General features: G+C 69.2%; 52 protein-coding genes (2 of these 52 running past the window's edge). 29 read left to right on the top strand and 23 right to left on the bottom strand.

Going from position 1 to position 56,762, the window contains the following annotated elements:
* Positions 1–1,184, top strand: partial view of an NAD(P)/FAD-dependent oxidoreductase gene (locus IH68_RS0111435; RefSeq protein ID WP_030932508.1) — the 3' portion only. It extends 166 nt beyond the left edge of the window; only the last 1,184 of its 1,350 coding nucleotides appear in the window; the start codon falls outside the window, past its left edge; its stop codon occupies positions 1,182–1,184.
* Between the two features lie 88 nt (positions 1,185–1,272).
* Here the strand turns inward: IH68_RS0111435 and IH68_RS0111430 are convergent, their stop codons facing one another.
* Complete coding sequence (locus IH68_RS0111430) at positions 1,273–2,709, bottom strand: hypothetical protein (RefSeq protein ID WP_030932506.1); 1,437 nt, start codon at positions 2,707–2,709, stop codon at positions 1,273–1,275.
* A gap of 253 nt (positions 2,710–2,962) precedes the next feature.
* Between IH68_RS0111430 and lipB the strand changes: the two genes are divergently transcribed.
* The 4 genes from lipB (at position 2,963) to IH68_RS0111410 (ending at position 6,114) form a co-directional block, all read left to right on the top strand.
* Positions 2,963–3,781, top strand: a complete 819-nt coding sequence (gene lipB, locus IH68_RS0111425) for a lipoyl(octanoyl) transferase LipB (protein WP_030932504.1) — start codon at positions 2,963–2,965, stop codon at positions 3,779–3,781.
* A gap of 128 nt (positions 3,782–3,909) precedes the next feature.
* On the top strand, positions 3,910–4,875 hold the full coding sequence (gene lipA, locus IH68_RS0111420; protein WP_030932502.1) for a lipoyl synthase: 966 nt from the start codon (positions 3,910–3,912) through the stop codon (positions 4,873–4,875).
* Positions 4,876–5,154: 279 nt separating this feature from the next.
* Positions 5,155–5,355 carry a hypothetical protein gene (locus IH68_RS0111415; RefSeq protein ID WP_030932499.1) on the top strand — a complete coding sequence of 67 codons (201 nt, stop codon included), beginning with the start codon at positions 5,155–5,157 and terminating at the stop codon, positions 5,353–5,355.
* 60 nt (positions 5,356–5,415) lie between these two features.
* Positions 5,416–6,114, top strand: a complete 699-nt coding sequence (locus tag IH68_RS0111410; RefSeq protein ID WP_030932497.1) for a DUF4191 domain-containing protein — start codon at positions 5,416–5,418, stop codon at positions 6,112–6,114.
* Positions 6,115–6,251: 137 nt separating this feature from the next.
* Here the strand turns inward: IH68_RS0111410 and IH68_RS0111405 are convergent, their stop codons facing one another.
* Positions 6,252–6,719: an RDD family protein gene (locus IH68_RS0111405; RefSeq protein ID WP_030932495.1), complete on the bottom strand. Its 468-nt coding sequence runs from the start codon at positions 6,717–6,719 to the stop codon at positions 6,252–6,254.
* A gap of 197 nt (positions 6,720–6,916) precedes the next feature.
* Between IH68_RS0111405 and glnA the strand changes: the two genes are divergently transcribed.
* On the top strand, positions 6,917–8,326 hold the full coding sequence (glnA, locus tag IH68_RS0111400) for a type I glutamate--ammonia ligase (protein ID WP_030932492.1): 1,410 nt from the start codon (positions 6,917–6,919) through the stop codon (positions 8,324–8,326).
* A gap of 158 nt (positions 8,327–8,484) precedes the next feature.
* Here glnA and IH68_RS0111395 read toward each other — a convergent pair whose 3' ends face one another.
* A complete protein-coding gene (locus tag IH68_RS0111395; protein WP_030932489.1) occupies positions 8,485–8,685 on the bottom strand; it encodes a hypothetical protein in 201 nt (66 codons plus the stop codon).
* A complete protein-coding gene (locus IH68_RS0111390; protein ID WP_030932487.1) occupies positions 8,672–9,061 on the bottom strand; it encodes a hypothetical protein in 390 nt (129 codons plus the stop codon). The genes IH68_RS0111395 and IH68_RS0111390 overlap by 14 nt, the downstream gene beginning before the upstream one ends.
* Before the next feature lie 59 nt (positions 9,062–9,120).
* Between IH68_RS0111390 and IH68_RS52955 the strand changes: the two genes are divergently transcribed.
* The 5 genes from IH68_RS52955 (at position 9,121) to pspAB (ending at position 15,294) form a co-directional block, all read left to right on the top strand.
* Positions 9,121–9,459, top strand: a complete 339-nt coding sequence (locus tag IH68_RS52955) for a DUF6233 domain-containing protein (protein WP_324607673.1) — start codon at positions 9,121–9,123, stop codon at positions 9,457–9,459.
* 203 nt (positions 9,460–9,662) lie between these two features.
* On the top strand, positions 9,663–13,007 hold the full coding sequence (locus IH68_RS0111385; RefSeq protein WP_159403668.1) for an NACHT domain-containing protein: 3,345 nt from the start codon (positions 9,663–9,665) through the stop codon (positions 13,005–13,007).
* Positions 13,008–13,407: 400 nt separating this feature from the next.
* The gene (locus IH68_RS0111380; RefSeq protein ID WP_030932479.1) at positions 13,408–13,671 is read left to right on the top strand and encodes a hypothetical protein; all 264 of its coding nucleotides are present in this window, start codon (positions 13,408–13,410) and stop codon (positions 13,669–13,671) included.
* 119 nt (positions 13,672–13,790) lie between these two features.
* Positions 13,791–14,708 (top strand): zinc metalloprotease HtpX, encoded by a 918-nt coding sequence (htpX, locus tag IH68_RS0111375; RefSeq protein WP_030932476.1) that lies wholly within the window; start codon positions 13,791–13,793, stop codon positions 14,706–14,708.
* A 1-nt stretch (position 14,709) separates the two neighbouring features.
* Complete coding sequence (gene pspAB, locus IH68_RS0111370) at positions 14,710–15,294, top strand: PspA-associated protein PspAB (RefSeq protein ID WP_030932473.1); 585 nt, start codon at positions 14,710–14,712, stop codon at positions 15,292–15,294.
* A 28-nt stretch (positions 15,295–15,322) separates the two neighbouring features.
* Here the strand turns inward: pspAB and IH68_RS0111365 are convergent, their stop codons facing one another.
* The 4 genes from IH68_RS0111365 to IH68_RS0111350 all read right to left on the bottom strand — a co-directional run bounded on the left by IH68_RS0111365 (position 15,323) and on the right by IH68_RS0111350 (position 19,158).
* Positions 15,323–15,622 (bottom strand): hypothetical protein, encoded by a 300-nt coding sequence (locus tag IH68_RS0111365; RefSeq protein WP_030932471.1) that lies wholly within the window; start codon positions 15,620–15,622, stop codon positions 15,323–15,325.
* A gap of 222 nt (positions 15,623–15,844) precedes the next feature.
* Positions 15,845–16,579 (bottom strand): GAF and ANTAR domain-containing protein, encoded by a 735-nt coding sequence (locus IH68_RS0111360; RefSeq protein WP_030932468.1) that lies wholly within the window; start codon positions 16,577–16,579, stop codon positions 15,845–15,847.
* Positions 16,580–16,680: 101 nt separating this feature from the next.
* Positions 16,681–17,544 (bottom strand): ANTAR domain-containing protein, encoded by an 864-nt coding sequence (locus tag IH68_RS0111355; protein WP_030932465.1) that lies wholly within the window; start codon positions 17,542–17,544, stop codon positions 16,681–16,683.
* 273 nt (positions 17,545–17,817) lie between these two features.
* On the bottom strand, positions 17,818–19,158 hold the full coding sequence (locus tag IH68_RS0111350; protein ID WP_030932462.1) for a DUF2252 domain-containing protein: 1,341 nt from the start codon (positions 19,156–19,158) through the stop codon (positions 17,818–17,820).
* 364 nt (positions 19,159–19,522) lie between these two features.
* On the opposite strand from IH68_RS0111350, the gene IH68_RS0111345 reads away from it, so the two are divergent.
* Positions 19,523–20,728: a winged helix DNA-binding domain-containing protein gene (locus IH68_RS0111345; protein WP_030932459.1), complete on the top strand. Its 1,206-nt coding sequence runs from the start codon at positions 19,523–19,525 to the stop codon at positions 20,726–20,728.
* Between the two features lie 202 nt (positions 20,729–20,930).
* Here the strand turns inward: IH68_RS0111345 and IH68_RS0111340 are convergent, their stop codons facing one another.
* The gene (locus IH68_RS0111340) at positions 20,931–21,239 is read right to left on the bottom strand and encodes a hypothetical protein (RefSeq protein WP_030932456.1); all 309 of its coding nucleotides are present in this window, start codon (positions 21,237–21,239) and stop codon (positions 20,931–20,933) included.
* A gap of 149 nt (positions 21,240–21,388) precedes the next feature.
* Between IH68_RS0111340 and IH68_RS0111335 the strand changes: the two genes are divergently transcribed.
* Positions 21,389–21,748, top strand: a complete 360-nt coding sequence (locus IH68_RS0111335) for an arsenate reductase family protein (protein ID WP_030932453.1) — start codon at positions 21,389–21,391, stop codon at positions 21,746–21,748.
* Positions 21,749–21,879: 131 nt separating this feature from the next.
* Positions 21,880–22,596 carry a hypothetical protein gene (locus IH68_RS0111330; protein WP_030932450.1) on the top strand — a complete coding sequence of 239 codons (717 nt, stop codon included), beginning with the start codon at positions 21,880–21,882 and terminating at the stop codon, positions 22,594–22,596.
* Between the two features lie 3 nt (positions 22,597–22,599).
* Here IH68_RS0111330 and IH68_RS0111325 read toward each other — a convergent pair whose 3' ends face one another.
* Positions 22,600–23,469 (bottom strand): alpha/beta fold hydrolase, encoded by an 870-nt coding sequence (locus IH68_RS0111325; protein ID WP_420718981.1) that lies wholly within the window; start codon positions 23,467–23,469, stop codon positions 22,600–22,602.
* Positions 23,470–23,560: 91 nt separating this feature from the next.
* Here IH68_RS0111325 and IH68_RS0111320 point away from each other — a divergent pair, with 91 nt between their 5' ends.
* The 7 genes from IH68_RS0111320 (at position 23,561) to IH68_RS0111290 (ending at position 31,044) form a co-directional block, all read left to right on the top strand.
* Positions 23,561–23,989 carry a MarR family transcriptional regulator gene (locus IH68_RS0111320; RefSeq protein ID WP_051833374.1) on the top strand — a complete coding sequence of 143 codons (429 nt, stop codon included), beginning with the start codon at positions 23,561–23,563 and terminating at the stop codon, positions 23,987–23,989.
* Between the two features lie 276 nt (positions 23,990–24,265).
* Positions 24,266–25,297: a glutamine synthetase gene (glnII, locus tag IH68_RS0111315; protein ID WP_030932440.1), complete on the top strand. Its 1,032-nt coding sequence runs from the start codon at positions 24,266–24,268 to the stop codon at positions 25,295–25,297.
* Positions 25,298–25,621: 324 nt separating this feature from the next.
* Positions 25,622–26,161 (top strand): winged helix-turn-helix domain-containing protein, encoded by a 540-nt coding sequence (locus IH68_RS0111310; protein ID WP_030932438.1) that lies wholly within the window; start codon positions 25,622–25,624, stop codon positions 26,159–26,161.
* Positions 26,162–26,239: 78 nt separating this feature from the next.
* Positions 26,240–27,232: an SDR family oxidoreductase gene (locus IH68_RS0111305; protein WP_030932435.1), complete on the top strand. Its 993-nt coding sequence runs from the start codon at positions 26,240–26,242 to the stop codon at positions 27,230–27,232.
* A gap of 171 nt (positions 27,233–27,403) precedes the next feature.
* Positions 27,404–28,678 (top strand): sensor histidine kinase, encoded by a 1,275-nt coding sequence (locus IH68_RS0111300; protein WP_030932432.1) that lies wholly within the window; start codon positions 27,404–27,406, stop codon positions 28,676–28,678.
* The gene (locus IH68_RS0111295) at positions 28,663–29,316 is read left to right on the top strand and encodes a LuxR C-terminal-related transcriptional regulator (protein WP_030932429.1); all 654 of its coding nucleotides are present in this window, start codon (positions 28,663–28,665) and stop codon (positions 29,314–29,316) included. Before IH68_RS0111300 ends, IH68_RS0111295 begins: the two co-directional genes overlap by 16 nt.
* A 189-nt stretch (positions 29,317–29,505) precedes the next feature.
* Complete coding sequence (locus tag IH68_RS0111290) at positions 29,506–31,044, top strand: DUF1996 domain-containing protein (RefSeq protein WP_030932427.1); 1,539 nt, start codon at positions 29,506–29,508, stop codon at positions 31,042–31,044.
* 65 nt (positions 31,045–31,109) lie between these two features.
* Here IH68_RS0111290 and IH68_RS0111285 read toward each other — a convergent pair whose 3' ends face one another.
* The gene (locus tag IH68_RS0111285; protein WP_030932425.1) at positions 31,110–31,526 is read right to left on the bottom strand and encodes a hypothetical protein; all 417 of its coding nucleotides are present in this window, start codon (positions 31,524–31,526) and stop codon (positions 31,110–31,112) included.
* A gap of 100 nt (positions 31,527–31,626) precedes the next feature.
* On the opposite strand from IH68_RS0111285, the gene IH68_RS0111280 reads away from it, so the two are divergent.
* From IH68_RS0111280 to IH68_RS0111260, 5 genes are all read left to right on the top strand, one after another.
* On the top strand, positions 31,627–32,154 hold the full coding sequence (locus IH68_RS0111280) for a tetratricopeptide repeat protein (protein WP_199931869.1): 528 nt from the start codon (positions 31,627–31,629) through the stop codon (positions 32,152–32,154).
* Positions 32,155–32,203: 49 nt separating this feature from the next.
* Entirely contained in the window at positions 32,204–34,123 is a 1,920-nt protein-coding gene (locus IH68_RS0111275; RefSeq protein WP_030932418.1) for a hypothetical protein, read from the top strand.
* A 96-nt stretch (positions 34,124–34,219) separates the two neighbouring features.
* Entirely contained in the window at positions 34,220–35,113 is an 894-nt protein-coding gene (locus IH68_RS0111270; protein WP_030932416.1) for a metal-dependent hydrolase, read from the top strand.
* The gene (locus IH68_RS0111265; RefSeq protein ID WP_030932413.1) at positions 35,113–36,153 is read left to right on the top strand and encodes a PDR/VanB family oxidoreductase; all 1,041 of its coding nucleotides are present in this window, start codon (positions 35,113–35,115) and stop codon (positions 36,151–36,153) included. The genes IH68_RS0111270 and IH68_RS0111265 overlap by 1 nt, the downstream gene beginning before the upstream one ends.
* Positions 36,154–36,209: 56 nt before the next feature.
* Entirely contained in the window at positions 36,210–36,899 is a 690-nt protein-coding gene (locus IH68_RS0111260) for a TetR/AcrR family transcriptional regulator (protein ID WP_107057438.1), read from the top strand.
* A gap of 9 nt (positions 36,900–36,908) precedes the next feature.
* Here IH68_RS0111260 and IH68_RS0111255 read toward each other — a convergent pair whose 3' ends face one another.
* From IH68_RS0111255 to pulA, 3 genes are all read right to left on the bottom strand, one after another.
* Entirely contained in the window at positions 36,909–37,268 is a 360-nt protein-coding gene (locus tag IH68_RS0111255; RefSeq protein ID WP_030932406.1) for a 5-carboxymethyl-2-hydroxymuconate Delta-isomerase, read from the bottom strand.
* 35 nt (positions 37,269–37,303) lie between these two features.
* Complete coding sequence (locus tag IH68_RS0111250) at positions 37,304–38,935, bottom strand: fused response regulator/phosphatase (protein WP_030932403.1); 1,632 nt, start codon at positions 38,933–38,935, stop codon at positions 37,304–37,306.
* Positions 38,936–39,005: 70 nt separating this feature from the next.
* On the bottom strand, positions 39,006–44,417 hold the full coding sequence (pulA, locus tag IH68_RS0111245) for a pullulanase-type alpha-1,6-glucosidase (protein ID WP_030932400.1): 5,412 nt from the start codon (positions 44,415–44,417) through the stop codon (positions 39,006–39,008).
* Positions 44,418–44,616: 199 nt separating this feature from the next.
* Between pulA and IH68_RS56340 the strand changes: the two genes are divergently transcribed.
* Positions 44,617–44,766 (top strand): hypothetical protein, encoded by a 150-nt coding sequence (locus IH68_RS56340; protein ID WP_159403667.1) that lies wholly within the window; start codon positions 44,617–44,619, stop codon positions 44,764–44,766.
* Positions 44,767–44,785: 19 nt separating this feature from the next.
* On the opposite strand, the gene IH68_RS49740 is transcribed toward IH68_RS56340, so the two are convergent.
* The 9 genes from IH68_RS49740 to IH68_RS0111195 form a co-directional block, all read right to left on the bottom strand.
* Positions 44,786–45,673, bottom strand: coding sequence for an RNA-guided endonuclease InsQ/TnpB family protein (locus IH68_RS49740; protein ID WP_234341313.1), 888 nt, complete (start codon positions 45,671–45,673; stop codon positions 44,786–44,788).
* Between the two features lie 88 nt (positions 45,674–45,761).
* A complete protein-coding gene (locus tag IH68_RS57945; RefSeq protein WP_234341311.1) occupies positions 45,762–45,857 on the bottom strand; it encodes a helix-turn-helix domain-containing protein in 96 nt (31 codons plus the stop codon).
* Between the two features lie 371 nt (positions 45,858–46,228).
* Positions 46,229–47,629 (bottom strand): glycoside hydrolase family 30 protein, encoded by a 1,401-nt coding sequence (locus IH68_RS0111225; RefSeq protein ID WP_030932396.1) that lies wholly within the window; start codon positions 47,627–47,629, stop codon positions 46,229–46,231.
* Between the two features lie 127 nt (positions 47,630–47,756).
* The gene (locus tag IH68_RS0111220; RefSeq protein WP_030932392.1) at positions 47,757–49,130 is read right to left on the bottom strand and encodes an alpha-amylase; all 1,374 of its coding nucleotides are present in this window, start codon (positions 49,128–49,130) and stop codon (positions 47,757–47,759) included.
* A 125-nt stretch (positions 49,131–49,255) separates the two neighbouring features.
* A complete protein-coding gene (locus IH68_RS0111215) occupies positions 49,256–49,750 on the bottom strand; it encodes a GNAT family N-acetyltransferase (protein ID WP_063763513.1) in 495 nt (164 codons plus the stop codon).
* A 62-nt stretch (positions 49,751–49,812) separates the two neighbouring features.
* Positions 49,813–51,489 (bottom strand): glycoside hydrolase family 13 protein, encoded by a 1,677-nt coding sequence (locus IH68_RS0111210; protein WP_030932387.1) that lies wholly within the window; start codon positions 51,487–51,489, stop codon positions 49,813–49,815.
* A 171-nt stretch (positions 51,490–51,660) separates the two neighbouring features.
* Positions 51,661–52,578: a sugar ABC transporter permease gene (locus IH68_RS0111205; RefSeq protein ID WP_030932383.1), complete on the bottom strand. Its 918-nt coding sequence runs from the start codon at positions 52,576–52,578 to the stop codon at positions 51,661–51,663.
* A 13-nt stretch (positions 52,579–52,591) separates the two neighbouring features.
* Positions 52,592–53,596, bottom strand: a complete 1,005-nt coding sequence (locus tag IH68_RS0111200) for a carbohydrate ABC transporter permease (protein ID WP_030932381.1) — start codon at positions 53,594–53,596, stop codon at positions 52,592–52,594.
* 134 nt (positions 53,597–53,730) lie between these two features.
* Entirely contained in the window at positions 53,731–55,002 is a 1,272-nt protein-coding gene (locus tag IH68_RS0111195) for an extracellular solute-binding protein (RefSeq protein WP_030932377.1), read from the bottom strand.
* 392 nt (positions 55,003–55,394) lie between these two features.
* Between IH68_RS0111195 and IH68_RS0111190 the strand changes: the two genes are divergently transcribed.
* Positions 55,395–56,429, top strand: coding sequence for a LacI family DNA-binding transcriptional regulator (locus IH68_RS0111190; RefSeq protein ID WP_030932374.1), 1,035 nt, complete (start codon positions 55,395–55,397; stop codon positions 56,427–56,429).
* 131 nt (positions 56,430–56,560) lie between these two features.
* On the top strand, positions 56,561–56,762 hold the 5' portion of the coding sequence (locus tag IH68_RS0111185) for a phosphatase PAP2 family protein (RefSeq protein WP_051833408.1). 752 nt of this gene lie beyond the right edge of the window; the window shows 202 of its 954 coding nt (coding positions 1–202); its start codon is at positions 56,561–56,563; its stop codon lies beyond the right edge, outside the window.

The following is a 56,762-nucleotide window of genomic DNA, read 5'->3' as shown; positions in this document are numbered from 1 at the left end:
TCGACCGGATCGGCCAGCTGCTGTCCACGGCCTATCCCGAGCTGCGGCTGACCCCCGGGCTGGACGCGCTGGCGCTGCGCCCGTTCGCGCCCGGCGTCCTGCTGCACAGCGACGGACGCCACCATCGCGCGGCCGCCCCGGCGACCGCGGGGGGCGCAAGGGGCGCACTCCATGCAGTACGCGCCCTGGCGAGCGCCCCCACCAAGAGCGTCCCCCGGACCACCGCCCCGCTCGGCACCGCCGTGGACCAGGCCCGCCTCGGCAACGCCCTGTCCCGGCTCGCCACGGCCCCCATCGAACGCCTGCTGTCCCGCCCGGAGCTGCCCGCCGCCCAGGCCCTCACGGCCCGCGGTGTCCCCGCCCGCGCGATCGACAGCTTCCTGCGCCCGCTGCTGGCCGCCCTGCTCTGCGACCCGGAACTGACCACGTCCAGCCGGTGCGCCGACCTCGCCCTGCGCGCCTTCGCCTGCGGGCGCCTGTGCCTGCCGGAGGGCGGCGCCGAGATGCTCCCGGAGCTGCTCGCACGAGCGCTGCCGCCGGGCACGGTCCACACGGGCGTCCGCGTCACCTCGGTCTCGACCAGCGCGGTCACGACCGCCGAACACGGCGAGATCCGCTGCCGCGCCGTACTCCTCGCGACGGACGCACGCGCCGCAGCCGACCTGCTCCCCGGCCTGCGCGTACCGGACTTCCACCCCCTGACGGTCCTTCACCACGCCACGGACGAGCCCCCGACCACAGGTGCCTCCCTCCTCCTGGACGCCGATCGCAGCGGCCCGGTCGCCCACACGGCGGTCGTCAGTGCAGTGGACCCCAGCCGGGCCCCCGCGGGCCGCGCCCTCATCTCCTCCACTGTCCTCGGCCCACCCCCACCGGAACTGGACACCGCCGTACGCATGCACCTCTCCCGCCTCTACGGCACCTCAACCACCCGCTGGGAAACCCTCACCGTCCACCACACCCCCGAAGCCGTCCCCGCCATGCGCCCACCGCACGACCTACGCCGCCCGGTAAGGCTGTTGGCGGGCCTTTACGTATGCGGCGACCACCGGGACACCAGCACGGTCCAGGGCGCCCTGCACTCGGCCCACAGGGCCACGTCGGCAATCCTGACGGACCTGGGAGCAGCAGGCTCCCTGCACAGGGCAGACCCCCCAAGCAGCACAGTCAAAGCAGCGGCTTGAGGAGCGCCCCCCAAGGGGCGCGGGGAACTGCGCGACCAGCCACGACGGTGGCGCGCAGGCCGACGGCAGTCGGAGTTACGGCGAATAGCTACCCCAGCGCAGCGACCTTGTCGCGATACCCCCGCACAGGCGCAGCATCCTTATAGGGCTCCAACCGCCGCTCAAACTCCCGCACATACTCAACCGCCCGCACAGACCGCATCTCAGCGGCAGCGCCGGCCGCCTCCGCCCCCAACGCACAGGCCTGATCAAGCTCCCCCAGGCCCAGGCGGGCGGAGGCAAGAACAACCCGGCAGAACAGCCGACTACGGGCATACGCAGGCGCACGCAACTGCAGCGACCGCTCCGCATGCTGCGCCGCCGCACGGAACTGCTGCAGGTCCCGATGCGCATGCCCGAACTCGTCCGCAAGCTGCGCCTCGTCGAAGAACCGCGCCCAGTAGGGCACTTCGTCACCGGATCGTGCGGCCTCCAGGGCCCGTTCCGCCCGCACCAGCGAGGCCGTGCAGTTGCGCACCTCCCCGAGCACCCCGTGCCCGCGTGCCTCGGCCGAGTGCAGCAGCGCCTGCACCACCGGCGGGGCGTTGGTCCCGACGCCCTGCTGGGCGACTCGCGCCAGCTGCACGGCCTCCCGCCCGTGGCCGAGGTAGACGGCCTGCCGGCTCATGGTGACGAGCACGTACGAGCCGTACGCCCGGTCCCCCGCGGCCTGGGAGAGCCGCAGCGCCTGCACGAAGTACCGCTGCGCGAGCCCGTGCGCGGCGATGTCGTACGAAGTCCAGCCGGCGAGCCGGGTCAGGTCGGCGGCCGCGCCGAACAGCCGGCGGCCCGTCTGCTCTCCGTAGGTGCCGCGCAGCATCGGCTCGCACTCGTGCTCCAGGTAGCGCACGAGGGCCTGGCGGGCGTGGCCGCCGCCGTACTTGTCGTCGAGGGTGCGGAACAGTTCGCCGACCGAGCGGAGTGCGGCGATGTCGCCGGAGGTGACCTTCTGACCGGGACCGCGTTCGGCCTGGCCGCGCTGGCGGGGCACCACCGGGCGGCCCTGGGCGGGGACCCGCGCGGACTGTTCACCGCGGGCGACCTTGTCGTCGGCGCGTCCGATCAGCCAGTCCCGGCTGGGCACGACCAGACCGGCGGGCGTGAAAGCGATCTTGCGGAGTTCGGCGTGCGAACCGGAGTCCTTGCGCCACAGGCCGCCGACGATGTCGACGGCCTCCTCGGGGGCCGCGGCGAACTCGAGCCCGGCGTACACCGGCGCACAGGCGTCGAGGCCGAGGTCCTGGGCGGTGAGGCGGCGGCCGAGGCGGCGGGTGAAGACCTCGGCGATCAGGGCGGGAGTGGTGCCACGGGGCTGCTGCCCGCGCAGCCAGCGGGTGACCGACGTCTTGTCGTATCTGAGATCAAGCCCGTGTTCGAGGCCCAGCTGGTCGACTCTGCGGGCGAGACCCGCGTTGGAGAACCCGGCTTCTGCGATGAGCGCGGCGAGCTGACGGTTGGGAGTGCGCTGCGCGGGTCGTTCCGTCATCTGCGGTGCGGTCTCCTGCCTTTCGGGCCTCCAGGGACCGCTGCCGGTCCTCTGTGCCCGGATTGCCTGTGAGCAGCCCTTATGGCCTCTGTGAACGGCGCGAATGTAGCGGAGAGTGAGCAGGTGGTTGCACGCTTCGCTACTCGTTCATCCGATCGTGTGAGGATTGGCCGCTGGGCTGACGTAAGACGGTCGGTCGTACAGTGGCGTAGGCGCGTTTCGTGCCTTACGACCTTCTAGGGAGGCGCTTGCCGTGAGTGAGCTGCGGTTCGTCCGCATGGGATTCGGTGCCGAGGCCGTCGAGTACCAGACGGCGTGGGACGAGCAGCGCCGGGTGCACGCGGCGCGGTTCGCGGACGAGATCCCCGACACCGTGCTGCTGCTGGAACACCCGCCGGTCTACACGGCGGGCCGGCGCACGGCGGACAGCGAACGCCCCCTGGACGGCACCCCCGTCATCGACGTGGACCGCGGCGGCAAGATCACCTGGCACGGTCCGGGCCAGCTGGTGGGCTACCCCATCCAGAAGCTGCCGCGCCCGGTGGACGTGGTGGCCCATGTACGGCGCCTGGAGGAGGCCCTGATCCGCACCTGCGCGGAGTTCGGGGTGGAGACCACACGGGTCGAGGGCCGCAGCGGGGTGTGGGTCCTCGGCGACCCGGTCGAGCAGCGTCCCTCGCTCGGCGGGCTGTCCCTCGACTTCGACCCGCGTCTGCACGACGAGGAGTTCGACCCGCGGATGAACGGCCCGGAGTACGCCCCGTCCAACGCCGGACAGCGCCGCGAGGACCGCAAGATCGCGGCGATCGGCATCCGTGTGGCCAAGGGCGTCACGATGCACGGCTTCGCGCTGAACGTGAACCCGGACAACCGGTGGTTCGACCGCATCATCCCGTGCGGCATCCGCGACGCGGGCGTCGCCTCCCTGGCCGGCGAGCTGGGCCGCGACGTGACGATCGCGGAAGTGCTGCCGGTCGTGGAGCGGCACTTGACGGACGTACTGGAGAACGCGGACCTGAAGCCACGCCTCGTCGAGAGGTCGCCGGCACAAGTCAGCCCGTCCGGCGTCTGAGGACGGGGCCCTTCAGGCCGAAGCGGGGTCCGGGGCGGCAGCCCCAGGGGCCAGGACTGACGCCGGGCATTCAAATCAACGGGCGTACCCTTGAGGTCGCCGAAGAATCAATCGCTAGGGAGCCGGTCGTGTCCGCAGTCGCACCCGACGGACGCAAGATGCTGCGCCTGGAGGTCCGCAACAGCCAGACCCCCATCGAGCGCAAGCCCGAGTGGATCAAGACCCGGGCGAAAATGGGCCCCGAGTACACGAAGATGCAGAACCTCGTGAAGAGCGAGGGCCTGCACACGGTCTGCCAGGAAGCCGGCTGCCCGAACATCTACGAGTGCTGGGAGGATCGCGAGGCGACCTTCCTCATCGGCGGCGACCAGTGCACCCGGCGCTGCGACTTCTGCCAGATCGACACGGGCAAGCCCGAGGCGCTCGACCGTGACGAGCCGCGCCGGGTCGGCGAGTCCGTGGTCACGATGGACCTGAACTACGCCACCATCACCGGCGTCGCCCGCGACGACCTGGAGGACGGCGGCGCCTGGCTGTACGCCGAGACGGTCCGCCAGATCCACCAGCAGACCGCCGAGCGCGAGGCCGGGCGGACGAAGGTGGAACTGCTCGCCCCGGACTTCAACGCCGTGCCGGAGCAGCTCGAGGAGGTCTTCTCCTCCCGTCCCGAGGTCTTCGCGCACAACGTCGAGACGGTCCCCCGGATCTTCAAGCGCATCCGCCCCGGCTTCCGCTACGAGCGCTCGCTGAAGGTCATCACGGCCGCCCGCGACTACGGGCTCGTCACCAAGTCGAACCTCATCCTCGGCATGGGCGAGACCCGCGAGGAGGTCAGCGACGCGCTGCGGCAGCTGCACGAGGCCGGCTGCGAGCTGGTCACCATCACGCAGTACCTGCGCCCGTCCGTGCGCCACCACCCCGTCGAGCGCTGGGTCAAGCCGCACGAGTTCGTGGAACTGAAGGAGGAGGCCGAGCAGATCGGCTTCTCCGGCGTGATGTCCGGCCCGCTGGTCCGGTCCTCCTACCGCGCCGGCCGGCTGTACCAGATGGCCATCGAGAAGCGAGGCGCTTACGTCGCTTCGCAGGCCGTCTGACGCTCGCACGAACCGCCGCCTGATGGCACGGAGTGCCACCATTCCGTGTGAAACTGCGCACAAGAAACTACCGGCCAGTAACGGCCGAATCGACGCGGTCCTGACCGTCCTCGCAGATGAGGGCGCCGTCAGGGCCGCGTCAGCGTTTTGGCCCGTCACATCAAGGCTTCATTGGTGTTTGACCGGTCGGTCACGCCCTGGTAACACCAATCAGTGACGCTGGACTCACGCCACGTACACCAACTCCCAGTGCCCGTATCCCGAGGGGGGACCTCCACCATGCAGGCCGCGCCGGTTCGCGCCAACGCCATCCCGTCGTTCACCACTGCACTGCGTGCAGTCGAGTCGCTGCTCATGAGCAGCGGTCAGCGCACCGCCCGCCGCAACGCCTGGACCTCCGTCCTGGAGGACCGCCGCCGCGCCAAGGACCGCGTCGAAGCCCAGCGCGTCATGGAGCAGACCCTCGTCGTCCGCCCCTGAATCCCACCCTCCGGACACTGCCGTCATACGGCGCTCCCGGGGCCACGTAGACTTCGTGGCATGGCGAGGAAGGAACCTGCAGCGGACGCTGCGAACCCCGGGCGACTGAAGCAGATCGCTCTGACCTACAAGATGACCCGCAAGGCCGACAAGAAGATCGGTCTTGTACTCGCGGCTGTCGGCATCGGCATCTTCGGTGTTTTCCTCGCGATCGGTTTCTTGATCGGTCACCCCATCTATCTCGGCATCCTGGGCCTGCTGCTCGCCTTCCTCGGAACGGCGATCGTGTTCGGGCGCCGGGCCGAGCGGGCGGCCTTCGGGCAGATGGAGGGCCAGCCGGGCGCGGCCGCGGCGGTGCTCGACAACATCGGCCGGGGGTGGACCACCACTCCGGCGGTGGCCATGAACCGCAGCCAGGACGTGGTGCACCGGGCCGTCGGCAAGGCCGGCATCGTCCTGGTCGCCGAGGGCAACCCGAACCGGGTGAAGAGCCTGCTGGCCGCCGAGAAGAAGAAGATGAACCGCATCGTCGCGGACGTACCGGTGCACGACGTCATCGTCGGCACGGGCGACGGCCAGGTCCCGCTGAAGAAGGTGCGGACCACGATGCTCAAGCTGCCGCGCGTCCTCACCGGCCCGCAGGTGACAGCCACCAACGACCGGCTGCGCGCCATGGGCGACCTGATGAGCAATATGCCGCTCCCCAAGGGCCCGATGCCGAAGGGCATGAAGCTGCCGAAGGGCGGCAAGGCCCGCTGAGTTTCCTCCTACGACGATGGGGGGCGCCCGGAGTGACCGGGCGCCCCCCATCGTCGTAGCAGCACCCGAGGAGCACGCAGGGCGAGCGAAGTCCGCGGCGGTGCCGCAGACGATGATCGGCGCAGCCCGCGGAGCGGCTAGCTGCGGACCTCGACCGTGCGGGCCAGCCGGTCGTGCAGCCCCCTGCCGTCGCGGTCCCAGATCAGGGCCGGGATGGCGATGCACAGCAGGGCCGTGCGGAGGGTGGCGCGCAGGGGGCTGGGGCGGCCGGTGTCCAGGGCGACCACGCGGAGGCCGAAGAGGCGCTTACCGGGGGTCACGCCGATCGTCCCGACGGTCAGGACGCCGAGCAGGAAGAAGATGAGCAGGGCCCAGTTGCCCGTCGCCTGGTCGTAGCCGTGCGTGATCAGGCCGTATGCGATCAAGAGGCACAGGCCCCAGTCGACGACGAGGGCACCGAACCGGCGGCCCGGGCGGGCGATCGAGCCCGGCCCCTCCTCCGGCAGACCGAGCTGTTCGCCGCGGTATCCGAAGTCGACACCGGCTTCCTCTGCGGCCGCGCGGGGGCCCGAGAGCCATGAGCCGATTGCATCCCTGTTGTCCACGCGTCCACGGTACTGCGCCCGTTTCGCGATACGGACAGGTGGGGTACACCGGACTGGGTCCGGTTAACTTGTGCGAAACAAATGGGTCACGCCCGAGAAATCACCCGTCCCTAGGGTCGGGGACAGCGTGTGCCACCGCACTGGCCGCACGAACGAACTACCACCCCGGCAGGACGGTCGGGAGTAGGAGGAGCTGGATGTTCCAGAACGCCGACGAGGCCAAGAAGTTCATCGCGGACGAGGACGTCAAGTTCGTCGACGTCCGCTTCTGCGACCTGCCGGGTGTGATGCAGCACTTCACGATTCCGGCGGAGGCCTTCGACCCGGCCGAGGAGCTGGCCTTCGACGGCTCCTCGATCCGCGGCTTCCAGGCCATCCACGAGTCCGACATGGCGCTCCGCGCCGACCTGTCCACCGCGCGCGTCGACCCCTTCCGCCGCGACAAGACGGTCAACATCAACTTCTTCATCCACGACCCGATCACGGGCGAGCAGTACTCCCGTGACCCGCGCAACGTGGCGAAGAAGGCGGAGGCCTACCTGGCGTCCACCGGTATCGCCGACACCGCGTACTTCGGCCCCGAGGCCGAGTTCTACGTGTTCGACAGCGTGCGCTTCCAGACCTCCGCGAACGAGGCCTTCTACCACATCGACTCCGAGGCCGGCGCCTGGAACACCGGTGCCCTCGAGGACAACCGTGGTTACAAGGTCCGCTACAAGGGCGGTTACTTCCCGACCCCGCCGGTCGACCACTTCGCCGACCTGCGTGCCGAGATCTCCCTGGAGCTGGCCAAATCCGGCCTCCAGGTCGAGCGCCAGCACCACGAGGTGGGCACCGCCGGCCAGGCCGAGATCAACTACAAGTTCAACACGCTGCTCGCCGCGGCCGACGACCTCCAGCTCTTCAAGTACATCGTGAAGAACGTCGCCTGGCGCAACGGCAAGACCGCGACCTTCATGCCGAAGCCGATCTTCGGCGACAACGGCTCGGGCATGCACGTCCACCAGTCGCTGTGGTCGGGCGGCGCCCCGCTGTTCTACGACGAGGCCGGCTACGCGGGCCTGTCGGACACCGCCCGCTACTACATCGGCGGCATCCTCAAGCACGCCCCGTCGCTGCTGGCCTTCACCAACCCGACGGTGAACTCCTACCACCGTCTGGTGCCGGGCTTCGAGGCCCCGGTCAACCTGGTGTACTCGCAGCGCAACCGCTCCGCGGCCATGCGTATCCCGATCACGGGCTCCAACCCGAAGGCCAAGCGCGTCGAGTTCCGTGCGCCCGACTCCTCCGGCAACCCGTACCTGGCGTTCTCCGCGCTGCTGCTCGCGGGCCTGGACGGCATCAAGAACAAGATCGAGCCGGCCGAGCCGATCGACAAGGACCTCTACGAGCTGGCTCCCGAGGAGCACGCGGGCGTCGCGCAGGTCCCGACCTCGCTCCCCGCCGTCCTCGACCGCCTCGAGAGCGACCACGAGTTCCTGCTCGCCGGTGACGTCTTCACGTCCGACCTGATCGAGACGTGGATCGACTACAAGCGCGCGAACGAGATCGCCCCGCTGCAGCTGCGTCCGCACCCGCACGAGTTCGAGCTCTACTTCGACGTGTGATATCGCCCCAGGTCAGAGCGGGTTTCCGCTCCCCTGGGCCGTGTGTGGGCCGTCGGCCGTGTTCTTCCTCGCTGGAAGGGCACGGCCGACGGGTCGTTTCGGGCTCAGCTGGCGGTGAAGCGGGCCGTGCGGCGCCCCCAGCCGGAGAGCTGACACGGCTACGTCGGGTCGGGCCAGACGGCCAGCGTGCGGGCTTCGACCTCGTCGACCAGCCTGATACGGGTGCCGGCGATGGAGCCGTACTGGCCAACCCACAAGACGAACTTGCCGCGCGCGACCACTTCGTCCGACCACCAGCCGTGGGCCACCGGGCGGCCGCCGGCGCTGTGGGTGAGATGGAAGCGCTCAGGGCTGTCCACGGCGTTCCCTCGCCCGATGGGCCATCTCCTGGAACTCCTCTGGGCTGATGGGGTGCAGCTCCAGGCCCAGTTCGGCGGCGACTTCCCGAACGTCGGCGAGGATGCCCTCCAGCGTGGTGGGCATGCCCGGCGACGGCTCCACGGTGGCCCACCTGTGCTCCCAGCACAGATCAACCCAGCGGGGGCCGTCACCGAAGTCCCGCACGAGGATGTGGGAGCTGTCGTCGCCGCAGGCGGCACACGGCTGCAGCGGCGTCTGCGTGATGCGTGCGCGCACCAGGCTGTCCGGCGGCGATGGTGGGGCGTGGGGCAGCGTCTCCGGGGCAACGCCGTTCCGCCGGAAGAGTTCCGCCAAGGTCATACACTCGCGGGCCACGCCGCCTCCTGGTGACCTCGGGGATTGCAGGTTGCCACCGTGATCATAGAATCGAACATGTGAACGATCCAGTCCCGTCGAGACTCTCGCTACTCCGCTTCCTGGAGCGCGTGCAGGAACGGGACCTGGCGCGCACCCGCCGCTGGATCGCCGACGAGGAGCGGCGGGAGGGCGAGCGGCAGCGCGGGCGTTCAGGCCCGCCCGGCCGCGCCGGAGTGGCTGATCGAACTCGGGCGCAACCGGCACGCCGCACCCGTGTACGTGCACGTCGGAGATGCTGGAACGCGGGCAAGCACAGCCGGGCCATCAGCCGAGACCAGGCCCGGCGGGCGCTCGCCGACGGGGTGAAGGCGTGTCCGCAGTGCCAGCCTGATACGGCCCTGGGGATGCTGGACTAGGCGCTGCGTGGCCACCGCCGTCTTCTTGCGGCGGCTTGCTTCGCCCACGGCGGCCAAGCGCCTGCTGCAGCCAAGTTCAACTACTGCTCCTCTCGTCGCTGTCTTCGGGGTGAAGGACGCGAACTATGCGAAGCGCGTAGTGGCACAAGTCGGTAGGTGCGAGAATCGACGAGTAGTCAGATCTGGGGGACGTGGGGGGTTTGGTGCTTGATGTGATCGTCGCGGCGGCTTCGGGTACGTCGATCATCAATACACCGGCGGTTACGGCTATCGGAGCAATAACCGCCGCGATTGTCGCGGCTGGAGTCGCGCTCTGGCAGGCGCGGCGGAACAGGAAGCTCGAACGAGAAAAGATCGATCTTCAGGAAGCTGCGAATCGGCGGCTAAAGGAACATGAGCTGGAACTCAAGCAACGCGCCGAGGGGCGCGAACGTGAGCGTATATCTAGAGAGATAGAGAACGACACAGCTCGCGAAGCTGCACAAACCGGCGCGCTAATTACGGCCCGCCGTAACGACCTTGAGGCTGGGGCAGCCGCTTATTGCGCGCGCCTGGTGCAAGAGCTGTCGACACTGCGGATCCTGGACATGTCTCGCCGTATGCAACTGGATCGCCTGTACGTCCAGGTACGTGTGCAGGAGCAAGAGCCGCCGCGGTTCCTGCTGGAGGAAGAGCTTGGCCGAAGCCGCCGCGACGAGGCAGGCTGCGAGTCGTCTGCACTCGACGCAGCTACGGCACAGACCTATGCTCCCGTAGACGCTCTTCAGCGCTACCACCGCATTGTTGTCGTCGGAGATCCTGGCGCCGGCAAGACCACCATGCTTCGGCACCTGGCCCTCTGCATGGCCGAACAGACTTCCGGTCAAGGGCTACCAGAACTCCCCGCGTATGTTGAGCTGTTTCGCTTCGTCAAGAGCGGGCACGCCTCATTGCTCGACTATCTTGCGGAGCACTGGGAAAGCCAGTATGGCTTCGCCGATGCTCGGGCCTACGTCGAGGAACAACTTGTAACAGGTCAGGCGGCCTTGTTGCTTGACGGCCTGGACGAGGTTATGGGTGGAGGAAGCGCCAAAGAGGCATTGGACGCTTACCATCGGGTCACGGAGGAAGTGGCCCGTTTGGCCAACCGCTTCCCACGGGCGCTGATCGCCACGACTTGCCGGCGTCACGGCTGGCGCGGCGGCTTAACTCAGTTCCAGGTGCTCGAAGCGCTGGATTTCGAGTGGCCACAGATCGAAACATTCGTCGCCAACTGGTTTGGCGACGATGACCGCCGCTCCGATTCTCTAGTCCGCGCGCTGTCCGCAAACGCCCGCCTACAAACCCTTGCCACGAACCCACTGCTACTTAGTCTGATCGCCATCGTGTATGAGCGTGACCTGGAGCTGCCGGAACGGCGCGCTGCTCTGTACCGCCGCTGCGTCGAGGTTCTGCTGCGCGAATGGGACGCCCACCGCAACATCGCCCGTTACAGCCGCTTCACTACGGACCGGAAACAGGACCTGCTCAAGCAGATCGCTCGCCACTACCACGAACGGGGTCAGAGGTACTTCCCCGAGGACGACCTCCTCGACCTCATCGCAGACTACCTGCCTACCATCGACCTTCCACGCACCGACAACCGCGACATCCTGCACGAGATCGCAGCCCATTATGGCTTGCTCAAGGTGCAAGCTCACGGTTGGTATGGCTTCCTCCATCTCACCCTTCAGGAGCATTTCGCTGCGACCGCGCTGCTGGAGGAAGGGGTGCATGGCGTCGATAGAGCCGTTGCAGCCCGTTATGAACCCTGGTGGGAAGAGGTAATCCTCCTCCTGGCTGGATCGCTGCCGGACGCGTCACCACTGCTGCTCGGCGTATTGCAATTGGTGCCAGGACCACGACGGACCCGGCCGAGTACATCCGGTCGGCGTGAAATTCTCGACTTGCCGGGCGATGATCTGTTCCACAGCGACTTGTTGTTGGCCGTCCGTTGCTTGACTGGTAGCCCGCGGGTGGCGGATGTGGAATTGCGGCAGCAGATCATTAATACGACGTGGGAGCTGCTGGAGACATCGCCATATGCCGAGGAACGACGGCGTACGGCTGAGGCAATTGTGAGTGTCCTGGGTTCTGAAAGGCATATGAGGGACATCATTGCGTACATCGGGGACGGCAGTAGGAATGAGGCGGTGCAGGCGGCTCTCGTGGATGCCCTAGCGATGCATGGCGGACATGGAGTCGGGGATCGGCTGGTGGGCTTGCACGCACTTCTATCAAGGAGCGAACGCCGTCAACTCACAGTGTCGAGGCATGTAATCACCGCCTTTGGCACGCTGCGACTGGAGGCTGCTGTGCCCGTGTTGCTTGCGGAGTTGGCGGAGGCAATTGCAGCCATCTCGGCCCACAGGAAGCCGAGTTACGAAATAGTTGTGCGCGTATCTACTGTTGTCAGAGCGCTCGGCGCCGTCGGCGGACCTATGCAGTCCGTCTTGGATGCGATGGAGCATGCCCGAGATGCAGGACGACACCAGGACGAACTCATCACTGCAGGAGTGGCAGCACTAAGGGACAGCGGGGATGCAACTGCTCTCGAAGACCTGCAAAGGCTGTTGGTGATCGACTGTGACTGGTTCTTTGAACGTCTTCAACTAGCGGCCGCGTATCTGAGTCTTTCAGGCGAACAAGGCGTTGGCGTTCTGCTCAATATTGTCCAGTCGGACGGGATCCCTGACGATCACAGGCTCCCGATCGTTGCCGCTCTGGCGGACAACTTCAGCGAAGTTCACGGACGATATTGCCGCGCATCCTTGCTCGACCTGGCTGCTGACGAGTCGACGCCCTGGCAAATTAGGTGGTTCGCTCTGGAGTGCCTCGATCACACGCCTGGCACTGAGGGCGAGATTGCAGCGCTTCTCGATAGCTCGAATGCATACGTGTCCACGGGGGCAGCTGCCACCTTGGCGGCTTGGGGCGCGCCAACCGGTCTCGATCTGATCCACCGCGAGATCATGAGTGGCTCTGTCTCGGCCAGCTTGAGTTATAAGGCCCATCTCGGGCACGCCTACAGCTGGCGGGGACGCATTGCGCGACGTCTCGCCAAGGCGATCACCCCATATGGGGTGAGCGGTATGGTGCAGCATCTCCGTGCGTTGGCGGAAACGTCCCATAGGGAACAAAGAGATGCCTACGAGTGGCTCGCAGTATTGGATTCGGAAGCCTGGGTGGATAGCATACTTCGCCGGTATTCTAGTAGAGCTGTGCGCGACCTGCTTTTGTATAGCCACCTAAGTATTCCGAAGTCGCGGGTGAATGCTGTCCTGGGCGCTGTTGCCTCAGATTTTGGCGCGCGCCCGCAAAAGAGCCAGCCAGTCGCGGATAGACGGAAACGGCGTCTACTAGGGAAAGCGGCCGCGGTCGCCGATGACATCAAGTCTTTGGAGATCATTTTGAGTATGATTGCCCATGGTGACGAGATGGCGGAGGAGGCTCATTCGGCCGCCTACACTGTGAGCCGTCGAGCGCGCGTCCGGGTGCTCCGCGACCACAGGATCGAGCCGCTTCCTTAGCCTCAGATATTGCTCAGACCGTTGACGTGCTTGCGGATCATGGGCCTCGTGCTTATGCGTCGCCGTCGACGGTCACCCATGCGACGGGCGACTGCCGTGCCAGCGGCGAGATTCCACGTGTCCACACGTTGTGCCAGGTAGAGCCCCCATTGCCGGGCCGTCTGTGGGCCGTCCGAGGGTGGCCAACGACGACAGACAACGACCGGCAACGACAGCGCTCCCGCTGGTCAGATCCCCTCCGTGAACAGGCCTCCAAGGTAGCGGCGCCACAGCATCACTTCTTCGACGTGTGATCGACGCCTGTCCCAGGCACAGCGCCCGCGCCCCCGCTGTCGTACCGACAGCGGGGGCGCGGGCGTATGTTCTATTCTGCCGGTGACACGACACGGGGGTGGGCAGGATGCCGGAGCGCGAACACGACGACCAGGAGCGCGAGTTCGACCTGAGGTGGGCGGACGACGCGGAGCACAAGGAGCCCTCGGCGCGGGCCCGGATGCTGGCCGCGCGGTGGAAGGAGAACCCTCCGGAGCCGCAGCCGTTCCGTGCGGATCCCGAGGCGGTGGCGCCGCGCCGGTCCTCGTGGGTGTCGACGGCCATCGTGCTGGGCAGCGTCGCCGCGATCATCCTGCTGCTGGGGTACGCGCAGTTTCGGGCGCCGTACTAGCCGTACCGGGTACCCGTATGTGCCCTTTGCAGCTCCTAGGGCCGATCGGAACCACTTCATGGGGCTGGCCGGGTGCACACTGGACAGCGGGACGAGTGCCTGACTGCGGGGTGAGGCAGATGCAGAGCCGCTTCCGGAGCGACCGGCGGTTGACCGTGCGGATGACGGTCACGATGTTCCTGCTCGGGTTGCTGTACGTGGCCTTCGTGGCCGCGTTGATCGTGTTGCTGAAGTCGTGGCTGCTGGTCGTGGTGCTGGTGGCGGCGATGTTCGTCGCGCAGTTCTGGTTCTCCGACCGGATCGCGATGTTCGCCATGCGCGGACGGGTCGTGGAACGCGAGGAGTATCCCGAGCTGCACGCGGTGGTCGACCGGCTGTGCGCGATCGCCGACATGCCCAAGCCGGTGGTGGCCGTCTCCGAGATGGACATGCCGAACGCGTTCGCGACCGGGCGCAATCCCGACCATGCGGTGGTGTGTGTGACGACCGGGCTGCTGCGGCGGCTGGAGCCCGCGGAGCTGGAGGGCGTGCTCGCACACGAGCTGTCGCACGTGGCGCACAAGGACGTCGCCGTGATCACCATCGCGTCGTTCCTCGGCGTGATCGCGGGCCTGATCGTACGGTTCGCCTTCTACTCGCAGCTGTTCGGCGGCGGGCGCCGGGACCAGAACACCGCTGCCGTCTTCGCCGCCGTGATGGGCGTGTCGGCGGCCGTGTACGCGATCAGCTTCCTGCTGATCAGGGCACTGTCGAGGTACCGGGAGCTGGCCGCGGACCGGGCGGCGGCGCTGCTCACCGGGCGGCCCTCGGCGCTGGCCTCCGCGCTGACCAAGGTCTCCGGCGACATCGCGCGGATCCCGACCAAGGATCTGCGCACGGCGCAGGCCTTCAACGCCTTCTACTTCACCCCGGCGACCGGCAAGGAGCCCGGCATCGAGCGGTTCTTCTCCACCCACCCGAGCCTGGAGCAGCGGCTCGACCAACTGGGGCGGATCTCCGCCGAGTTGGGCGAGGCGGCAACACCCGGAAAGGGGTGACATGGGGCTCCTGGACATCCTGCTCGGCCGTACGAAACCGGTCCTGCCCGATCTCGACCAGCTCTTCGCGCTGCCGTCGGCGGCCGTGACCCTCGAGGCCGCGGCCGGTTTCACACCGACCGGCACGGGTGCGGTGTGCTTCGCCACGGTCGAGGGCGGGGCCTTCGAGCAGACGCACCGGGAGGTCCAGGCCCTGCTGGACGCGGACGCCGACCGGGACGGTCCGCCGGTGGAGCTCAGCCAGGACGAGTACGGCTACTCCTGGCTGGTCTCACGCCGCTCCCCCGGCCAGCTGTCCGAGCTGGTCAACGATCTGCACGCGGTGAACAGCTCGATGGAGGTCAACGGCTTCGGGCCGCAACTGCTGTGCTCCCTGGCCGGTTTCCAGGGCGAGGGCGGCCGGCGGCTCGCGCTGGTCTATCTCTACAAGCGCGGCACGTTCTACCCGTTCGCGCCGCTGCCCGGCGGTGGGCAGCGGCGCGACAACGCGCTGGAACTGCAGGTGAAGGCGGCGCTCGCCGACGACCTGCGGATGGAGCAGGACCTGAGCCGCTGGTTCCCGGTGTGGGGCGCGCCGGGACTGTGACCGGCGCCTACCAGCGGTTCACGTCGTCTCACTTGCTCTTCTCGCGCTGCTGACGGCGCGACTCCAGGGGGCGCTCGCGAGCGTAGCGGCGCTCCCACTTGGCCTGCATGTCACGGCGCTTGCGGTAGGCCTGGTACGTGGCCGGCATCGACCCCGACGAGGATCCCCCCGACGGCTGCGAGGACTGTGAGGCGGAGCTGCCCTTGGTGCCGCTCCGCCCGTACTGCGCGTACAGGAAGAGCACGGCGACCGCGGCCAGCCACCAGACGTGGTTTCCGAATCCTAAGAGCACCAGGACCGCGGTCCCGGCTATGACGATGGTGCCCATGACGGGCCTCCGTGTGAGCGTGGATGAGTGAGCGGTGATGCTTTGTCGTCCCGACGGGGCGCTGGGGGATGGGCGTCCGTCCGTCGGTGCGTAGAGAGTAGCCCCGAGCCCGCAGGGTGATGCCTGTCCTGCGGAAAGCGGTGGTGGGCAGCTCCGCAACGCATGTCCAGCGTAGGGAGACGGTCACCGGGCGTGCATCCCGTTTTCCGGCTGCACCGGCGCTCAGTCCGCCGGCAGGTCCAGCTTCCGTTCCACCACCTCGCGGGCCACCTCCGTCAGGCGGCGGCGGTGGGAGCGGGCGTGGGAGCGCAGGACGCGGAAGGCCTCGTCGACCGTGATGGAGTGCCGGGCGGCGAGGGTGCCCTTGGCCTGTTCGATGACGATACGGCTGGTCAGCGCCTGGCCCAGCTGGTCGGCGAGGGCCTGGGTCTCGCGCAGCCGGCGCTCCCGTTCCAGGGTCCAGCCGGCGGCGTCGGTGAGGGACTGGCCCAGCGCCAGGAATTCGGTGTGCAGCGGGGTACTGCCGGGGCCCAGCAGCACCAGCGCGCCCAGGGTGTCGTGGCCCGCGTGCAGGGGCAGCGCGGCGGCCCGGCCGTAGCCCAGCGCTCGGGCCCTGGGTGCGTAGCGCGGCCAGTCACGGCGGGCCCGGTCGCCGTCGAGGGCGGTGTCCGGCACCGGGAGACCGGTGCGCCGGGCTTCCGACCCCGGCCCCTCGCCCCAGCCGGCGGCGGAGCGCGCCAGGCGCAGCAGCTCCTCGCCGGTGCCGGCCACCTCTGCGCGGACGGGGTCGTCGGGGGCGTAGAGCACGACCGCGGCACAGTCGCCGAGCAGTTCCGTTCCGTGCGCGGCGAGGGCCGCGAGGAGCCCGGCCGGATCACCGGCCTCGGTGACCGGGCCGGCGGCCAGGTCGACGAACGCCTGCGCCAGCCGCCGCTGCGACGGGGACACCGTGCTCATCAGCTCGCCTTCCCTTCGCCTCTCATCGATTCGCTTTCCGGATCACCGGTCGCGAACCGTGTCCGCAGTCTTCCCTGTCCACGCCCGGCGTCTTCCCCTCCTCAGCCGACACGCAGCTCGCCGCGCAGGATGCGTTCCGCCACGGAGTGCACGGAGACGCCCTCGGCAAACGCGCGGGCCTTGATCAGTTCCAGTGCGTCGGTCACCGGGCAGTCGAGGTGCACGCAGACCATGCCCGAGGCCTGGTGCACCTTGGCGCGCAGGTCGGTGGCGCCGTACATACCGGGATCGCCGTCCACGCTGAGGATCATCGAGCGGGTCAGTGCCTCGGCGACCTCGGCGAAGGTGTCCGGGTCGGTGACGCCCCGTACGGGATCGAAGACCGCGAGGGCGCCGATGCAGGTGCCGGACAGGCTGAGCGGTACGGCGACCACCGTGCCGATGCCCAGGCCGGCCACCGCGGGCCCGTACCCGGGCCAGCGGTCGAGCAGCGCCGAGCCGGCCGCCGTCACCGGGCGGACCAGGCAGGTGGCATCCCGGGCCGGACCCTCTCCGAGCAGGAATTCCAGCTCCTGGGCGGCGCGGGCCGGTTCGTCGGAGGCGGCCAGGGCGAGCTGTTCGAGGGTCGCTCCGGCCAGGGTGACGGCGGCACTGGTGGTACCGCAGGCCGCCGCGACTCCCGACATGAACAGCGGCTCCGGAGCACCCCGCTCACGCGACCAGCTGCTGAGCCGGGCCACGTAGTCGTCCTGCAGCCGGGCCGCGGTCAAGTGGCGGGCCGCAGTCGACCGGTGGACCTCGGCCATCCGCAGGTACCCGGCCCGGAGGGCCTCGGTGGGAGCCTGACCGGCGAGCAGTTCATGCTGCTGGGCGGCGTCGGAATCGGACTCGTGGCGGGCGCGCGCCACGGCGGCCTTCCGCTCCGCGGAAGCCATGAGGTCCGCAGCCGCACCTCCGGTGGCCATACCGGAAGCGTACGCTCCGGGCCTGGGCAGCGGTGCTCCTCGCCTGCCGGTTCCGACGCGGTGCTGGACGGTCTCGCGCAGCTTCTCGCTCCTCATTGGTGGCCTCCAACTCCTCGTTGGTGGACCGGAGTTCTCGGACTTGAGCTGCGTGGCGACGGTGACGTCCGTGAAGATTGCCGTCGACCCGCAGGGTGCGCCGCTCGTGGGTGGCCTGTTCGATCAGGGAGCCCATTTCGACCGGCGACCAGGACCGCCGTTGATGCCGGGGGGTGATCACGCCTCGGGGGCCGCCGCGACCACACCGGCGGCGACCGCCGCGCCCAGCGCTGCGTGGTCCGCGGCGGTCTGGTCGGCGTAGGCGAGGGCGAAGTCGGCGACGGCCTGCTCGAAGGTGTCGGCGCCGCCGAGGTACGCGGCGATGGCGATGCGGTCGCCGGAGCGGGCGTGCGCGCGGGCCAGGGCGGTGCCGCAGAGGCGGGCGTACCCGAGCAGATCGGCCGGACTCATGCCGGCCACGTCCGCGGAGCCCTTCATGTCGCGCAGCTGCCGCCAGTAGAAGGCGCGGCCCTGCGGCCCGCTCATCCACCCCAGGAAGATGTCACTCGCCGCCTGCAGCAGCCGCTGACCTGCGACGACGCGATGCCCTGGATGGACGTACGGGCCGTGCGGCAGATGTTCCTCCCATACGGACTTCCGAGCCTCCTTGATCTGCAGGAACAGGGGATCGCTCTGGTCCCGTCCCGTCAGCAGTACGACGAAGCAGCGCAGGCCGACGCTGCCCACACCGACGACCTTGCGGGCGGCGTCCACGAAGCGGTAGCGGTCCAGGAGCAGGCGGCGCTCCTCGGAGAGGGTGGAACGGTAGTCGCTGAAGATCTTGCGCAGGGAGGCCATGTCGGAGGCGCCGGCGGGTTCGAGGAGCGGCGGGTCGTGGATGATCCGGCGGCGCCCGTCGACCACTTCGGTCAGCTTGCCGAGGGCCTGCAGGCTGGTGCGGCGGCGGGCCCGGGTGAGGCTGGAGGCGACCTGTCTGCGGCGGCTCGCGGAGCGGACGAGGGGCAGCAGGCTGTCGGCGTCGATGCGCTCGTACCAGACGGCGAGCTCGCCCCGCCGGGCCAGCCGCCGCATGGCAGTCCGATACGCGGCCACCGCCTCCAGCGTCGCGCGCCGCACCTTGGCCTCGGCGTGCCCGTTCGCCCGCCCGGCCACGGCGACAGAGGCGGCCAGCCGCTCCGCGTCCCACTCGAAGGGCCCGGGGAACGTCTCGTCGAAATCATTCAGATCGAAGAGAAGCGCCCTCTCCGGGGAGGCGTACAGACCGAAGTTCAGCAGGTGGGCGTCGCCGCACATTTGCACGGTCAGCCCGGTGTGCGGCCGGGACGCGAGGTCGGCGGCCATCACGGCGGCCGAACCCCGCAGAAACGCGAACGGCGAGGCGGCCATCCTGCCGTACCGGATCGGCAGCAGCTCCGGCAGCCGGTCACGTCCCTGCCGCTCCAGTACGGCAACGGGGTCGGCCCGGTCGGCGGGCGGAACCCACCCGGCATGCGCGGAACGCGCCACCCGCCGACGGGCGGCCTTCCCCCGTTCGGCGCGGGCGACTGGAGTGCTCATTGCTGCCACCGCCGTATGCCGCGTGACATCCCTCGCCCCACGCCGCGCCTGCCCATCACGCCTCCGGTGCGGTCGCCTTCCATCGCCTCCTGATCGCAGTGAAGGCGGCGCCGGGGGCGTGCGCATGCCGGGGGCGGCGATCGGGTGACGGGGGTGTGCGATACAGGCTTTCTCGCCCCCGCCGCCCCTACCCGTCCCGTAACTGGGGGCTGCCGCCCCCAGACCCCCGCTTCGGCCTGAACGGCCTCGTCCTCAAACGCCGGACGGGCTGAAAGGTCAAGCGCAGGCCGGGGTGGGGAGAGCCGTCGGTTGTCAGTGCTCTGTTGCAGGATGAGGGCACGGATGGTGTGACGGGGAGGCCGGGATGGGTGACGGTGGGCGGTACATCGGGGCGGCGGAGCGTCGGGCGCGGCTTGCGTTGCGGCAGCGGCTGGCTCCGGCGGCGTGGGCGGACAGTCCGGAGGAGGTCGCCGCCACGCTGGTGGCGCTGCACGGGTCGGACCCGGCGACGGTGCATCTGGCCGTGGGCGCGCGACTCGCGGACGCGGCGCGGACGGTGCCGCAGACCGAGCGGGCGCTGTACACGGACCGGTCCCTGGTGCGGATGCACGGCATGCGGCACACCGTGTTCGTGTTCCCGGCGGATCTCACCGCCGTCGTGCACGCCTCGACCGGGCTCACGGTCGCCGGGCGGGAGCGGGCCTCGCTGCTCAAGGACATGGCGAAGGCCGGGGCACCGGACGCGGCCTGGCTGAAGGACGTCGAGGAGTCGGCGTTGGCGGCTCTGGCGCGGCGCGGACAGGCGACCGCGGCGGAACTCGCCGAGGACGAGCCGCGGTTGAGAGAGCAGTTCGTGTACGCGGCCGGGAAGAGCTACCAGGGCGTGCACACGGTTTCGACCCGGCTGCTGAGAGTGCTGGGCGTGGAGGGCAAGGTCGTACGGGGGCGGCCGCTCGGCTCGTGGACGTCCAGCCAGTTCCGCTGGGCCGTGGCCCCGCCGCACCCCGAACTCGACGTGGCCGAGGCGCAGTCGGTGCTGCTGGGCCGCTGGCTCGCAGCATGCGGGCCCGCCTCGGAGGCGGATCTGAAGTGGTGGACGGGCTGGAAGGTGACGGACGTCCGGCGTGCGCTGACGGCGATCGGCGCACAGGCGGTGTCGCTGGACGAGGGCACGGGGTACGTCGTCGACGGCGACGTCGAGCCGGTGGCGGGCCCGGACCGGCCGTGGGCGGCGCTGCTGCCCGCGCTGGATCCGACGGCGATGGGGTGGCGGGAGCGGGACTGGTACCTGGCGCCGCAGCTGCGTCCGTCACTGTTCGACTACAGCGGCAATGTGGGGCCGACGGTGTGGTGGAACGGTCGGGTGGTGGGCGGATGGGCTCAGCATCCCGACGGTGAGATCGTCTGGCGGCTGCTCGACACGGACGGTGTGGGGCGCGAGGCCGAAGCGGCGATTGCGGCCGAGGCGGCGCGGTTGCAGGGGTGGGTGGGCGCCACGAAGGTGACGCCCCGGTTCCGGACGCCGCTGGAGAAGGAGTTGGCGGCACCCACCGGCCCGTCCGGCGTTTGAGGACGAGGGACTGCCATCCCGATCCCCCACCCGCCCGCCGGGGCGGCGCGTTTCTCGCCGCCGGTCCTCATCTTTCAGCCCGTCCGGCGTTTGAGGACGAGGCCCCTTCAGGGCCGAAGCGGGGGTCTGGGGGCGGCGGCCCCCGGCAGAGGGCAAGACACGTGCCGGGCGCCCCCGCAAGCAGGGGCGCCCGGCACCGCACTCACCGCGAATACCGCATCAGCGCCCGCACCATGTGGCACGTCGTGTCCGACGGCGGGTGAACGCCGATCATTTCGGCCGTGCTCCGAATCGTCTCGTTGCGGGCCTGGTTCGGTACGTACACTCCCCTGTCGAGCAGGGCGATGGCGAGCCGCATCGCCTTCAGGCGGCGGTTGTGCGTGACGTACCACTCGCGCGGACGGCCCGGCGGCAGCGGGCGCTTCTCCACGGGGGCGTAGGGCAGGTCGAGCAGGACGGGGTGCTTGGCGGTTGACTGGGTCGGCTTCGGTTTGAGTGCGGCAGCGGGCACAGCATCCTCCTGTCGCGGTGAGGGCGTCGGAACGGGGGTTTCGGCAGCCCCCAACACCCTCGAACACTTCTTCTAGTGTACCGCCCGGCACTGACAAAAGGCCCTGGCCACAGGCGCTTTGAGGGGACCTCAGGGGTACCTTTGACCCCATGGAGATCTGGATCAACCCCGCTTGCTCGAAGTGCCGCAGCGCCATCAGCCTGCTCGACGCCGAGGGCGCCGACTACACCGTCCGCCGCTACCTGGAGGACGTACCGACCGAGGACGAGATCAGGGACGTACTGGACCGTCTCGGCCTCGAACCCTGGGACATCACCCGCACCCAGGAGGCCGACGCCAAGGAACTCGGACTGAAGGCGTGGGCGCGGGACGACGCGTCGCGCGCACGGTGGATCAAGGCGCTCGCCGAGCACCCCAAGCTGATCCAGCGCCCGATCATCACCGCCGACGACGGCACGGCCGTGGTCGGACGCTCCGAGGAGGCCGTACGGGATGCTCTGGCCCGATAGGGGCCGGCTGTGAGCCGGCTTCAACTTCCCTGTGACGTACGTTACTTCAGTGACTCCTGTAACCACTGAGTAACTTCGTTCGGTATCTCGTACATAGCGGCGTACGCTCCCCTACCTCGCAGGAGGCGCGCATGTCGCGTAGGAGAAGTCTCGGTACGAAGAAGAAGATCGCGCTGCTGGTGAGCGCGGCGGCGGTGGCAGGAGGCGGGGCCTTCGTCATGGCGAGCACCTCGAACGCCGCGCAGAGTCCCCAGGCCAAGACCCTGTCGGCCGCGGATTCGAACGTGTGCCAGGGGCTCGCCACCGCCCTCGGCAACAACCAGAAGTTCATCGACGGGCAGAAGGCCAACCCCGACGCCCAGTCCGCGGCCCGGATCGCCAACCGCGAGGCGGTCATCGCGCAGATCAAGGTCCAGCAGAAGGCGTCAGGTTGCACCGTTGGGGAGTCGGCTCAGGGCTCCCAGGCGACGCAGCCGGCGCAGAACGGTGTGGGACAGCAGGCGGGCGGCCAACAGGCGGGGGGCGCGCAGCCCTCGCAGGCGGCCTCGGCACCCGCGGGAAACGCGAACGGGAACGCGGGTGGTGGCGCTGCCGCCTCGGGTCAGCAGGTGTGCAACGGCTCCACGGTCACCCTCTCCGGCGAGGGCGGCGCACCTGCCGCCTCCAGCAACCAGTTCCCGGCGGGGACGACGCTGAAGGTCACCAACCTGGACAACAACAAGTCCACGACGGTGAAGGTCACCTCGGTCTCCGGCAGTTGCGCCCTGCTCAACAACGCGGCCTTCGAACAGGTACGGGAGCCCGGCAAGTTCCTGATCCGCCGTGCACTGATCGAGAAGGTGGGGTGAGGCTCAAGGGCTCAAGAACTCCGTGAGGCGGCGGCCGAGTCCGGCGGGTGCGGACTGCGGCAGCGCGTGGTGGGAGACGTCGGGGACCACGACTGTCTCCGCGCGCGGCAGCAGCGCATCCGCCTTCGCCGCCACCTCGTACGTGTCATGTGTCCTGCTGTTCCCGGCCAGGAGCAGCAGGACCGGCATGTCCAGCCCGCGCAGCGCGTCCGGCGCCGGGCGCGGACCGGTCACCGGCTTCGCGACGGAGGGGAAGCCGGCGGCCGCCTCCTGGAGGCGGAGCCAGTCGGGGTCGAGCGCCACCGCTCCCCCGGTCTCCCACTCCAGGAAGGCACGGGCCCGGCGGGCCGTCGGACGCAGCAGCAACGGCAGGGCGTGCAGGAGGTACGCGGGCCGGTATCCGGCGAAGCACTGGGTGGGGTCCAGGAGGAAGAGGCGGCGTATGCGTGCGCGTGCGTGCAGCGCGTGGTGCAGGGCGATCCAGCCGCCATACGAGTGCCCGCCCAGGTCCGTCTCCTCCAGGCCGAGGTCGTCCAGGACCGCGTCCAGCCAGACCACGAGGTCGGCGACCGTACGGGGGTGACGGTCGCCGGCCTCGGTACCGCGCCCCGCGCAGCCGGGGAGGTCGACGGCGAACACGCGGTGGGTACGGGCCAGATCGGCGGCCTGGGCGTACCAGCCGGCGGAGGTGGCTCCCCCGCCGCCGGGGAGCAGGACGACCGCGGGCGCGTGCACCGGGCCGCACATGTTGACGTACGTCGCCCCGAAGGGCGTGGGGACGGTCACCGCCTCGCGTTCGGCGGGCCACTTGGCCATGACCTTGTCGTACGCGGCGAGGAAGCCGTCCATGTCGTAGGCGCTGCGAGCAGGCACCCGAACCTCCCTTATTATCTCGTTCAGCGAGATACTCGGTGAACGAGATACTAGTCGGAGGCAGCCCGTGCCGAACCCCCAGGGCCCCGGGATGGAGGTCGTCCACCTGCTGCGTGCGGCGACCGTCGAACTCGCCCTGCACAGCGCCCGGTTCGCGTCCCGCAACGGCATGCACCCCACGGACGTACGCGCCCTGATCGCCCTCATGGACGCCTCCCGCGCGGGTGAGGAGATGACGGCCGGGCGGCTCGGGACCGCGCTCGGACTGAACTCGGCGGGGACCACCGCGCTGGTCGACCGGCTGGAGCGGGCCGGACATGTGCGGCGGGTCCGTGACCCACGGGACCGGCGCAAGGTCGTGATCGAGGTGGACGAACGGGCCGTGGAGCTCGGGTGGTCCTTCTTCGGGCCGCTGATCGAGCAGACGGTGGAGCTGCTGCAGGGGTACGACGAGCGGGAGGTGGCCGCGATCAAGGGGTTCCTGGCCGGAGTGCGGGACGCAGCCGCGACCGAAGGCTGACCGTCCGGACTCCTGCGCAAACCCCATCGCATACGAGCCGCCGTACGACGGCCCGTCCGCGCCCGCCGACCGCGTCGACCTGTCGACTTGCTGTGCCCCGCCCGCCCTCACACCGTGAATCGCGCCACACCACCGCCCGGTAACACGGGGTTCACACTCGAGCAATGGCCGGGAAATCGCCTGTTGACAGGCTCGCGGGCATCCACCGCGGCGCCCCAGTGCCGCAGCGCCGCAGCACCCGCAAGTGCGTAGACACATCCCCGAAGGAAGTGGCCCGTGACCTTCAAGGCTGAGTACATCTGGATCGACGGCACCCAGCCGACCGCCAAGCTCCGTTCCAAGACGAAGATCATGGCGGGCGAGCCCGCCGGTCTGGACGCGCTGCCGATCTGGGGCTTCGACGGGTCCTCCACGAACCAGGCCGAGGGGCACTCCTCGGACCGTGTCCTCAAGCCGGTCTTCACCTGCCCGGACCCGATCCGCGGCGGCGACGACGTCCTCGTCCTGTGCGAGGTCCTCAACATCGACATGACGCCGCACGAGTCCAACACCCGTGCCGCGCTGACCGAGGTCGCCGAGAAGTTCGCCGCTCAGGAGCCGATCTTCGGCATCGAGCAGGAGTACACCTTCTTCCAGGACGGCTACCCGCTGGGCTTCCCCAAGGGGGGCTTCCCGGCCCCGCAGGGCGGCTACTACTGCGGTGTCGGCGCCGACGAGATCTTCGGCCGTGACATCGTCGAGGCCCACCTGGAGAACTGCCTCGCGGCCGGCCTCGCCATCTCCGGCATCAACGCCGAGGTCATGCCCGGCCAGTGGGAGTTCCAGGTCGGCCCGGTCTCCCCGCTGGAGGTCTCCGACCACCTGTGGGTGGCCCGCTGGCTGCTCTACCGCACCGCCGAGGACTTCGGCGTCGCCGCGACGCTGGACCCGAAGCCGGTGAAGGGCGACTGGAACGGCGCCGGCGCGCACACCAACTTCTCCACCAAGGCGATGCGCGAGACCTACGACGCGATCATCACCGCCGCCGAGTCGCTGGGCGAGGGCTCCAAGCCGCTCGACCACGTCAAGAACTACGGCGCCGGCATCGACGACCGCCTGACCGGTCTGCACGAGACCGCCCCGTGGAACGAGTACTCCTACGGCGTCTCCAACCGTGGCGCCTCGGTCCGTATCCCGTGGCAGGTCGAGAAGGACGGCAAGGGCTACATCGAGGACCGCCGTCCCAACGCCAACGTCGACCCGTACGTCGTGACGCGGCTGATCGTCGACACGTGCTGCTCCGCGCTGGAGAAGGCCGGCCAGGTCTGATCCGACCCGTGGCTTCCATGAGGGGCGTCCGCCGTCTTGGCGGGCGCCTCTTGTGTGTTCACCGTCGTCCGAGGAGTGAGAGCGGGCTCCTGCACAGGCGGCTCATCTGCTTCAATGGGTCCATGGCCAGCTTCCGGAAGTCCCTCGCTACGGGTCGCCATGACCTGGAGCCCTTCTGGCCTTCCCGTCAGCATCACGACTTCGACCGGGTGTGTTGCCGCGCGATGAACGCGCCGGCCCTCTAAAGCCGTACACCCGGCCTTCGGCCAGCGCGCACGACGTACGTCCCCAGACGAATCTCTCGCGCGAAAGAGCTGACCTCTCATGGCGACCACTCGTTCTCTGTCCTCCGTCCCTGCCACCTCCCCTGCCCGGCACCGGCTGCGGGCCGTCGACCCCGACGAGGTGATCGACGTCGCGGAGTTCCTGCCGCCGGGCGCCACCTGGCTGCCCGCACCCCAGCACACCCTGCCCTCGCTGCCGGGGCAGCCGCCGATGGTCGGGTACCTCGTCCTCATCCCGGCCGACCGGCCGCACCTCGCCGAGACCGGCGTTCTTGCCGCCACCGACGACGCCCTCGTCCGGATCGACTCCGTACAGCGCACCGCCGAGGTGGACGGGCGCGAACTGGACCTCACCTACCTGGAGTTCGAGCTGCTCGCGCATCTCGTCGCGCATCCGCACCGGGTGCACACCCGCGACCAGCTGGTCACCACGGTGTGGGGATACGGCCATGTGGGCGACGGCCGCACCGTCGACGTCCACATCGCCCGGCTGCGCCGCAAGCTGGGCGCCGAGCACCGCGGGACGATCCAGACGGTGCGGCGGGTCGGGTACAAGTACACGCCGCCGACCGGCCGTTGACCGTGCACCGGCGGCTGGTCCTCTGCTGACGGCAGATTGCCGTTCCGTCCCGCGGCCCGACCGGGCAGGCTCACCTGCATGAGACTTCTGGTGCTGGGTGGTACGGAGTTCGTGGGACGGGCCGTCGTCGAGGCGGCCCTGGGGCGCGGCTGGGAGGTGACCGTCCTCAACCGGGGGCGGCACCGACTCCCGGACGGCGTAAGGGCGTTGCGGGGCGACCGCACCGCGCCCGACGGGCTCGCCGCGCTCGCGGAGGGCGAGTGGGACGCCGTCGTCGACACCTGGCGGCTGGCGCCCCGCGCGGTGCGGGACGCGGCGCGGCTGCTGCGGGGCCGCGCCGGACGGTACGTGTACGTGTCCAGCTGCTCGGTGTACACCTGGGCGCCGCCCGCCGGGTACACCGAGGACGCGGACGTCGTCGAGGGCGCCGCGCCCGACGCGGAGCAGACCGACTACGCCCGCGACAAGCGGGGCGGAGAACTCGCCGCGCTGGATGCCTTCGGCGCGGAGCACTCCGTGCTCGTGCGGGCCGGGCTGATCCTCGGTCCGTACGAGAACGTCGGGCGGCTGCCGTGGTGGCTGGGCCGGATCGCCCGGGGCGGGCAGGTGCTGGCCCCGGGGCCACGGGAGTTGCCGCTTCAGTACATCGACGTCCGCGACCTGGCCGAGTGGATCCTCGGGGCGGTCGAGCAGGAGCTCAGCGGGCCGTTCAACCTGATGAGCGAGCAGGGGCACGCCACGATGGGGGAGTTTCTCGACGCGTGTGTGGCGGCCACCGGTTCGGACGCGGTGCTCCGCTGGACCGAACCGCAGGTGATTCTCGACGCCGGTATCGAGCCTTGGACCCAGCTGCCGGTGTGGGTGCCGCCCGGGACGGACATGCACGATGCGCTGCACTCGGCGGATGTTTCGCGGGCGGTGGAGGCGGGCCTCGCCTGTCGGCCCGTGTCGGAGACGGTCGCGGACACGTGGAGTTGGTTGCAGTCCGTCGGTGGGACGGCGCCGTTTCGCTCGGATGCGGCGGTGAAGGGGCTGGACCCCGAGGTGGAAGCGAAGGTCCTTGGGCAGTGATTCGACTGCGGGTGGGTGGGGGCTTGTCGCGCCCACGGCGCCGGAGCCGCAAATCGATACGGCCCCGCGCCCCTTGCGGGGCGCTGCCCCCCGGGGGTGTATCTGGCACCACCCCTCGACCGGGGGGCCTGGGCCCGTGACCCCCCGTCCCCGCTCGGCCAGACTTCTGCCATGACCACCGACATGAACCCTGCCCGGGCGCGGGCCCGAGAGGTACTACTGGCTGCCGTACGGGGACTCGCGCTGACCGTGGCCGTGGTGCCCTTCTCGGTGCTGTTGTTCGTCCTGACCCTGGTCTCCGTCGCGCTCATACCGATCGGCGTCGGTGTCTTCACGACCCCGCCCGTCCTGGCCGCGGTGCGGACCCTCGCGGACAAGCGGCGGGAGCTCGCGGCGGAGTGGTGCGGGGTGCGGATACCGTCGGCGTACCGGCCGATACCCGAGGGCGCCAACCCCTGGACGCGGACGTACGCGCTGCTCCGCGACCCGGCGACCTGGCGCGACCTGCGGTGGCTGCAGGTGGACATGACGGCGGGGTACATCACCGCACTGCTCCCGGCGGTGCTGCTCCTCTATCCGCTGGAGGGATTCGCGGTCGCGGCCGGGCTGTGGCGGCCGCTTTCCCGGTGGGGCGGGTACTGGTACGGCTTCGTACACGTCACCGACCAGGCCTCCGCGCTCGGCGCCGGTGCCCTGGCCCTCGTACTCCTCCCCCTCGCCTACCGCTACGCACCGTCCCTGCTGACCGCCCACTTCCGCCTCACCCGCGCCGTACTGGGCGCCAGTCAGGCCGAGTTGGCCGAACGGGTAAGGGTGTTGACCGAAACCAGGCAGGACGCCGTCGACACCTCCGCCGCCGAACTGCGCCGTATCGAGCGGGACCTGCACGACGGGGCACAGGCCCGGCTGGTCGCCATGGGCATGGACCTGGGCACCATCGAGATGCTCCTCGACAAGGACCCGGCGAAGGCCAAGCAGCTCCTCGCCCAGACCCGGCAGTCCTCCGTGGACGCGCTCGCCGAGCTGCGCGACCTGGTGCGCGGCATCCACCCGCCGGTGCTGGCCGAACGCGGACTCGGCGACGGCGTGAGGGCGTTGGCGCTGCGGCTGCCGCTGCCCACCGAGGTGAACGTCGAGCTGGAGGGCCGCGCGGACGCGCCGGTCGAGTCGGCCGCGTACTTCGCGGTCAGCGAGGTGCTCACCAACGCGGTCAAGCACTCCGGCGCAGACCGGATCTGGATCGATCTGCATCACGTGCCGGAGGGGGCGGGCGTGCTGCACATCACCGTCACGGACAACGGCAAGGGCGGTGCGGTGATCGCGGCCGGTTCGGGCCTGGCCGGGGTAGAGCGGCGCCTGGGTACATTCGACGGCGTCCTGGCCGTCAGCAGTCCCGCGGGCGGTCCCACCATGGTCACCATGGAGATCCCTTGCGCGTTGTCCTAGCCGAAGACCTCTTCCTGCTGCGCGACGGTCTGGTCCGGCTTCTGGAGGCCTACGACTTCGAGATCGCCGCGGCCGTCGAGTCCGGCCCCGAGCTCGCCCGGGCACTGGCCGAGTTGGAGCCGGACGTCGCCGTGGTCGACGTACGCCTGCCGCCGACGCACACCGACGAGGGGCTGCAGTGCGCGCTGCAGGCCCGCCGGGACAGACCCGGGCTTCCGGTGCTGGTCCTCTCGCAGCACGTGGAGCAGCTGTACGCGCGCGAGCTGCTCGCCGACGGCAGCGGCGGGGTCGGGTATCTGCTCAAGGACCGGGTGTTCGACGCGGAGCAGTTCGTGGACGCCGTACGGCGGGTCGCGGCCGGTGGTACGGCCATGGATCCGCAGGTGATCCAGCAGCTGCTGTCCCGGCGGGCCGCCGACGACCGGCCGCTCGGGCGGCTGACACCCCGTGAGCGTGAGGTGCTGGAGCTGATGGCGCAGGGCCGTTCCAACGCGGCGATCGCCGGGCAGCTGGTGGTCACAGAACGGGCCATTGCCAAGCACACCTCCAACATCTTCACCAAACTGGACCTTGAGGTCTCGGATGACGACAATCGCCGCGTCCTGGCGGTTCTCGCCTATCTGGACCAGGGACGGTAAGCGGTTGCTGATTCTCCGTAACTTCCGCTGCTCAGGCTGCTGTTGGGATGCAAAGGCCGGGCAAACCTCTGATTTGTTTGTGGGGCTGCTGAACACCTCTGGGACCGCACCCGTATGAGTGGGAGCCGCTTCACTCCTGTCGGGCGCCTCGATGCCCCGCCAAGCCCGCAAGGAAGTCAGAGGAGTTCCATGGGACGCAACAATCGGAAACGCCGTACGCCGCTGGCCACCAAGGCCATAGCCGCATCGGCGGCACTAGCGCTCGGTGGGGGCGGGCTGATCTGGGCGAACTTCTATGCCTCGGCGCACGAGTCGAACAACTCCGGGCAGAACCAGACCAAGGCCGCCACCGGACAGGTCGCCACGATCGCCTGCCCCGACGTCCAGCAGAAGCTGACGAACGTGCCGGCCAAGGCCCAGCAGGGCGTGGCCACGGAGCTGGCGAACCTCGACAAGCAGATCACCGAGGCCTACGCCCGGCTCGCCTCCACGCGCCAGGCGCAGGCGGGCGACGCGAACTTCGTGCAGAACGCGATCGTCGGCCCCCTCAAGGAGAAGCGAGCCGCGACCCTCGACCGGATCCGGATCGACATCCAGCGAGTGGGCGGCCAGGTCGACGCGGCCGGGCTGAGCGCGCTCGCCGCCTGTACGACGCAGACCGCCAACCAGACCACCGCCGGTGGTCAGCAGCAGAACGGCGGCCAGCAGCAGAACGGCGGTCAGCAGCAGCAGAATGGTGGCCAGCAGCAGAACGGTGGCCAGCAGCAGGGCGGGCAGGCCGGGGCCGGTCAGAACATCGGCGGTCAGGCCGGCAACGGCCCGGTCGCGGCCGACTTCGTGGACATCACCAAGGTCCAGCCGAACGTCGCCGCGAAGCCGCAGGCCAACGGCAACGCCTCGAAGGGCGTCTTCATCACCAAGTGCGGTGTGAACGCCAACAAGAACCACAACACGGACAACGTGATCGTGGCTCCCGGCGTGACCAACGGCGCGCACCACCTGCACGACTACGTCGGCAACCAGAAGGTCGACGCGTTCGCGAACAACAACACGCTGATCGCGGGCCAGTCCAGCTGCCAGAACCAGAGCGACCTGTCGGCCTACTACTGGCCGGTGGTGCGTATCCAGGACGGCTCGCAGGACTTCGACCAGAACCGGGACGGCGGCGGCAAGGAGGGCAACGTCGGCAAGATCCTGACGCCGGTCCAGGCGCAGATCAAGTACGTCGGCTCGCCCACCAGCAAGGTCACCGCGATGCCGAACTTCCTGCGCATCATCACCGGTGACGCCAAGACCACGACCAACGGTCTGGCGAACGCCAACGCGCACTGGAGCTGCACCGGCTTCGAGAACAAGGTCCAGCTGACGACGCAGTACCCGATCTGCCCGCAGGGCAGCAACGTGGTGCGCACGTTCGCCTTCCAGTCCTGCTGGGACGGCAAGAACATCGACAGCGCGAACCACCGCACGCACGTCGCCTTCGCCGACGCCCAGGGCAACTGCCAGAACGGCTTCAAGGCGATCCCGCAGCTGACGATGCGCCTGGTGTACAAGATCAACCCGCCGGTCCTGCAGAACGGCCAGGTGAAGAACGCCTACGCGGTGGACGGCTTCCCTGAGCAGCTGCACAAGTCGGCCACGGACCACGACGACTTCATCGCGGTCTTCAAGAACAACCTGGCGAACAAGATCGCCAACTGCATCAACAGTGGGCAGAAGTGCCAGTGACGAACACCTAGAGAAGCGGGCGGTGGGAATCTCCCACCGCCCGCTTTTCGTTGGGCCCGCGAGGCTCAGCCGTGGTGGCCGGTGTGTGCGCTGTGGTTGGTGCCGATCTCCTCGTCGCCGCCGAGCGTGTGCTGCAGCGCCTTGACCACCTTGTCCTCGCCCACGGCGACCCACTTGCGCCCGACGAGGTAGAAACCGCCGTAGTCCTTCGCATCGTTGATCCACTCGCGCTGGCCGCGGTCGGTGGCGAAGGTGGCGAAGACGAACTTGCCGTCGGAGGTCTTGCAGATGGCCTGGCGGACCTCGTCGGAGTCGATCTGCATGTCCGGCTTGCACTTCACCTTGGCGGCCAGGCTCTCCAGACTGCCGGTGGCTGCGGTCGGCACCTTGGCGGCCGCGTCGCTGTTTCCGGTGCCACAGCCCGCCAGCGCCAGGACGGCCGCGCCTCCGGCCACGGCGAGCATCGGTCGGGTCAACCTCATCTGTTCCTCCGGGTCGCTTTTGCTGGCCCTTGGGCCCGTCCCCTTCGATACGGACGTGGCAGCTGACGCGCTCAAAAATACGGCTGTCTGCCGTGCACGTGTGTGCGAAGCTGCTCCGGTGAATCAAGAGTGGGAAGATCGCGTGACCGCCGCCTGGGCGACCCTCGACGAGTATCCGGAGGAGAAAGCCGCCGACTTCCGGGCCGTGATCGACGCCCTCGCCGCCGAGCTGCCGGACGGCAGCCCCCTCGGCCTCTTCGAGCAGGCCTCCGCCTGGGACTCGACCGGGCACTCGGACAAGGCCGTACCGCTGTACCGGGAGGCGCTGGCGCGCGGGCTGAGCGAGGTCAGCCCGTACAAGGGCCGCAGGGCCAAGATCCAGCTGTCCAGTTCGCTCAGGAACACCGGACAGCCCGAGGAGGGCGTCAAGCTGCTGTCGCCCGAACTGGACGCACCCTCCGACGAGTTGGACGACGCGGTACGGGCGTGTCTGGCGCTGTGCCTGTCCGGTCTCGGCCGGGACCGCGAGGGGCTCTCCCTGGTGCTCGGGGCCCTGGCGCCCCATCTCCCCCGCTACCAGCGCTCGATGGCGAACTACGCGCGGGCGCTCGTCGAGCCCGAGGCGTAAGTCACCCAGGCGGCGGTGACTATCCCACGATTCGCTCGTTTTGCTGAACGTGCAGTCACAGGATGTCGCCCCGCGCCCCGCACCGTCCCCTTCCGACCTGGCCGTCGACGTCGAACAGGCCGAGGCCGCGCTCGTCGAGCACTACCCGCGGCTGGTCCGGCTCGCCTACCTGGTGCTGCCGCCGAGCCTCGGCCGCAACCGGCGCGTGGTGACCGCACACGCCCTCACCCAGCGTGCGCTGCCCCGGGGCCGGGCGCAGGCGCCCGCGATCCCGGCCCGCTCGACCGGGCGCAACGGCGACCCCGGGTACACCTTCGTCCGCCTCCAGGTGCTGCGTACGGCACTGGAGGCGGGCCTGCCGCTGAAGCGCACGGCGCTCCCCAAGCGGTCCCAGCTGCCGCCGTTGCTCCCCCAGGTGTGGGGCCTGCGTCTCTTCCCGCGCTCGGGCGGTGCCGACGAACTCGCGCTGGACCAGCGCCTGTCCGCCCTGTCCGGACCCGCCCGCGCCGCCTACGTCCTGCGCGGCCTGGAGGAACTCCCCGACGGTGACGTGGTCGAGGTGCTGACCGCCGCCGGCTGCGAGGCGCCGCAGGACGCGCTCCGGGAGGCCGACGACGTCCCGGAGCAGTACGCCCTGCTCGGCTCCCCCGAGTTCGACCCCTGCTCACTGCACGCCCGGCCCACCGATCTGATGCGCCGCAGACAGCACACCAAGGCCGCGCTCGCCGCCGCCGCGGCCGTCGCCGTGTGCGGCGCGCTGCTCGGTCTGCCCGGGGACGGCTGGGCCCCCAACGGTGCCGCCGCCCCCGTGTACGCGCAGAACCCGGCGGCCGAAGCCGCCCTGGACCCGGGCAAGCTGCTGCGGGTCGCCCCCACCGCCTGGACGACCTCCGCGCGCACCGACTTCTCCGTCTGGCCGGCCCGCGGCGACCTCACCGGCGACAAGGCCCTGCTGCGCCGCGCCCTCGCCGTCTGGGCCCGCCCCGGCGAGAGCGTCCAGGTCTCCGCGACCCCCGGCACCCCGTCCGGCGGCCCGTCAGGCCCGCCCCAGCTCCTGTACGCCGGGACCGTCGACAGCGCACGCGTGGTGATGCTCTACGACGGTCTGCGCATCACCCGGTACGCCGAGCCGAAGAGCGGCACGAAGGGCGCCGCCCTCGACTTCGCACGGGTCGACGGCGCCGACCGCTCCGAGGCGAACGCGCTGGTCCTGGACCGGGCCGACGGCAACGTCCGCTATCTGACGGCCCCCTGGGTGAAGCAGGCCGCCGAGCGGGACCTGCTCAAGCCCGGCGCCGGCCCGACGGCCCTCGCCCTGACCGACGGCGTCACGGCACCGCTGGCCAGCCCCGCCGCCGAGACCGGCGACTGCACGTCGTGGAAGGTGCTCCAGCTCACCGACGCCACCGGCACCCGCCTGAGCAGCGACCTCGGCGAGCTCGTCCCCGCCCACCTCACCACCGGCCGGCCCGGCGCCGCCCACGAGGTCACCGGCGCCCAGGCCCTGCACACCTGGGCGCCGTACGCCTGCTCGCTGGCCTCCATGCGCTCGGCGGGCGTGCGCACGGTCAACGCCTGGGCGTACGGGCGGCAGCCGCTGCCCGACGCGAGCGGTGCGGCGGACTGGGTGTGCACACGGGCCGACACCTGGCGGGGCGGCGGGACGCGGGTGCTGGCGCAGTTCCACACGCCGGGCGGGGCGTCCGGGGCGGTCGCGGCGAAGGCGGAGAACGTACCGGCGTGCGGGGCGAAGGACCCGCATGTCCTCGCCGGGGTGCTGTGGAAGTCGGAGGCGAAGAACTGGTATCTCCTCGCGGCCGGCAGCCAGGGGACCTCGTCGATCCGTACGACGGGAGGGGTCAGCGCCTCCGCCCCGGGCAGCCTGCTGGCCGTACGGGCCAAGCAGGGGGTGCGGGCCGAGCTGGAGGGGGCCCTGGAGGACGGCCGGCCGATCAGCGGACTGCACTAGCGGCCTCTCCGCCCTCAGACTCTCTTGCTGACAGTGGCGTCAACAAGTCCCTCCCGAAGGGTTCCCCTCGGACTTACCCGTCAGTACATTGACGCCATGTCTAACACGCAGGCCTCGGAGCGGGTCGCCCTCAAGGCGCGGAAGGTGTCCTTCTCGTGGGAGGAGACCCCGCTGCACTGGGTGCCTGGGGATCCGTTCACCACGCACACCATCAATGTGCTGCATCTGTTGCTGCCCGCCGGTGAGCGGTGGTTCGTGCATGTCTACAAGCAGGTGCTGCCGTACATCCGGGACGAGCGGCTGCGCGAGGACGTCATCGGGTTCATCGGGCAGGAGGCGATGCACTCGCAGGCCCACGACGAGGTCCTGCCGCACCTGAAGGAGCTCGGGCTCGATCCAACGCCGTACACCGCGCAGGTCGACTGGTTCTTCGAGAAGCTGCTCGGCGACCGGACGCTGCCGCCGGGCAGGGCCCGCAAGTGGTGGCTGATGGAGCGGGTCGCGATCATCGCGGCGATCGAGCACTACACGGCGTTCCTCGGCAACTGGGTGTTGAACGCCGAGGAGCTGGACCGGCGAGGCGCCGACCCGACCATGCTGGATCTGCTGCGCTGGCACGGCGCGGAGGAGGTCGAGCACCGGTCCGTCGCCTTCGACCTGTTCATGCACGTCGACGGCGGCTACCGGCGGCGCGTGCGCACCTGGGCCACCGCGTTCGCGGCGATCGTGTTCCTGTGGCAGCGCGGGGCGCGCTTCTTCATGGAGAACGACCCGACGCTGATCGACGGCCACGCGAGCTTCAAGGACTTCTACGTGCGCGGCCGACGCGGCACCCTGCCCGCGACCGGCGACATGATCAGGTCCATCCCGCGGTATCTCAGCCGCGCCTACCACCCCTCCCAGGAGGGCTCCACCGAGCAGGCCGTCGCCTATCTCGCCGCCTCACCCGCGGCGGTCGCGGCCCTCGCGGCGGAGAAGGGAGCCCTGTGATGCCGAAGCTGCGCACGGTCGTGGCCGTCGCGGGCACGGCCATGCTGGTCAGGCGGGCGATGCGGCGCCGCATCCAGGCCTCGCCACTGTGGCCGATGCCCGCGCTGGAGAACCCGACCTCCGGGCGGCCGCGGTCGCGGGCGCTCAGACTGCTGGTCGCCTCGCACGAGACGGTGGCCGACGGGGTCGTACAACTGCGCCTGGGAGGAAGGGACTTGCCGCGCTGGGAGCCCGGCGCGCATCTCGACCTCGTCCTGCCTTCGGGGCTGGTGCGGCAGTACTCGCTGTGCGGCGACCCGGAGGACACCTCGTCGTACACCGTGGCCACCCGGCTGATCGAGGACGGGCGGGGCGGCTCGCGCGAGGTGCACGAGCAGGTCACCGAGGGGATGGAACTGGAGGTGCGCGGTCCGAGGAACCGCTTCCCGCTCATCGAGGCCCCGTCGTACGTCTTCGTCGTCGGCGGCATCGGGATCACTCCCGTGCTGCCGATGCTGCGGGCGCTCGGGGAGGACACGGAGTGGCGGCTGGTGTACGGCGGGCGGACGCGGGCGTCGATGCCGTTCCTGGAGGAGCTCGAGAAGCTGGGCGGAGACCGGGTGACCGTGGTCGCCGAGGACGAGGACGGACTACCCGATCTCGACGGCCTGTTGGCGGGCACGGCCGAGGATGCCGCCGTGTACTGCTGCGGCCCGGAGGGGCTCATCGCCGCGGTGGAGGAGCGCTTCCCGCAGGTCCGCCTCGAACGGTTCACACCCCGTACGTCGGCCGACGGCCACGGCGCCTTCGAGGTCGAACTCCGGCGCAGCGGACGGACGTTGACCGTGCCCGCCGACTCGACCGTGCTGGCGGCCGTGCGCGCCGAACTGCCGGACACCGCCTACTCCTGTGAGCAGGGCTTCTGCGGAACCTGCCAACAGCGGGTCCTGGAGGGCGAGGTGGAGCACCGGGACGAACTGCTGACGGACGCCGAACGCGCCGACTCGATGTTGATCTGCGTTTCGCGGGCACGAAGTGAGCGTCTCGTGCTGGATATGTGAACACCGTTGGCCGGACCGGACCGTTCCGGGCCGGATCCGATCGGTAAGGTGTTCGCATGACTACCGGGGTACGCCGCAGAATGGGAGTCGAGGAGCGGCGGCAGCAGTTGATCGGCGTCGCCCTCGAACTGTTCAGCCAACGCTCTCCCGACGACGTCTCCATCGACGAGATAGCCGCCGCTGCGGGCATCTCGCGCCCACTGGTGTACCACTACTTCCCCGGCAAACTCAGCCTGTACGAAGCCGCGTTGAGGCGTGCGGCGCAGGATCTCGCCGGACGTTTCGACGAGCCGCAGGAAGGTCCACTCGGGGACCGGCTGCGCCGGGTGATGCGCCGGTTCTTCGACTTCGTCGACGACCACGGGCCCGGTTTCGCGGCACTGATGCGCGGCGGCCCCGCGGTTGGTTCCTCAGCGACCAACGCCCTCATCGACTCCGTACGACAGGCCGCGTACGAACAGATCCTGTCGCATCTGGACATCCAGGATCCGCCCGCGCGCCTGGAACTGGTCGTGCGCTCCTGGATCTCCCTCGCAGAGTCGACCGCGCTGATCTGGCTGGACGGCCGGCGCATCCCGCGCGCCGAACTGGAGTCCCAGCTGGTGCACGACTTCGCCGCGCTGGCCGCCGTGAGCGCCGCGTTCGACGAGGAGATGGGCGCGCTGCTGCGCCGCATGCTCAAGGCCGAGCCGCCGGACGGTCCCTTCGCGGACCTGGTGACCCGGCTGATCGCCCTCGCCTCGTAGGGGGCTTTCCTAGCGCTCGAACTTCCGGTACGACGGGTCGAGGTCGCGGACCTCGGCGGAGGCGTGCAGCGCGACGTGGCCGTCGTCCTCGACGTGCTTCTTCAACAGCTCCAGCACCGCCTCGGTGAGCCGCGCCTTCGTCTCCTCGGTGCGGCCTGCGAGCAGCCCGAGGGTGACGTGGACGATCGCGTGCCCCTGCTCGTCGGGGTCCTCGAATCCGAACGCGGTGACCTCGGACCGGCGGAACTGCGTCTTGCAGGCCTCCGGCTTGGCGGCCGCGATCTCGACGACCGCCGCGTGCAGGTCCCGCGCGAAGCCTTCCCGGTCGAAGCTGATCGTCTTCGAGTGGTCGACGGTGATCTGTGGCATGGGCACTCCTGTTCTACGACAGCGACAGGCTCACCCTAGTTGTCCGTGCTCCTCAGCTGCAGTGCCAGCATCGCGATGTCGTCCTCGCGGTCGTGACCGAAGCAGGCCAGGAGGGTGTCGCACAGGGCGTCCAGCCCGGGCAGGGCACCGACGGCCGCCGAGCGGAGCTGCTCCATCGAGAGGCTCAGGTCCGTGCCCCGGGTCTCGATCAGGCCGTCGGTGACCATGAGGAGCCGGTCGCCGGGCTCCAGGAACAGCTCGGTGGGCGGCGGGTGGGGCAGCCCCAGGCCGAGCAGCGGGCCGTCGGCCTTGGCGTACTCGGCGTCGCCGGTGGTGCGCAGGATCAGCGGTGGGATGTGCCCCGCGTTGGCGATCCGGGTGCGTCCGGTCTCGGGGTCGATCAGCACCAGGCAGACGGTGGCGGTGACGTCCGGGTGGTAGTGCTGCAGCATCCGGTCGAGCCGCTCGGCGAGTACGGCTGGGCCGCTCTCCTCGACGCAGTAGGCACGCAGCGCATGCCGTATCTCGACCATGACGGTGGCCGCCTCCAGCGAGTGCCCGACGACGTCACCGACCGCCGTGAGCACACCCTCGTCGGTGCGCAGGGCCGCGTAGAAGTCGCCGCCGATCTCGGTCTCCCGGGACGCGGGTACGTAGCGGACTCCGACGTCGATGCCGGGCAGTTCGGGCAGCCGGTGCGGCTGGGGCAGGAAGCTGTGCTGGAGGGTGAGGGCGACATGCCGCTCGACCTGGTACATCAGCAGCGGCTCGGCGGCGAGCGCGGTGGCCTGCGCCAGCTGGGCCACCAGGGCCTCCTCCTCGGGGTTCACCCTGCGCACCCCGCGGGTGGGCGTGGCCAGGCACACGGGGGCCTGGCCGTCCTGGGTGAGGACCAGCGCGAGCCGGGCGTCGTGCTGTATGCCGGGCCGGAAGAACCCGGCGGGCCACAGCGGCGCGGGCACCGTGGTGATCTGCACCCCGGCCTGTCCGCGGGTCAGCCGCCGCAGCAGAGCGGCCACGGTCCGGTGGGCGCCCGCGTCCGGCAGCGCGAGGGAGGTGCGGTCCCGTGAGATGCCGCGGTACAGCTCGTCGTCCGGACCGAGGACGAAGACGGCGGCGGGGCCTCCGATGAGCCGCGCGGTGCCGTCGGCGGCGGCGTCGGCGAGTTCCTGCAGGGAACGCGCCGCCTGGATGGTGACGATCGCCTGGGACAGCAGCGTCAGCCGCCGTACGAGCGCCTGGTCGTCGGCCCGCAGCCGGGCGGTGCGCACCGCGGACCGGACCACCGCCTCGATCTCCTCGGGCTCGGCGGGCACCGTCAGATAGGTCTCGGCGCCCGCGTCCAGCCCCTGGCAGCGGTCGACCGGTGCCACGGCGGCGGCCGAGAAGTGCACCACGGGCAGGCCCGCCATGTGCGGCCGTTCCTTGAGCCGCCGGCACAGTTCGAAGCCGCTCATGTCCGGCAGGTCGATGTCGACGAGGGCCACGTCGGGCAGGATGCCCTTGCGCAGCCGTACGTCGAGTTCGACCAGCGCCTGCTGGCCGGTGGCGACCGGTATGACCTGGTGTCCGGCCCGGCGCAGCACGGTGCCCATCGCGTACCGGCTGGCCGCGACGTCGTCCACGACCAGCACGGTCGTGTCTGTCAGCTTGCCGTTGAGGTCCATCTTCCAGCCCTGGGACAACGCCGATGGGGCAGACCGCGATTCGGCCTGCCCCACCAAAGTAATGCCACTTTCAGGAGATCCGGGAGAATATTGCGACACTGCGCCCCGGAACGGCGAACGTGCCCGATTCCCGCTCATAGGAAGAGGACTTGACGATAGGGTCGGCGCCGGCCGCCTGCACCGGGTGCAGGCGGTAGCCGGTACCGGCCAGGGACCCCACCCGCTGCTCCTGCCTGCTCGGCGTCGCGTTGAAGACAACGACCAGATCACCCAGCTTCATCGTGATCACACCGGGCGTCTCGTCCTTCCCGGACAACGGGAACGACAGCTTCGACTGCACCTGCGCGGATGTGTCGAGCGAGAAGACGCCGTCCGTCGAACGGATCTTCAACAGATCCCGGTACGCGGCCGAGGCCCCCTCGATCTGCGAGCAGCCGACCCGCACCGAGCTCAGCAGCGGCTTCGCGTACGGCCACTTGGACTCGTTGTCGGCCTCCATCGGCAGCCCCCGCCCGAAGCCGTTGCCGTCCGTGCAGTTCCAGTGGATGGCGTTGAACCAGTCGCCGCTGTCGAACGAGTTGCGGTCCAGGGACTTGGAGCGCAGCAGGTCGGAGCCCGCCTGGGAGAGGGACGGGCCCTGCGAGAGGGTGGCCGTCGCCATCGCGAGGACCTGCATCCGGGCCCGGGCGGCCGCACTCGTCGAGGCAGGCAGCTTGTAGGTGAGGGCGTCGAAGAGGGACTCGTTGTCGTGCGCGTCGGCGTAGGCGACGGCGTCGCCGGGCGCGTCCGCGTAACCGGCCGGCTGACCGTTGTAGTCCACCTCGGCGCCGGTGACCTCCTTGCCGTCGGTGTCGGTGAAGCGGTACTTGGCGAGGTTTCCGGACAGACCGACCTTGATCAGGTCCTGGTAGTGCAGCAGCCGGGCCTTCTGCTCGGCCGAAGTGCCGTTCGTTGTGGACGAGTTGGGGTCGGTGTACAGGCCGGAGGCGAAGCCCTGGACGCCGGGGTCGGAGTCGAAGGGGCTGCCGCCGCGCACGGCGTCACGGGCGCGGTCGGAGAAGGTCGCGATCCCCGTCCCCGCCATGTTCTTCTGCGTGGCCTGCACGAAGCGGGCGTCGTCGGCGACCTCTCCGAAGTTCCAGCCCTCGCCGTACATGATGATCTTCTTGCCGTCGACACCGTCCTTCGCCGGGGTCAGCGCGTCGAGTGCCTTCCTGACCGCGAGGATGTTGGCCTTCGGCTGGTGTCCCATCAGGTCGAAGCGGAAGCCGTCGACCTTGTACTCCTTGGCCCAGGTGACGACCGAGTCGACGACCAGCTTGCCCATCATGGAGTTCTCGGTGGCGGTGTTCGCACAGCAGGTGCTGTTGGCGACCGAGCCGTCCGCGAGGAGCCGCTGGTAGTAGCCGGGCACCACCTTGTCGAGAACGCTGGTGTCGGCCTGACCGGCGGCCGCCGTGTGGTTGTAGACGACGTCCATGACGACCCGAAGCCCGTCCTGGTTCAGCCCCTTCACCATCTTGCGGAACTCGACGGTACGGCCGGTCCCGTCCGGGTCGGTCGCGTACGAGCCCTCGGGGACCGTGTAGTGGAACGGGTCGTAGCCCCAGTTGTAGGCGTCCTTCGCGGCGGTCTTCGCGACGCACGCCTGCTGCTTGTCGGAGTCGGCGGCGTAGGAGGCGAGGTCGCAGTCCGTCGTCGCCTGGTCCGCCTTCTTCTCCGGCACGGTGGCGAAGTCGAAGGCGGGCAGCAGATGGACGTACGACGTGCCCGACTTCGCCAGCTTCCGCAGGTGCTTCGAGCCGTCGCTGTTCTTGTCGGTGAAGGCCAGGTAGGTGCCCTGGTCCTTGGCCGGCACGGACTTGTCCGCGACGGAGAAGTCCCGGATGTGCAGCTCCTGGATCTGGGCGTCCTTCAGCGGTACGGCCCTGGGCTTGGCGAGGCTCGACCAGCCGCCGGGGGCAAGGGACTTGTCGTCCAGGTCGACGACGAGACTGCGCCCGGAGTCGGCGGTGAGGGCGACCGAGTAGGGGTCGGTGACCTTGTTGGTGACGACCTTGCGGACGCTCGGCGCCCACACCTTCACGACGTACCGGTAGGGCTTGTTCTTCCAGGACGCCGGGCCGGTGACGGACCAGACGCCGGTGGAGTCCTCGCGCTTCATCTTCTTGACCGAGCCGTCGAGCTCCAGTGCCACGCTCTGCGCGGTCGGCGCCCACACGGCAAGCGTGGGACGCCCCTTGTGGAACGTCGGCCCCAGCTCGGCCCTGGTCGCGCCCGCGTACACGTCGTCCAGCACGCCGGCGATCTGGACGCCGGTCGCCGCGAGCACGGCGCCGTTCGCGGCCCGCTGGGAGGCGACGACCTGCCCGTCGAGGGCCTCGCGCACCCGGTCCCGGTCACGCGGGTCGACGGACCAGGCCGTGTAGTCCTTCAGGTACGGGAACTTGGCCTTCTGGGCGTCGGTGAGGGTGGTCTTCGCAAGGCGCAGCCAGCGCTCGTCGTCGCTGGTCAGCGCGGAGTCCTTGACGGCGATCGAGCCGTCGTGGGAGTAGAGCAGCTGGGTGGAGGCGGCGGCGTCGGAGCCGTTCCAGGCGACCGTGTTCCGGTCGATCCAGATCGCCTTGGAGGTGCTCAGGTCGAGCGCGGCGGCCGATCCCGCGGGCTGCGGCAGCAGGTACTTCTCCTGGCCGTTCAACAGCCACACCTCGTAGCCGTTGGCCTTGAGATCGAGCGACTGGTCGGCCGGGAGGTCCTTCTCGTCGCCTTTGTGGATGATGTAACTGAGGCTGGTGGCACCGTCGCTGAGCGGCACCTCGAAGACCGCCCCGTAGGCGTCGGTCTTCACCGGCTTCAGCGGGCTCGACCAGTCCGTGGGGTTCGCGGCACCGGTCCAGACGTGCAGACCCCAGCCGTCGTAGTTCCCGTCGGCGCGGTGGTAGTGGATGACCGCCTTGGTCCTGTCCTGTGCCGGGTAGTCCGGCCGTGTGGTCTGTACGGCGTCCTTGCCCTGCTCGATCCAGACCTCGCCGGTCTTGGTGACATCGATGGTGCGGTCGGTGGAGACGTCCTTGTTGCCGTCCTTGTCGACGACCAGGAAACCGACGGTGGAGGCGCCCGGCTTCAGCTTGACGTAGGCAAAGGCGCCGTACGCGTCACGGCCGACGAACGGGTGCCCGGCCGGCCAGGTGGTCGACTCGCCGTCGGCAAGGTCGCCCCAGGCGTACAGACCCCACTTGTCGTAGTCGCCGTCGGTGCGCTTGTAGTGGACGACCGCGTAGTCGCGGGAGGAGGCGGTGGGGGTCTCCGCGGCGGGCGGGGTGCCGGTGGTGGAGGCGGCGGTGGCGCTCGCCGTGTGTCCGGCGGAGTCGATGACAACTGCCTTGTACCGCAGGGTCGTTCCCGCCGGTACGTCCTTGCCGATGGTCTGCGTGACCTTGTACGGGGCGTGGTCGGCGGAGCCGAGCGTGCGCCACTTGCCGTTGCCGACCTGGGCGGCGAAGACGACGCGGTTGAGCTGCCCGCCGTCGACGCCGGCCGAGAGTTCCACGGTGCCGGTGGCGCCGGCGTCGGGGGCCTTGAGGGTGAGGGTCGGCTCGTCCGTGGGCTCGGCGAGCCTGCCCGCCGCCTTGAGGACGATCGCCCTACCGGCCGGGACGGTGACAGTGATCTTCTTGTCCCCGTCGGAGGTCACCTGGTCCGAAGTCCCGTAGATCCCAAGGAACTTCATGTTCGCCGAGCCGGTCGCGAAGGTGGCCGTCCTCGCCTCGCCCGCGTTGTTGAGGGCGACGACGTACTCCTGGCCGGTCCTGGCGTCCGTACGGGAGAAGGCGCAGACACCGGAGCCGTCGGCCGCGTACCGCTGAGTCTGCACGCCGTCGGTGAGGGCGGGGTTGTCCTTGCGGAGCTTGCTGAGCGCGGCGATCTGCTTGTAGAGGGGCGCGGCCGGGTCGTACGAGTCGCTCGCGTGGGTGCGGTCGGTGCCGATCTCCTTGTCGTCGAGGTAGTCGGCGACCTTGGAGGCGAACATCGTCTGGCGGGCGTCCTTGTCGCCGCCGGAGCCGGTGAAGCCCTGCTCGTCCCCGTAGTAGACGACGGGATTGCCGCGACTGAGGAACATCAGCTCGTTGGCGAGCTTGTCCTTGGCCAGCAGCTCGGCGTCCGTGGCCTTGGGGTTGTCCTGGTTCAGGAAGTACCCGATGCGGCCCATGTCGTGGTTGCCGAGGAAGGTGACCTGCTCGTACGCGTTGGCCTTGTCGGTCGTGTACTTGTAGTCGTCGCCGAAGAGGGAGGCGAGCTTCTGCGCGCTGCCGCCCTGGGAGGCATAGCTGCGGGCCGCGTCCTGGAAGGGGAAGTCGAGGGTGGCGTCGAGGCGGCCCTGGGTGACGTACGGCGAAGTGATCGAGGTGTCGGCGGAGTAGACCTCGCCGAACATGAAGAAGTTCTTGCGCCCCTGCTTGGCCGCATAGGCGTCGAGGGCGGTCGCCCACTGGGTCCAGAAGTCCATGTCGACGTGCTTGACCGTGTCGATCCGGAAGCCGTCGATGCCGAAGTCGCGCACCCAGCGTTCGTAGATCTTCTCCATGCCCTGCACGACCTCGGGACGCTCGGTCCACAGGTCGTCGAGGCCGCCGAAGTCTCCGTACGTGGCGCTCTCACCGGCGAAGGTCGAGTCACCGCGGTTGTGGTACATCGTCGGGTCGTTGAGCCAGGAGGGGACCTTGGCGTTCTTGTCCGCGGCGGCGACGGTCGGCGTGCGCGGGAAGGAATCGGTGTCGACGGCGGGGAACTTCTTGCCGCCGTCCGCGTAGTCGGCGTCGTCGAAGGGCCTGCCGTCCTTGGTCAGGTACGGGAAGGCGCCCTTGGAGAGGTAGTCGTAGGACTTCTCCTTGTAGTCGACGACGTCGGCGGTGTGGTTGGTGATGACGTCGAAGAAGACCTTCATGCCCTTGGCGTGCGCCTTGGCGATGAGGGTCTCCAGGTCCTTGTTGGTCCCGAAGTGCGGGTCGACCTGGGTGAAGTCGGTGATCCAGTAGCCGTGGTAGCCGGCGGAGGCGTTGCTCCCCGTTCCCTGGACGGGACGGTTCTTGAAGATCGGGGCCATCCAGATGGCGGTGGTGCCGAGGCCCTTGATGTAGTCGAGCTTCCTGGTCAGGCCCTTGAGGTCGCCGCCCTGGTAGAAGCCCTTGTCGGTGGGGTCGTAACCGGTGGACAGGCGCGACCCCGTGAGGCCGCCCCTGTCGTTGGAGGCGTCGCCGTTGGCGAAACGGTCCGGCATGACGAAGTAGAACTGCTCGCGGGTGTCGTCGTGCCGGGCGGGCGCGGCGGCGAGCTTCGCGTCGGAGGGCGGCGGGGGCGGGGAGTCCGCGTGCGCCGCGAGTGGCTGGATCAGGGCTGCGGCGAGCGCGGCGACGGTGACGGCCGCGACCCGTCCGGCATGGGTGGTGCGGCGCGTCCGGGGCGCCGGCCATCTCGGTATCACAGGCGTGAACTCCTAGCGATTACGGCTCTCTGGGTCCGACCCCGCGCGACCGTATCGCTAACGCAAGGTTTACAGCAAGAGACTTGAAACTCATAGCAAGAACTTTCACGAGCAACCTTGACGCGCCTCCCCAACGGCCCCACTCTCACCACTGGTCGACCACTGGTTGAAACCCCAACACCTTTCATCGGAGCCGCACATGACCGGACACCGACCTCCGGGTGTCTTCCGGCGCACGGCCGGCGCCGTGGCCGCCGGCGCACTGGCCCTCGCGGGCGCCGTGACCCTGCCCGCAGCCTCCGCACACGCGGACACCACCGCAAAAGGCGACGTCATCGCCAACCTCTAGGATTGACATCCTCCCCCTCTTAAAAGAGGGGGATTCCAACCCGGATGGGTTGAGGTTCACGGACACTCGAACGGCTTGTGGCCGCTGTCATCCCTCCGGCACCGGCTGAGCGCCGGGGGATCCCGCCCTGTCCTGCCGCGACATTGGTTGCTGCGTTCTCGTCCGCGTAGCAAGTGAACCCGCAGGACACGCAGACGAACTCGGCTTGACTCTTGCGCGAGTTCTTCTCGATCCAACCGCAGGCACTGCACCGCAGAGACGTAAAGGGAGCGGGGACGTCCTCGACCCGGCCCGGAGCCTTGTCCTCAGTGCGCTGCCGGAGCAGGCCCCAGCCCTGGGCGAGGATCACCCGGTTCAGACCGGCCTTCTGCCTGACCCGCGTGCCGGGCTGGTCGACCGTCCCCTTCGCAGAGCGGGTCATATTCTTGATGTTCAGCTTTTCGAACCGGACGAGGCCATATGTGCGGGCGAGCACGGTACTGGTCTTCTCGCACCAGTCCTTGCGCCGGTCGGCTTCGCGGGCCTTGAGGCGGGCGACCTTGGCGTACTCGGCGGTCTTGACCTCGCTGCCCTTGGGGGCGCGGGCAGCCCGTCGCTGGTGCTTGCGGATCCGGGCGCGTTCCTTCGTGGTGAGCTGCGGGCAGTTCAGCTTCCGGCCGTCCGAGAGGGCAGCGGTGATCTTCACGCCCCGGTCGATGCCGATGACCCCACCCGTGCCGGGCTTCTCGATCGGCTCGGGGACGACGGCGAACGCGATGTGCCACTGACCGTTGCGGTACGTGACGCGGAACGTCTTCGCCTTCGGCAGGCCAGAGCGGGACAGCCGGAAGCGCACCCACCCACAGCCCGGCACCTTCACCTGCGCCCACCGCCGATTCAGCTTCTGCACCACGACCGAGCGGCCCATGACCTGTCTGCCGGTCTTCGCGTTCAGCTTCGGCGACCCGTCCTCGTTGTACTCGGGTACGCGATCGGTACCGATAACCCGGAAACCCTCATGCGGCCAGGTTCCACACGTACCGGGCGTGCGCGCAGTGGCCGAGCATGATGCTCGCCTGCTCGCTCGTCGGGTACATCCGAAACCGTGCCATGCCGAGAACCTAGCCCGCGCGTTCCCGGGTCGCGCACGCCATCGATCAACATCACCCGGGTGAGTGACCTCTCCCGGCCGCCGCCCCCGGCCAGCTACCGCAGCTCCCCATCGCCACCGCCTGTTCACGGTCGTGCTCAGCCCCGTAGCCTCCCGAAACGCCGAATCGCCCCGGCGACTCGACTTCGCCTTCCCGGCGCTCCGACCTGAAGCAAACCGGTGATCGCGCCCGCTAGGGCACGACGATCGAGTGCAGATTCCCCAAGAAGAACAGCCCTGGGAACGTGATTTGGGCGTCCGGGACGAACCGCTCGTACTCGACGGGCAGTTCGTCCGGATACACCACGAGTGACACATGGAAGTGAGCGGGCTCTATCGCCTGATGGTGTAGGTGACCAGAGACCGGGCCGGAACCGTGGCGGTCAGTGCACTCCTGCTGACCGCCACGGTCTGCTGCTGTGCCGTGCTGTGCGTGGCGTCGGTCAGGTACGGGGTCGCCGTGCCTTTGCCAATTCCCGTGTTCTTCAGGTCGAAGGTGACCGGCGTCGCGCTGGTGGAGGCGTTCAGCGCTACGACGGTCACCGTCCCGTCGATGTTGCGGAACGCCGACAGGTTGAGGTCGGAGTCGGAGGTCGTGGCGCCGATGCGGGTGGCTCCCGGGCGGATGAAGCGGCTGTAGTTGGCCATCGCCCACAGGCGCTTGGAGACGTGGTAGCTGTCGCCGTCCATCTGGATCAGACCCCGGGTGGCGCCCGTCGAGGCGCCGTACCAGTACACGTAGCCGCTGGTGTTTCCCTTGGTGAGGGCGTCGTGGATGGCGGAGGCGACGGTGAAGCCGTCGTAGCCGCTGCCGTCGTCCCAGTTCTCGTTCCAGGTGGTGCCGTCGGGGGACCACTCCGACATCCAGCTGCGCTTCTGCGTCGGGAGGGGGCCGTCGACCTTGCTGGCGTAGGTGTGGCCGGTGTGGGTGGTGACCAGGCCCCGCGCGGTCGGGTCCGCCTCGATCGCGCTGCTGTAGGCCTTCTCCTGGTCCCAGCCGAAGGAGTCGCAGCACGTGACCTTGTACCCGGCCCGGCGTGCGATCGGGCCGAAGACCTTCGTGAACTCCACGGCCTGGGCGGGGGTCAGGCGCATGGAGTCGTACGTCGCCGTCCAGTCGGGCTCGTTGGTGAAGCCGAGGTCGGTGACGCCGATGCCCTCCTGGCGGTAGAACTTGGCGTACTGGACCAGGAAGTTCGCATACGCCTGCCGCCAGTCGCCGCTCGCGCACGTCGCGCCGGACAGGCCGCACAGCGTGCCGCCGTCGGCGTCCGTGCCGTTGGTCTTCATATAGCCGGGGGCGGTCCAGGCGTCGGCGTAGAAGCGGTTCACGCCGTACGCCTTGGCCTGCTTGGCCAGCCACACCTGGCCCTTGTCGACGCCGTCCCAGGTGTATTCGGGAGTCGCGTTCGGGCCGCCCGGGTCGGTGGGCTGGATGCCGGAGTCGATACCGAGACGCAGGATGCTGAGGCCGGCGCCGGTCGTGCGGCTGAGAAGGAGGTCGAGGATCTCGTGCTGCTTGGCCGCGGGTAACCCTTGCGAGCCGTTCATGATGGCGGCCCGTCCGAAGTGTTCGGAGAAGCCGAAGCCGTCGATCGGCTGGTAGGTGGTCGAGCCGTTGATGGTCGCCGAGGTGGCGGCGGCCGGCTCCGGCAGGGCGGCCGCGGTGGTGGCGGCGGCCGTCAGCAGAGCCGCAAAGGACGTCAACGCCCAGTTTCTGAGCCTGCGCTGCATGATGCTCCCTTCACGGGAACGCCGCCTGGGAGCGCTCCCACAGACATCAGGGAACGTAGGACGACACTCGATGAGCGTCAATCCCACGTTCCCCTTTGGCTGTTGCGGGTCCGCTGTCCTGTGTCGCTCAGCAGCTCGTCTTGCCCGCGTAGATCGCGAGGGCGGTGTTGGAGCCGAGGGTGGCGCTGAACTGGCCGTTGGAGCCGACCGTGACGCTGGTGTTGTTCTGCACGTTGCAGTACGTCCCCGCGGGCAGCGATGTCTGGTAGGTGCGGGTCAGGCTGCTCGACTCGTGGTTGATGGCCACGAAGCCCTTGCTGCCGCGGCCGAAGGCGATGGCGTTGTTGCCGTTGTCCCACCAGTTGGTCACCGACTGGCCGCGGGTGGCGTTGCGGAAGGCGACCATGCGGACGATCTCGGGCCAGGCGTGCTGGCACTTCCAGCCGTCCTGCCAGCAGGCGTCGACCTGGCCGTTGTTGGGCGGGCCGGCGTCCGTGTCGGACCATTCGTAGCCGGAGTTGATGTCGGGGGCGCCGTAGGGGTAGGCCAGCATGAAGACGTTGGCGAGGGTGTAGTTGGCGCCGTTCTTGTAGTTCAGGGTCGAGCCGTTGCGCTCGGTGTCGTGGTTGTCCACGAAGACACCTGCCAAGGCACTGTTCATGTAGTCCCAGCCCTCGCCGAAGTTGGTGAGGTAGGCCAGCTTCTCGTTGTTGAAGACCCGCTTGAGGTCGTAGGCGTAGCGGAACTCCTGGACGTCGCCGTTTCCGGTGTACTCGGTGGGCTGGACGGCCTCTCCGGCGCCGTAGATGACCTCCTGCTTCCAGTACACCGAGGGGTTGCTCAGCCGGGACTTGATGTTCGCGAGGTCGGTCGCCGGGATGTGCTTGGCCGCGTCGATGCGGAAGCCGTCTGCGCCGTAGCCGAGGAGGCTGTTCATGTAGCCGGCGATGGTGGCGCGGACGTACTCCTCGCCCGTGTCCAGATCGGCGAGGCCGACGAGTTCGCAGTTCTGGACGTTGGCGCGGTTGGTGTAGTCGCTGACCGTGGAGGTGCAGTCGTCCATGTCGGCGGAGGAGTACAGGCCGGGGTAGTTGTACTTCGTGTACGAAGAGCCACCGGTGCCGGTACCGCTGCCCGACGTCATGTGGTTGATGACGGTGTCGACGACGACCTTCACTCCTGCCGCGTGACAGGTGTCGATCATGTTCTTGAAGGCCGTCGCGTCTCCGAGCCGACCCGCGATCCTGTAGCTCACCGGCTGGTACGAGGTCCACCACTGCGAGCCCTGTATGTGCTCGGCGGGTGGGCTGACCTGGACGTAGCCGTAGCCGGCGGGGCCGAGGGTGTTGGTGCACTCCTTGGCGACGGAGGCGAAGTTCCACTCGAAGAGGACGGCGGTGACGTCCTTGGTGCCGGGCGGGGTCGCATCCGCGGAAGTCGGGGTCATGACAAGGGCGGCCGCTGTGAGGGCGATGGTCGCCGCGAGGGTTCTGCGTGCCATGTGGGGGTCTCCTTCACCGTTGAAGGCTCTTGCAGAAACTTTCCCGCAAACTTGCGGTGACGGAGATGTTAAAGGCCCGCTGCCTGAAAAGGCAGCGGGCCGTGTGAAGTTGATGCAAGAACTTTTCAGGAGGCGCGGAACGGCATCCGATACAGCACCTGCGGCTCCCCGAACTCGACGAACCGCTCGGCGAGGATGCCGCCGACGGCGTCGAGGAGGCGACGGGAGCGGGTGTTGGTCTCCTGGGTGACGGCGACGATCTCGCGCCCGGGCAGCGCGACCGCGGCCCAGTCGACGACCGCCGTCACGGCCTCACGTGCATAGCCGTATCCCCAGTGTTCCGGCAGCAGTTGGTACGAGATCTCCGTGTGGCCGTTCCGCGCCTCCGCCTCCGCCAGTACCGAGCCGACGACCTGCCCGTCCGCCCGGCGCACGATGCTCAGCAGCCCCGGCGCCCCGACGCATCCCTGTTCGCGGGCCCGGACCACCTCTGCGTCGACGGGCCCGCCCAGGTGTCGGCGTACCTCGGCGTCGGTCCACAGGCGAACGTGGGCCGGGACGTCCTGCTGCTCAACCGGGCGCAGGTGCAGGCGGGTTGTCGTGAGAGTCAGGTGCTGCATGACGGTGAGCATGGCAGAGGCCTGCCGTTCGGCGGGACGGCAGGCCTCCTTGGAGTGGGGTGTCAGGTTGCCGTGAACCACACCGTCGTGTCCGCCGGCACCTTCGTCTCGCCGTCCGCCTCGGTGACCTCGCCGCTGGTGAGCAGGACACGGCCGTACGCCGGAGTCGTCACCGACTCGCCGCCCGTGTTGGCGACGCACACGAACTGCCCGCGCCGGAAGGCGAGTACGCCCTCGGGGGCGCGCAGCCACTCCACCGCGTCGCCCGCGCCCAGGTCGGGCTGCTCGCGGCGGACGGCGAGGGCGGAGCGGTACAGCTCCAGGGTCGAGCCGGGCACGCCGGTCTGCGCCTCGACGCTCAGCTCGCCCCAGCCCTCGGGCTGCGGGAGCCAGCTGCCGCCGTCGCCGAAGCCGTACGAGGATCCCGTGCGCGTCCACGGGATCGGCACCCGGCAGCCGTCGCGGAAGCCGTCCTGGCCGGCGCCGCGGAAGTACGCCGGGTCCTGGCGCACCTCGTCCGGGAGGTCGACGACGTCCGGGAGGCCGAGCTCCTCGCCCTGGTAGACGTAGGCCGATCCGGGCAGCGCCAGCATCAGCAGCGTGGCGGCCCTGGCGCGCCTGAGCCCCAGCGCGCGGTCGCCGGCCAGGCGGATCTGGGTGCCGAGGCCGGGCGGGTTGGCGAAGCGGGTGGCGTGGCGGGTGACGTCGTGGTTGGAGAGGACCCAGGTGGCGGGGGCGCCCACCGGGCGCATCGCCTCCAGGGTGCGGTCGACGACCTTGCGGAGCTCGTCGGCGTCCCAATCGGTCGACAGGTACTGGAAGTTGAAGGCCTGGTGGAGTTCGTCCGGGCGGACGTAGTTCGCCGTGCGCTCGACGGTCGGAGTCCAGGCCTCGGCGACGAAGATGCGCTCGCCGGAGTACTCGTCGAGGATGAGCCGCCACTGGCGGTAGATCTCGTGCACACCGTCCTGGTCGAAGAACGGCATGACATCGTTGCCCAGTAGCTTCAGCTGTTCGTGGGAGCCGAGGTCGGGCAGGCCCTCCGCCTTGACCAGGCCGTGGGCCACGTCGATGCGGAAGCCGTCGACACCCATGTCGAGCCAGAAGCGCAGGATCGAGCGGAACTCGTCGCCGACGGCCGGGTGTTCCCAGTTGAAGTCGGGCTGCTCGGGCGCGAAGAGGTGGAGGTACCACTCCCCCGGCGTGCCGTCCGGCTCGGTGATGCGGGTCCAGGCCGGGCCGCCGAAGATGGACTCCCAGTCGTTGGGCGGGAGTTCGCCGTTCTCTCCCTTGCCGGGGCGGAAGTGGTAGCGGTCCCTCAGCGGCGAGCCGGGGCCCTCGCGCAGCGCCCGCTTGAACCACTCGTGCTGGTCGGAGGAGTGGTTGGGGACGAGGTCGACGATGATCCTCAGGCTCAGCTCGTGGGCGTCGCGGATCAGCGCGTCGGCGTCGAGGAGGTTGCCGAACATGGCGTCCACGGCCCGGTAGTCGGCGACGTCGTAGCCGGCGTCGGCCTGCGGGGAGGCGTAGAAGGGGCTGAGCCACACGGCGTCCACGCCGAGGTCGCGCAGATACGGGAGTCGGGAGCGTACGCCTTCCAGATCGCCCATGCCGTCACCGTTGCTGTCGGCGAAGCTGCGCGGATAGACCTGGTAGATCACCGCGTCCCGCCACCAGTCGCTGCGCTTGGCTTTGGCGGGGTTCGGTGCCGGGGCGGTGGCGGTGTGCTGCTGGCTCATGGCGTCCTTGGGGCTCAACGGAGTCATTGGGTCAGGTGTGCGTGACGAGACGGCCGCGGTGACAGCGGGGTCGGATGGACACCACGGCCGTCTCGGGTTTTGGGTGCGGCGCCGTTGTGGCTGGTCGCGCAGTTCCCCGCGCCCCTTGCGGGGCGCTTTACAACCGGCGTTCTAGCCCTTTGTGCCGCCTGCGGTGAGGCCGGTCACCAGGTTCTTCTGCACGAGATAGAAGAACGCGGACACCGGTATCGCGATCAGCACCGCCGTCGCGGCCATCAGGTTGCGCTGGGCGTCGTGCTCGCTGACGAAGGTCTGCAGGCCGACGGCGAAGGTGTACTTCGTGTCGGACAGCATGAAGGTCGACGCGAACGCGACCTCGCCGAAGGCGGTGAGGAAGCTGTAGAAGGCGGCGACCGCCAGGCCCGGCTTGGCGAGCGGCAGGATCAGTCGCGCGAACGTGCCGAAGGGGGTCAGCCCGTCGACGCGTCCGGCCTCGTCGATCTCGAACGGGATCGTGTCGAAGTAGCCCTTCAGCAGCCATGCGCAGTAGGGCACCACGGTGGAGCAGTAGACGAGGATGAGACCGAGGTAGCTGTCGATGAGCTGCAGGTCCGACAGGATCTGGTACATCGGCACCATGAGTACGGCCACTGGGAACATCTGGGTGACCAGGAGCACCCACATGAACTTCTTGTAGCCCGGGAAGCGCATGCGGGAGACCGCGTAGCCGGTGGTCGCGGCGATCAGCACGCCGATGACCGTGGTGCCGAGCGAGACGATCAGCGAGCTCTTCAGCCAGTCGAAGAACTCCGTGTGCTGCAGCACGAAGGAGTAGTTCGAGAACGTCATCTTCGACCAGATACCACCCGGGTGGAGGTAGTCGTCCTTGTCCGGGCCGAGGGACAGATAGACCAGCCAGGCGACCGGGAAGAAGGCGATCAGGCTCGCGACGGTCAGGATGCCGTGCGAGACGAGGGAGGCGACGGGGCCGCGCTCCCCACGCCGGACCGGGCGGAGCCGCGATGCGGCGAGGACCTGCGGGGTCACTGGGCTGCCCGGCTTGATCTCGGGCGGTGTTGCGGTGCTCATGGGGACTCCTGCCTCAGATCGCGAGCTGCTGCTCATTGCGGTTCAGCCAGCGGCGGTAGAAGGAGGTGAAGACGATCAGGATGGCCAGCAGCAGGATGCCGTAGGCGGCGGACTGTGCGAAGTCACGCGGTTGCTGTCCGAAGCCGAGGTAGTAGGCCCAGGTGACGAGGATCTGGGCGTCCGGGGCGGTGTTGCCGAACAGCAGGAAGATCACGGCGAACTGGTTGAAGGTCCAGATGATGCCGAGCAGGACGACGGTGGAGCTGACGGACCTGAGACCCGGCAGGGTGACGTAGCGGAACCGCTGCCAGGCGGTGGCGCCGTCCATCTCGGCGGCCTCGTACAGGGAGGCGTCGATGGACTGCAGTCCGCCGAGCAGGGAGACCATCATGAACGGCACACCGCACCAGGTGTTGACCATGATCGCGGCGAACCGCTGCCAGAAGGTGTCCTCGAGCCAGTCCGGTGACGGCAGGTGCAGTGCGTCGAGTGCCAGGTTGACGATGCCGCCGTCGGCGAGCATGAACCGCCAGCCGAAGACGGTGACGAAGGTCGGCACGGCCCACGGCAGGATGAGGATCAGCCGGTAGAAGGTGCGGCCGCGCAGCTTCTGGTTGAGCAGCAGCGCGAGGCCGAGTCCGATCGTGTAGTGCAGGGCGACACAGAGGGCCGTCCAGACGATCGTCCAGATGAAGTGCGACCAGAAGCGGTCATAGGCCGTCGGGCCGAACAGGATGTCCTTGTAGTTGTCGAGCCCGATGAACTTGTAGGTGGCGTCGATGTGGTTGACGCCGATCGTGCGCGCGGTGTTGAGGCTGTTGGCGTCCGTGAGCGTCAGGTACAGGCCGTACACCAACGGGTACAGCACGAGGGCGCCGAGCACGACGATCACCGGGGCGATCATCGCGTACGCGTACCAGTACTTCTGGTAGCTGCGCTTGAGGCGCCCGCCCAACCCGGGCCGTGGCGCGCGGTCACCGTGGCGTTTGCCGGTGGCGCGGTCGATGGCGACTGTCATGTTCGACACCTTCTGGGGAGTTCTACGGCCTGGGAAGTTCTACGGCAGTCAAAGTGGCGGGCGGGCTGGGCACAGGCCGGTGACCGCCGGGTCCGTCCCCCCATGTAATGGCGGACCCGACGGTCACTCGGGGATCACTTGCTGAAGTCCGGCACCAGCTTGGCCATGGCGAGCTCGGCGTTGCTCAGGCCCTTGTCGAGGGACTCCTTGCCGCCGGCGATGGCGGTCAGCTCGGTGTCCAGCGGGGTCCACAGGGAGCTGTACTCGGGCAGCGCCGGGCGCGGCTGGGCGGCGGGCAGGACCGTCTGGAAGCCGGCGATGCCCGGGTCGGCCTTGACCTCGGCGGTGTAGGCGTCGTCGCGGGTCGGCAGCGTGGAGTTCTTCAGGGCGATCTCCGTCTGCGACTTCGCGGAGGTCATGAAGTTGACGAACTTCAGAGCCGCCTTCTGGTGGGCGGAGTCCGAGCCGGCGTAGACGGACAGGTTGTGGCCGCCGGTCGGGGCCCCCGCCTTGCCGGTGGAGCCGGCCGGGACGGTGGCGATGCCGAGGTTGGACTTGTCCTTGAAGGCCGAGCCCTTGTAGAAGTTCGTGATCTCCCAGGGGCCCTGGATGATCGAGGCGACCTTGCCGTTGACGAACGCGTCCTGGATGTGGGCGTAGGCGTCGGCGGTGGTGTCGGCCTTGTGCAGGCCCTGTCCCTTGAAGAGGCTCAGCCAGGTGCCGTAGGCCTTCTTCGCGGGGGCCGAGTTCACGGTGATCTTCTTGGCGGTGGCGTCGACGGTGTCGGTGCCCTCGCCGTAGAGGAAGGTCTGCGCGTAGTAGGACTGGGTGGAGCCCCAGTAGCCGTAGACCTTGGCCTTGGAGTCGATCTTGGCGGCGTCGGCCTTCAGCTCGTCCCAGGTCTTGGGGGCCTCGGTGATGCCGGCCTTCTTGAAGAGCGCCTTGTTGTAGACGAGGGCGAGGGTGTCGGTGACCAGCGGGACACCGTAGGTCTTGCCGTCGTACTTGGCCTGCTCGATCAGGTTCGAGCGGAACTTGCTCTGGTCCTTCAGGGCCTCGGTGCCGTCCAGCGGCAGGAAGTAGCCCTTCTTGGCGAAGGCGGGGGTCCAGCCGACCTCGGAACGCAGCACGTCCGGGGCGCCCTTGGAGCCGGCGGCGGTGTCGAACTTGTTCTGCGCCTGGTCGAAGGGGACGTTGACGTACTTGACCTTGATGTCCTTGTTGGCGGCCTCGAACTCCTTGACCAGGGCCTTGTACGTCGGCGCCTCATTGGTGGCGTTGGAGGTGTCCCACCAGGTGATGGTGACCGGACCGTCGGACTTGCTGCCGCTGTCGCTTCCGCCGCAGGCCGTCGCCGCGAGGGCGAAGGACGCCACCAGCGCGGTGGCCGCTATGCCACGCCGCATGAGTTCTCCTTGAGGGTGAAAGCCCGTGTGATGCAGGGGCGACCCCGTCTGCCGCTCCCGCTGTCTTGCCGACTGCGCCGTTGCGGCCGCCGGGCGACGTGAACGTAACAGCGATGAAAGCTGCGCGAAAGGTCTTGCAGCAAAAAATTGCAAGACCCCGCGAGAGTTACATGCCCGTGACCTCTCCTCGACCCCCGCGCAACCGAGTATTGAAGCCTCTGAGCGGGCCGTGGGAGTCTTGTGCAAGACTCTGCAAGCTCTTGCCGAACCAGGCGCCCACCAGAACACGAGGGACCGCGATGACGCAGCAACCCGCTCGGGGCCGTGCAACCGCTCGTGCCCGGCGCCCGATTGGTGTGCAAAGTGACGGTCGGCCGGTACAGTCCACCCCTGTGACCACACGGCTTGCCGACATCGCTGCTCAGGCGGGGGTGAGCGAAGCGACCGTCAGCCGCGTCCTCAACGGCAAGCCGGGCGTCGCCGCCACCACCCGCCAGTCCGTGCTCGCCGCCCTCGACGTCCTCGGGTACGAGCGCCCGGTGCGGCTGCGGCAGCGCAGCGAGGGCCTGGTGGGCCTGATAACCCCGGAGCTGGAGAACCCGATATTCCCGGCGCTGGCCCAGGTGATCGGCCAGGCACTGACCCGGCAGGGCTACACCCCGGTGCTCGCCACCCAGACCCCGGGCGGATCCACCGAGGACGAGCTGACGGAGATGCTGGTCGACCGCGGGGTCGCCGGCATCATCTACGTCTCCGGACTGCACGCCGACACCACCGCCGACATGGAGCGCTACGAGCGGCTGCGCGCTCAGGGCGTGCCGTATGTGCTGGTGGACGGCTTCTCGCCGAAGGTGCAGGCGCCGTTCATCTCCCCCGACGACCGCGCGGCGATGACGCTGGCGGTCACGCACCTGGTGTCGCTGGGGCATGTGCGGATCGGTCTCGCCCTCGGCCCCAAGCGCTTCGTGCCGGTGCAGCGCAAGATCGAGGGCTTTGTGCGGTCGATGCAGGACCAGACCGGTCTGAGCGCGCAGACGATCGAGACGGAGCTCGTTCAGCATTCGCTGTACACGCTGGAGGGCGGCCAGGCCGCCGCCACGGCGCTGATCGGCCGTGACTGCACGGCGGTGGTGTGCGCGAGCGACATGATGGCGCTCGGCGCGATACGCGCCGCGCGGCAGCTCGGACTCGAAGTCCCGCGGGACGTCTCGGTGGTGGGCTTCGACGACTCCCCCTTGATCGCCTTCACGGACCCGCCGCTGACAACGGTCCGCAAGCCCGTCCCCGCCATGGGTCAGGCGGCGGTGCGTACGTTGCTGGAGGAGATCGGTGGGACGCCTGCGCCCCACAGCGAGTTCGTGTTCATGCCGGAGCTGGTGGTGCGTGGTTCGACGGCTTCGGCGCCTGGGGACCGGAATCGTCCCTAAGGCGGAGAATCCTCGAATTCCTGCAGTGCGTCGGGAGTAGGCGCGCACGTCCGTCTGTTGTAGAACATGCGGCCCGAACCCGACCGCGGGATGATCGGTCGCAGAAGGCGTTTCTGGCAGACTTTGTGCCCATGGGTGACTCGACCGTGACCAGTCTGGACGACCGTGAACAGACGGCCGTTCCCGACTCCCTCACGGCCGCGAACAGGCCGGGCTTCCTGCACCGGCTGCGCACCCCGCGCCGCCCCCGCCTCTGGTTCGAGATCGTTCTGATCGCGGTGAGTTACTGGACGTACTCACTGATCCGCAACGCGGTTCCGGAACAGCGCGGCC

The organism is Streptomyces sp. NRRL S-646 (assembly GCF_000720765.1).
GTDB lineage: Bacteria > Actinomycetota > Actinomycetes > Streptomycetales > Streptomycetaceae > Streptomyces.
Note: the sequence above shows the minus strand (reverse complement) of the source record. Positions and strands in the feature narration are given on the sequence as shown.

Excerpts from the sequence above, each read along its gene's own strand:
- pspAB (WP_030932473.1), top strand. The coding sequence starts at position 14,710 with ATGGGGCTCCTGGACATCCTGCTCGGCCGTACGAAACCGGTCCTGCCC.
- IH68_RS0111205 (WP_030932383.1), bottom strand. The coding sequence starts at position 52,578 with ATGAGCACCGCAACACCGCCCGAGATCAAGCCGGGCAGCCCAGTGACC.
- IH68_RS0111260 (WP_107057438.1), top strand. The coding sequence starts at position 36,210 with ATGACTACCGGGGTACGCCGCAGAATGGGAGTCGAGGAGCGGCGGCAG.
- IH68_RS0111195 (WP_030932377.1), bottom strand. The coding sequence starts at position 55,002 with ATGCGGCGTGGCATAGCGGCCACCGCGCTGGTGGCGTCCTTCGCCCTC.
- IH68_RS56340 (WP_159403667.1), top strand. The coding sequence starts at position 44,617 with ATGACCGGACACCGACCTCCGGGTGTCTTCCGGCGCACGGCCGGCGCC.
- IH68_RS0111300 (WP_030932432.1), top strand. The coding sequence starts at position 27,404 with ATGACCACCGACATGAACCCTGCCCGGGCGCGGGCCCGAGAGGTACTA.
- IH68_RS0111380 (WP_030932479.1), top strand. The coding sequence starts at position 13,408 with ATGCCGGAGCGCGAACACGACGACCAGGAGCGCGAGTTCGACCTGAGG.
- IH68_RS0111210 (WP_030932387.1), bottom strand. The coding sequence starts at position 51,489 with ATGAGCCAGCAGCACACCGCCACCGCCCCGGCACCGAACCCCGCCAAA.
- IH68_RS57945 (WP_234341311.1), bottom strand. The coding sequence starts at position 45,857 with ATGGCACGGTTTCGGATGTACCCGACGAGCGAGCAGGCGAGCATCATG.
- IH68_RS0111410 (WP_030932497.1), top strand. The coding sequence starts at position 5,416 with ATGGCGAGGAAGGAACCTGCAGCGGACGCTGCGAACCCCGGGCGACTG.
- IH68_RS0111285 (WP_030932425.1), bottom strand. The coding sequence starts at position 31,526 with ATGAGGTTGACCCGACCGATGCTCGCCGTGGCCGGAGGCGCGGCCGTC.
- IH68_RS0111415 (WP_030932499.1), top strand. The coding sequence starts at position 5,155 with ATGCAGGCCGCGCCGGTTCGCGCCAACGCCATCCCGTCGTTCACCACT.
- IH68_RS0111265 (WP_030932413.1), top strand. The coding sequence starts at position 35,113 with ATGCCGAAGCTGCGCACGGTCGTGGCCGTCGCGGGCACGGCCATGCTG.
- IH68_RS0111320 (WP_051833374.1), top strand. The coding sequence starts at position 23,561 with ATGGAGGTCGTCCACCTGCTGCGTGCGGCGACCGTCGAACTCGCCCTG.
- IH68_RS0111305 (WP_030932435.1), top strand. The coding sequence starts at position 26,240 with ATGAGACTTCTGGTGCTGGGTGGTACGGAGTTCGTGGGACGGGCCGTC.
- IH68_RS0111360 (WP_030932468.1), bottom strand. The coding sequence starts at position 16,579 with ATGAGCACGGTGTCCCCGTCGCAGCGGCGGCTGGCGCAGGCGTTCGTC.
- IH68_RS0111225 (WP_030932396.1), bottom strand. The coding sequence starts at position 47,629 with ATGCAGCGCAGGCTCAGAAACTGGGCGTTGACGTCCTTTGCGGCTCTG.
- IH68_RS0111350 (WP_030932462.1), bottom strand. The coding sequence starts at position 19,158 with ATGAGCACTCCAGTCGCCCGCGCCGAACGGGGGAAGGCCGCCCGTCGG.
- IH68_RS0111345 (WP_030932459.1), top strand. The coding sequence starts at position 19,523 with ATGGGTGACGGTGGGCGGTACATCGGGGCGGCGGAGCGTCGGGCGCGG.
- IH68_RS0111290 (WP_030932427.1), top strand. The coding sequence starts at position 29,506 with ATGGGACGCAACAATCGGAAACGCCGTACGCCGCTGGCCACCAAGGCC.
- IH68_RS0111220 (WP_030932392.1), bottom strand. The coding sequence starts at position 49,130 with ATGGCACGCAGAACCCTCGCGGCGACCATCGCCCTCACAGCGGCCGCC.
- IH68_RS0111365 (WP_030932471.1), bottom strand. The coding sequence starts at position 15,622 with ATGGGCACCATCGTCATAGCCGGGACCGCGGTCCTGGTGCTCTTAGGA.
- IH68_RS49740 (WP_234341313.1), bottom strand. The coding sequence starts at position 45,673 with ATGGGCCGCTCGGTCGTGGTGCAGAAGCTGAATCGGCGGTGGGCGCAG.
- IH68_RS0111215 (WP_063763513.1), bottom strand. The coding sequence starts at position 49,750 with ATGCAGCACCTGACTCTCACGACAACCCGCCTGCACCTGCGCCCGGTT.
- glnA (WP_030932492.1), top strand. The coding sequence starts at position 6,917 with ATGTTCCAGAACGCCGACGAGGCCAAGAAGTTCATCGCGGACGAGGAC.
- IH68_RS0111310 (WP_030932438.1), top strand. The coding sequence starts at position 25,622 with ATGGCGACCACTCGTTCTCTGTCCTCCGTCCCTGCCACCTCCCCTGCC.
- IH68_RS0111335 (WP_030932453.1), top strand. The coding sequence starts at position 21,389 with ATGGAGATCTGGATCAACCCCGCTTGCTCGAAGTGCCGCAGCGCCATC.
- IH68_RS0111255 (WP_030932406.1), bottom strand. The coding sequence starts at position 37,268 with ATGCCACAGATCACCGTCGACCACTCGAAGACGATCAGCTTCGACCGG.
- IH68_RS0111355 (WP_030932465.1), bottom strand. The coding sequence starts at position 17,544 with ATGGCCACCGGAGGTGCGGCTGCGGACCTCATGGCTTCCGCGGAGCGG.
- IH68_RS0111270 (WP_030932416.1), top strand. The coding sequence starts at position 34,220 with ATGTCTAACACGCAGGCCTCGGAGCGGGTCGCCCTCAAGGCGCGGAAG.
- IH68_RS0111330 (WP_030932450.1), top strand. The coding sequence starts at position 21,880 with ATGTCGCGTAGGAGAAGTCTCGGTACGAAGAAGAAGATCGCGCTGCTG.
- htpX (WP_030932476.1), top strand. The coding sequence starts at position 13,791 with ATGCAGAGCCGCTTCCGGAGCGACCGGCGGTTGACCGTGCGGATGACG.
- IH68_RS0111430 (WP_030932506.1), bottom strand. The coding sequence starts at position 2,709 with ATGACGGAACGACCCGCGCAGCGCACTCCCAACCGTCAGCTCGCCGCG.
- IH68_RS0111250 (WP_030932403.1), bottom strand. The coding sequence starts at position 38,935 with ATGGACCTCAACGGCAAGCTGACAGACACGACCGTGCTGGTCGTGGAC.
- IH68_RS0111200 (WP_030932381.1), bottom strand. The coding sequence starts at position 53,596 with ATGACAGTCGCCATCGACCGCGCCACCGGCAAACGCCACGGTGACCGC.